This is a genomic window from Paenibacillus residui (assembly GCF_042677205.1).
Lineage (GTDB): Bacteria > Bacillota > Bacilli > Paenibacillales > NBRC-103111 > Paenibacillus_L > Paenibacillus_L residui.
On sequence record NZ_JBHTIU010000036.1, the window covers coordinates 1 to 57,492 of the forward strand.

Consider the following 57,492-nt stretch of genomic DNA (forward strand, 5'->3'; position numbering starts at 1 on the left):
CCACCCGCATAGCGGGTGGTTTTTTGTTTCGCGCGTTTCACGCACTCAACTGGCTAAAGCCTAAATAAAACAAGACTTCCCCCGAAGGGAAGTCTTGTCGTTATCATAATCATATAGAACCAAAATAGTCAGCTATTACCCGACCAGCCTCGATACCAGCTTCTCTACTATTTGGTACGAATGGTCCGCCGCCAACCGGGTAAATTCCGTAAAATTAACATGTGCCGAGCCATCTGCCTTATCCGACATGGAGCGGATAACGACGAACGGAATCTTGTTCATCTCGCATACTTGAGCGACAGAGGCTCCTTCCATTTCCGTACATGCTCCGTCCATGGTTTCGTGCAGTTCTCTAACCAAGCTCCGGTCAGCGATAAACTGATCGCCGGACAGAATCCGGCCGCTGACCGTCCGACCGGGAAACAGCTCGTTCGCACAATCCAAAGCAAGCTGACGCAGCTTCTCATCGGCTTGATAGATGGAATTGTCCTGATAAGGAATTATCCCGCGTTCAAACCCTAGAGCGGTCACATCGACATCATGTTGGATGCACTCGGTGGATACGACGATATCCCCAATATTGAGAGCCGGATTAACTGCCCCGGCGACTCCGGTGAAGACGACGGCGTCCACTTCATAACGGTCGATCAAGATCTGTGTGCAGACCGCGGCATTAACCTTGCCCACCCCGGACTTGCAGACAACGACCGGCATTCCCGCGAACTGTCCGGAGGCAAAGCGGATTCCAGCTCTTTCCTCCGTGACGACGTTCTCCATCCCGCCATGAAATCGTTCAATCTCTTCTTCCATCGCTCCGATAAGTCCTAGTTTCCGATATCCCATTGTATTCTTCCTTCCGATCTAGTGATATCATGATGCCTTGTGCCGGTCGTATCGATCACCCATCCCGGGATTATACCTGACCAACCGTCTGGCGCTCGATCACCGTGTGCGGAAGCACGTATTTGGTCTGATCGGTCGTCTCTTTATTCATTAATTTGGTCAGCAGTCTCATGGATACCGCCCCGATATCATACATCGGCTGAGCTACAGTGGTCAATTGAGGCCGTACCATGGAAGCCATACGGCTGTTGTCGACACTGATTACCGAAATATCTTCGGGCACCTTCAATCCCGCATCCTGGATGGCGTGGATAGCCCCGATCGCCATCTCGTCCGTAGCCGCAAACACGGCGGTAGGCCGGTCTTCCAAGGCGAGGAAATATTTCATCGCTTCGATTCCCGACTCGTATTTGTAATTGCCGACACGAACGTAATTTTCATTGAACGGAATAGCCGATTCCTCCAAAGCTTGCTTATATCCCTGGTAACGGGCAAATCCAAGCGAAGGATCCTGCAGCGTGCCGCTGATCATCCCGATCTTGCGATGGCCGCTATCGACAAGAAGCTTGACCGCATCGTAAGCGGCCTGCTGATGATCGATATCCACAGCCGGAATGGTATTATTATCGTCTGTTGTCGCACACAGCACGATCGGCACGGACGATGTCTTGAAAGCTTGAATATGCTCGTCCGTCACCGTTCCGCCCATGAAGAGGAGTCCGTCCACCTGCTTCTCCAGCAGCGTGTTAATGACGCGGATTTCCTTATCCTTCTTCTTGTCGGCATTACAGAGGATGATATTGTAGTGATACATGGTGGCAATATCTTCAATTCCCCGAGCGATTTCCGCCAAATTCATGTTGGAAATGTCGGGAATGACGACTCCGACAGTCGTCGTCTTCTTGCTCGCCAGCCCACGGGCAACGGCGTTGGGACGGTAGCCCAACCGCTCAATCGCTTCAAAAACCTTCTTGCGGGTCTGCGGCTTTACATTAGGGTTGTTATTAACAACCCTGGAAACAGTTGCCATGGAAACTCCGGCTTCTCGTGCTACATCATATATGGTTACGGTCACTTTGATTCGCTCCATCTATATAAAATTAATTTACTAGCATATCCGATTAGCTTAATAATACGATAATTTAATACATTTTACAAATTTTCCGTTCCATTGTTTTCCATAAGGGCGATCATCCGCTTCATTCGGATATCCAGGGAAACGGATTTCATTTGACTAGCGGGTCAGCTATTTCAAATTCTCCTTCAGGGACTCCTTCGTGATTCTCCAGTGAGAAGTATGCCAGGCTACCTTCCCGTCCTTAATCAATATAGCCTGCGGAGATTCGTGCTTCAGTGAAAGAGCTTCAGAGATGGCATTGGATACGGGTCTGGATTCGACTACGTGAACAAGACAGTATTCCACCTCCGGATTGGGCTCACGGTTCATATAGATCATATACTGATCATAAGCATCGGCGCTGACCGGGCAGCGGGTGCTGTGCTTAAACACAAACACGGGCTTGTCCGAGGACGACCGGAGCTTCGACTGCCAATCCTCCACCGTATTCAATTGGACTACGTTTCCCATTGGAATCCTCTCCTCATTCGAAAAGATTACTATTGGATTTATACTAACAAAAATGAAAGAAAAAAGCCAATTTTCATTGACTTTTTTCAAAAGGTTGTCCGCGCAGAAGGCAGGACGTTATGTAAAGTTAACCGTTTGGGAATAACTGGCGATCTGCCCGAGCTTCTTCCTTACCTGCTCCGCCCAGTGGTTATCCTCCAGTGATTGGGCCAATAACAGCATATCGAGCAGTTCGTTGATCCGCCCGTCGATGATCTGTTGAACCGGTTCGTTCCAATATTCGCGGTCAGCCGCTTTCTTGATAAGATAAGCCAGTTCACTGGTTTCTTCAAAATTAAGGCGGAGCCGGCCGGGATAAGCATCATAGGCCGAGATCAAGTCGGTCAGGTCGTTCTTGACATCCGGATAAACCTCGCTCGCTGAGCAGCCGGGGCAAGTATAGACCGGCACATGGTCAATTTCAATTTTTTTCTGATAAATTACGGTTCGCAGATGAACGGCCATCGTCTCTCCGCAAATACACTGCTTTTGCAATTGGTTCACTCCTCTGGTGCGGCACCATCTGTTTCTACTTCCCTTGGGTATTCTATCTTCAAGGTTCAAATCCTTCTCCCGCGGGGCTAGCACTTTTTGGAATGAGGCAGTTTGGCGTATTGGCGGTAGACCGGCTTAATAGAGATCAGCAGCATTGCAATGGCAGCCCCGATCCCGTCATTGCGGATATCCTTCCAATCGGACTGGCGTCCGTCCACAAAAAGCTGATGAAACTCATCAGTGGCTCCATACAAAACGCATAAGCCGATGACGGCCGCTTTAATTTTCCAGGAGGGCCTGCCGTCATCCAGAGCCCACAAATACGTCAGCGCCAGTATGAAGTAAGCGATAAAATGCCCCCAATCGAAACTTTGCATGGAAGGAATAAATTTCTGAAAAAAAGGGAGCAGCTTGTTCATGCTGCTTCCCGTCCTGGAAGATGAATAGAAAATGACAGCCATCCAAATGATTGCCGGCGTCCACCGGATCCAAAATTGTCTGTTCACTTCTTTGTATATTCGTCCAGAACGCGAATGTATTCTTTGACAAAAGCAGGCAGATCCGGCGGACGGCGTCCGGACACAATATTGCGGTCGACGACGACTTCCTCATCCACCCAGGTGGCGCCGGCATTTTCCAAATCATCACGAATTCCAGGAGTGGAGGTCATCGTATAGCCGTCCACAATTTTCGCGGAGATAAGCACCCAGCCGGCATGGCAGATTTGGGCAATCGGCTTGCCCGCCTCATGAAATTCCCTCGTAAGCTGCAGCACGGAGGAATACCTTCTCAGTTTATCCGGTGCCCAGCCGCCCGGCACGTACAGCCCTATGTAGTCTGAGGATTTCACTTCCTCAAACGAGCAATTCGTCTCCAAGGGAACTCCGTACTTCCCCTTGTAAACCCGTCCCGCCTCGGGACCGGCCAGATCTACCTCTGCCCCGGTCTCCCTTAACCTTAAAACCGGATACCACATCTCCAAATCTTCGAATTCCTCATCGACGAAAGCAAGAATCTTATAGCCCGATAAATTCATAACGGTTTTCTCCTCCCGGTTTAATCTATTTGCTTCGGATGACTATTATTATAACATTGTTCGAGCAGCCGGCGAATTTCATCGCTGCCCGTGCAATGTCGGATGTCTTCCACCACTCTTCTGCTGTGCTCCACCGAGCTCTTCAGAAGCCGTTCCTTGAGCGGAAGAAGAGTCTTGACGGACATGCTCAGCTCCTCAATGCCAAAGCCGAGCCACATTGGCAGAACCTTGGGATCTCCTGCCAGCTCTCCACACACGCTGACGGGGATTCCGCATTGTTGGGCCGCTTCAATCGTCTGCCTCAGCAGTCTTATAACCGCCGGATGGAACGGATCGTACAGGTGGGCGATATGCTCGTTCATCCGGTCGACAGCCAACAAATATTGAACGAGATCATTGGTACCGATGCTGAAGAAATCCGCTTCCCTCGCCAACAGATCGGCAGTCATCGCTGCGGCCGGCACCTCGATCATGATACCGACTTTAATCTCTTCGTCAAACGGTACATTCCGTTCTCTCAATTCCTGCTTGGCCTGTTCGAGAAGACGGTTGGCCTCCCGGAATTCCTGAACCGAGCTGATGAACGGATACATAATTTTTACATGGCCGTAATGGCTGGCGCGCAGAATGGCTCTCAACTGGGTCTTGAACAGCTCCTCGCGGTCCAGAGAAATTCGTATGGCCCGATAGCCGAGGAACGGATTTTCCTCCTCCGGAAGATCGATATAGTGAATATCCTTGTCTCCGCCGGCGTCTAAAGTCCGAATCACCAGGGATTGGCCATCCAGCATTTCGGCCACCTGCTTGTAAACCTCAAACTGCTCTTCCTCCGGCGGAAGGGAATTGCGGTCCATATATAAAAATTCCGTCCGAAAGAGCCCCACTCCCCGGGCGCCTGTCTTCAGAGCTTGCTCCAGCTCCTTCACCGAGCTGATGTTGGCCTTGAGCTCGATCTCTTTGCCATCCAGCGTAACTGAAGGCACATCGACCAATTGCTGCAGGCTTTCCAGATGGGCCAGAATCATCTCCTTGCGCTTACGGTAGTGATTCGTCGTTTCTTCATCGGGATTGACAAAGACCAGCCCTTCTTCCCCGTCCAGAATAATCATATCTCCGGTTTGAATCGGCTTCTTCAGCTTTCCGTCCAGTCCAAGGACGAACGGGATACCGATCGCCCTTGCCATAATGGCCGCATGGGAATTCATCCCCCCGACCATCGTAACGATCCCCAAAATTTTGGAAGGGTCCAGGTGAGTCCATTGGGAGGGGGTAAGCTCCCGAGTCACGAGCACATAAGGGCTGTCTTGCTCCGGAAGGGTATCTTCGAACCCGCCCAGCAAATGCTTCAGCAGACGGTTCCCGACATCGCGGATATCGGCCGCCCGTTCCTTCATATACTCGTCATCCAGCAAATCAAACATGCCGACGAATTTGTCTATCGTTTCCTTGACGGCCACTTCCGCCGCCTTGTACTGCCTCTGCATAATGGCCTGAACTTCGTTCATAAAGACGGGATCTTCCAGAATGGCCAAATGGGCATTAAAAATATTGGATTCTTCTTCGCCGATCAGCTCGGCGATATCCTGTTTGATCGTCTCCAATTCTACCTTCGATATCTGAATTCCTTCGTACAGCTTTTCAAATTCGTAAGCCAAGTCGCCCACATCCACCAGTTTATCGGGCAGATTCCATTCCCAACTGGGCAGGACAATCGCTTTTCCTATCGCGATACCGGCAGACGCTCCAATTCCTTTAATCATCAGAATGACCTCCAACTGCTGCGGCTTGTTCTTTTAACACGACGGACATGACGGCCCCTTGACCTTTCTTAACCGATTTAAAGGGAGCAAAGCTCCAGGACTTGATTCTCTCCGTATTCGTGATCAGCATAGGTGTAGCCAATGATTTGGCGTTCTGTTTCACTTTGGCCAGATTGAATTTAATCAATAATTGTCCCGGAAGAACTTCGTCTCCTTCCTGCACAGCGGCGGTAAACCAATTACCGTCAAGCTGTACGGTATCGATTCCGATATGAAGCAGGACATCCAGGCCATGCTCTGTCTCCAGACCAATCGCATGCATGGTCGGATGAATATGAACTACCTTGCCTGCAACCGGAGACACCAGTTCTCCCCGCTCAGGAATAAATGCGACGCCGTTGCCGACAATTTTTCTGGAGAAAACCTGGTCGGGAACCTCCTCCAGCGGAATCATCTTGCCTTGGACCGGAGAATTGAACAACACCTGTTTCAGATCCGTCCGCGTCACCTTGATGATTTCCTCACGGATCAATTCCGAGAACGTACCGAACACCACCTGGACGTTTCCGCCACCCAGACGGATGACTCCGGCGGCCCCCAAATGCTTTAATGCAGTGGTGTCGATCAATTTATCGTCCTGCAAAGTAAGGCGCAGACGCGTAATGCAGGCTTCTATAGTCTTTATATTATTTTTGCCGCCCAGAGCCTGCAAAATAAGCGGAGAGCGATAACGGATATCCCCTGCCCATTCTTCCAATGGAGAGCCTTCCTCCCTGCCCGGCGTCGGCAGTTGAAAGCGGCGGATGGCCCAGCGGAAGAGCACATAATAGGCTATTCCGAACAACAGCCCGATAGGAATTAACCACAGCCCTTTGGTGGACAGGTGCCCGTTAATAATATATTCCAGCAATCCGGCCGAGAACGAGAAGCCGTGTCGGATCTCCAGCTCGTAGGCAATCCACATCGACAGCCCGGACAGGATAGCATGGATGAAAAACAAGAACGGCGCCACAAATAAAAAGGCAAATTCAATCGGTTCCGTTACTCCAGTCAGAAAGCAGGCAAGCGCCGCTGTCAAGAAGGTTTTGCGGATGTTCGGCTTCAGATCCTCGCGGGCCTCTTGAATGATAGCCAAGGCAATGGCCGGAAGAGCGAACATCATAATCGGGTACAGTCCCGCCATGAAGACTCCCGCTTCCGGATCTCCGGCGAAGAAGCGGGGGAGATCCCCGAATACCGTCGTTCCGTCCGCGCGCTCGAACGTTCCGATCTGGAACCAGTATACGTTATTAAGAATGTGATGAAGCCCCGATGGAACCAACAGGCGGTAAGCGGCACCGTATATAAAGGCTCCGAACCCTCCCAAGCTTAACAGCATATCTCCGAGAGATTGTATCGTCTGCTCGACGACCGGACCGACCGCGATGATGACCATCGACAGAAAAATAGTCGCCGTTCCGACAAAGATCGGTACGAATCTGGGCCCTCCGAAATATTGAATGTATTCGGGCAATTCGATATTTTTGAACCGATGGTAGGACAAAGCGGTCAATATGCCGATAACAATGCCGCCGGTGACCCCCATTTGCAGTTCAGGTTCCATATACTTTTGAGTAATTTGCGTTAATAGAAAATAGCTCAGAAGAGCGGACATTCCCGCAATGCCTGCGCTGCCGGTAAGACCCAGAGCAACCCCTACTGCAAACAAAAACGGCAAATAGGTGAAGATCATATCGCCGGAGAAAATAAATAAATCCCCCAGCTTGCCAAGCCCCGCCGAATCCCATGGCAGCGCTCCCAGGCACAGAAAGACCGCCGCAACGGGCAAAGCAATGGTCGGAATCATTAAGGACCGGCCCAATTGCTGCAAAGTTCCCATCCAGTTCATTTCCGCTTCCTGCCCTCCTTTCCCGGGCTGGTTGTATTCATTCATTAAATTGCTTGTTCCTTGTACTCCATTATTAGATGGTAAAGCTTGCGGCTTCATTTGTAAAGTTTATATCTTCCCATTATTGTTATGAAAATGCTTACAACTTAGATGTTAGAGGCAAAGCCCGCTCAATGGGCAGGCTTTGCTTTATCGGTTATTGAAAGTTGGGGAATTGGGTACTGTAGCCGCTGAACTGGGTATGAGCCTGGCTGATTTCCTGTTGATCCGCAGCTTTCATTTTGTACCAGCCGCGCTGGAACATCTGGTCGAACACCTGATACTGCATTTGATGATACTCGTGCAAAATTTGGCCTACCGTTTGGTGGAGCTTCGGATTCTGCATTTCGTTCAAACCGATATTGTACCCGACGGTCATATATTTTATCGAGGATAATACTTCATTAATCCGGTCCCGGTCATTCATCTCCGGCCCCTTGACCTGAGGCTCCTGCGGAGATTTAGGCATGGCAATTTGTACGCTCATTGTAAGCCGCCTCCTTCTTCTTAACGGATTATTGCAGATGAGCTAATATCGACTGATAGTGCTGCTTATGCTTCTCTCCCACCTGCTTGATAAGCTGCTTTAGCTGAGGATCCGTACAGGCATTCGCCGTTTCGTTGCATTTCTTCATAGCCAGCAGTTCCCAGGACATAAAATCCTTCAAGTAGAGAAGTTCCTTCTCCGAAATCAGATTGCGGTCCGATGTCATCTGTTCGTTACCGGTCGGCATCGTTCGTAACACCTCCATGTCTGGATGTAGAAAGAAGCGGACCTAAGTTAGGCCCGCATAATGGCAGTTAGGTTAGAAACGAATCCCGCTCTGGGAAGGATTTTGCGAATCGGAACGAAGGTAGTTGTCATGACCCGCTTGGTTTCCACGATAGTTTGCCGTGTGGAAAGATTGAGGGCTGGTCTGGCTTCCGTAACTTTGGAAGCTTTGGCTAACTCCTTGACCGATGCTGCTTTGGCTGATTCCTTGGCTTACGCCACCGAACGAAGCACTTTGCGACGGATTCTGGGAATCGGAGCGCAAGTAGTTGTCGTGACCGGCTTGGTTTCCGCGGTAGTTGGCCGTGTGGAAGGATTGAGGGCTGGTCTGGCTTCCGTAACTTTGGAAGCTTTGGCTAACTCCTTGACCGAAGCTGTTTTGGCTGATTCCTTGGCTCACGCCGCCGAACGAAGCACTTTGCGACGGATTCTGGGAATCGGAGCGCAAATAGTTGTCGTGACCGGCTTGGTTTCCGCGGTAGTTGGCCGTGTGGAAGGATTGCGTTCCGACGGAAGAAGAGAAACCGGCTTGGTTTTGCTTGTTTTGGTATTGCGATTGAACTAAACCGGTTGGCTGAAACTTCTGGGAAAATCCAGCCGTGGCCTGCCCTCTAGAGAAAGAGCTTTGAGAAGGCTGCTGCGAGTCGGAGCGCAGATAATTGTCATGACCCGGTTGGTTTCCGCGGTAGTTTGCCGAATGGAAAGTGTTTTGGTTATACACGCCATTGTCCTCCTTGAATAATGTGAGGTCTTCCCTGCCGTTTCCGGAGGAAGCCTTTAATAGTGTCCGCCAAGTCCCGGCCTTTTATTTATGGATACTACTGGTGAAAATGAAGAAACCGCCCTGAATTCGGGCGGTTCACTGCTTAGCGGTTGGGGCGCAGAATGGAGTCCTCCACTTTGATGCATCGGTCCATAATAACCTCCAGACCACCTTCGCGGGCGATCTGTGCCGCTTCTTCATTAATAATTCCAAGCTGGAGCCAGAATACTTTAGCCCCGATGCTTACTGCCTCCCGGGCCACGGGCACCGTATGCTCACTTCTTCTGAAGACATTGACGATATCTACCGGCTCCGGAATGTCGGATAGTGAAGCATAGCACTTCTCGCCCAAGATTTGGTCGGCGTTCGGGTTGACAGGAATGATGCGGTAGCCTCTCTTCTGCATCGCCTGAGAAACCATATGCGAAGTCCGATCCGGATTGTCGGACAGACCGACGACAGCAATATTTGCCGCTTTCTCCAGAATGGATTTGATTTCTTCCCGAGACGGGTTATTGAACGACATGGCAAACACCTCCGAGGATGGTTGTGAAGCAAGACAATATCTTATAATAGGCTGCCCTAATTTGTGTAAGTGATAGCTTGTTTGCCCATCAGCTCCCAGGTTTCGATAAATCTGGCTTTATCCACCTTAACCTGGGCCTTCCCTGAATAAGGATCGTTGACGTAAACATAGTTTTCATCATAGCCGACAACCAGCACCGCATGCTCAATAAATGTTGTCTTAATGGGGCCGATGGGGGTATCCCATACCACCCATTTATCCGGTATTCTGAACGTAATCGTCGTCCAGGCGATAACCGGAATTCCGCCGGCGATATGTCTTTCGATGTCTTCAAATTCCCCGCCGGTCAAATCGACCGCCGACGGGATGTAGCTCTCCAATTGCTTGATCAGAGCCGTATGAAAAATACCGAACCCTTTGGCCTTGCCGGTCACTTCCCCGACGAAGCCCAAATTCGGATTCCCCCAATAAGCGATGGAGCCATCCTCGTTATATCGGATCGGAGTAGGGTCCTTGGGCATCTCTTCGGCAAGCTCCATCTTGTCCTTGTCAAATCCGGCGAACTGCAGCAGCATGGCCAGGCTCGTCACTTCGCATCCGGAGTAGAGCTCCGGATATTGGCGAATAGCCGGGGCCGTCAGCATGGCGGATGAAGGATAAGGTTCGGGAGCGGCCTCACCGTCCTCCGTACTCTCTTCATCTCCTGCGTTCTGGTCATCCTGCCTGTGATTGTCGTCCGCCGCTATGAACGCAGCAGAGAATGCCCATGGTTTGCCCGTGATTTTGGCATAGAGAGCCAGAGTTAATCCTCCGCTGGATATAGCCAATGAGATGATCAGCAAAAGACTCAATGTTACTTTAAGCACATTGCCAACACCGCTCATTCGCAATCACTCTTTTTCTAATATTCTCGAAACAACCCTTTAATCCTGCAGCTCAATATTTGCTCCAAGGGAAAGCAAATGTTCAAAATAATGTGGATAAGATTTCGCCACATGGTGCGCATCCCGAATGACAAGCCCCTGCTTGGAACGTAATCCGACGACCGTCAGCGCCATAATCACCCTGTGATCATAATGCGCGTCGATCTCTACGCCGCCTTCCACGCCCTCCGGCTTCCCGTGAACGATAATTTCACTTTGCCTCTCTTCCACCGAAGCCCCTGCCTTATTCAATTCGGTAACAAAATCGGTAATCCGGTCGCACTCTTTATAACGCAGGTTCTCCACATTGTAGAATCGCGAAGTACCTTCGGCAAAGACGGAAGCGGCTACCATTGCCAATACGGCGTCGGTAAAATGATCCCCGTCAAACTCTCCGGCCTTAAGCAAGCCCGTCCCCCGAACATGGACAATTCCATCACGATGGGTAAGCGGAACGCCCATCGCCCGCAGGACATCGACAACAGCCCTCTCACCTTGTCTGCTGTTCTCTTCCAATCGATGAACGGCAACATCGGAAGAAGTGACCGCTGCAGCAGCCAGAATGGCGGCGGACCCGGGATAATCTCCCTGAATTTTATATTCCTGGGCCTGGTATCGCTGCCTGCCGGGGATCCGGTAACGCATCAGATCGTCATCCGCTTCTATACGGATTCCCGCCTGTTCCAATACTTCCAGCGTCTGCCCAACGATAATTTTCGATTTCAGGTCGTGCAGCACTTCGATTTCACTGTCCTCCTCAAGAAGAGGGGTCATGAAAAGCAAGGAGCTTAAAAATTGGGAGCTTACGTTACCGGAGACCTTAATTTTCCCGCCCTTGGGCTGCCCGCCGTATATCGTTATCGGCAGCTTGCCGCCGTTGTGATCGATGCGGACATTCATCTGCTTCAGAGCGTCAATCAAATCGTTGTGCGGTCTCTTGCCAAGCGACTCGGGATACGTATTGACGAAGGTCAGCTCCGGGCAGAAGGCGGCGACCGACATCAGGAATCTCAACACCGCACCGGCGTTGCCGACATTCAATTCCGGCACGGGCTTAGGATGACGGCCGAAGCCGGTGATGGTCATTTTCTCATCGTCTTCTTCGACAATGGCACCAAGGTCGCGAATACAGCGGCGCATGGCATCACTGTCCTCGCTGTGGGCAGGATAATACAAGGTGCTCGTCCCTTCCGCAAGAGCACCGACGAGCATATACCGGGTCGTATAATTTTTGGACGATAGCGCATTGATCGTACCTTTAAGTTCCGGCGCAGGTTTTACGATAGCCTTCATCTGGTCTGACTCTCCCTTTGCAAATCGTTATTGGTCTTTCGTTGCTATAAGTATAAGGCATTGCAGTTCAATCGACCTAAGTGTACCATATGGCCGCCGCCTTGGGAATGTATCCTGCTTTTTCCTCCCACATTGTAATCCCCGGCTCTCAAGAGCTTCTCTTTGACATGGCTCCCCGCATGCATCATAATTAATCCAACCAGGTAATCGAACAGAGAAAGGAGAAGAAACGCATGGATACGATCACTCCATCCGAGGTTAAGGAACGCCTCTCCAAAGGAGAGAAGCTGAATCTGCTTGACGTCCGGGAGGATGAAGAAATCGCCCAAGGAGCGATCCCCGGAGTTCAGCATATTCCTCTTGGCGAACTGCCGGAGCGATACCGGGAAATCCCGCAGGCCGACGAAATCATCGTCATCTGCCGAAGCGGAAACCGCAGCGGCAAAGCATGCGAATATTTGGCCTCCGTCGGCGTGACAGGCCTTAAGAACATGGTCGGCGGTATGTTGGAATGGGAGAAGCTATAGCAGCTTCTTCCCCGCCTCACCCGCAGCTTCCACAATTTGGTCCACGATTTCCTGCACCGGAAGCTCATCCGTATTAATATGTATATCGGCAAAATCATACGCATTTTTACGCTGTTCCATTAAAGCGGCTACCCGCTCCTCTACATTGCCTTGCAGCAGAGGCCGATTCTGATCCGTACGCACTCTTTGTACAATGGTTTGCAGGGAAGCAGTCAATGCGATGACCAGGCCGTTCCTGCTCATCTCCTCCCGGTTAACCGGAGCGAGGACAGCCCCTCCCCCCATAGAAATAATTTGCCGCCTGCCCTGCATAATTTCTGCTATAACCGCGCTTTCCACAGATCTGAAATATTCTTCTCCGTCCTCAGAGAAAATTTGCGGTATCGGTCTTCCCTCTTTCTGCTCAATCTCTCTATCCGCGTCCACGAACCGCCAGCCGAGCTTGTCCGCCAGCGCTAGTCCTACTGTGCTTTTACCGGTGCCCATGAAGCCGATTAGCACCACGTTATTATAATCCATGCTCCCACTCCTTTATGCTTTAGCAAACCTTTATTTGCACCCATTATGAATAAATTATCATGTTTACAGCAAGGATGTGAATAGATTAGTTGTACAAGACTAAAAGTGCGGTCAGATTTATGGAACCTTGCGCGCCCAAGTTTGGACAACCAAAGAATACTCTTTTTATCACCGATAAATAAAGGAGTTGGCCTTGATGCTGCCGTCCCAACCGAACCAGCCGATCCGCAGCCGGCTTGAACAAATTCTGCATCCGAACCATCCGCTGTGCAGAGATGATGTTGTCTGGGTGCTGGAGCTGATAAAAAAAAAGGGTGGCTGAAGAAGATCCTGCCTTGCTGGACCTTCCCCAACCACGCCTGTTGAAGAATTTTCAATATTTTGCCGAGACGGCCATGATGTTGATCCATCGCCGTCCCGTATACGATCAAGAACTTGACCGGATCAGGATCTGGATGCGGGAAGCCTGCTACGGCTTGACCGATCCGTCTTAGTTATTCATCCACTGGAAGTGGAAAGTCCCTTCCTTATCCACACGCTGGAACGTATGCGCTCCGAAGTAATCTCTCTGTGCTTGCAGCAGGTTGGCCGGCAGTCTTTCCGTACGATAGCTGTCATAATAAGACAGAGCGGATGCGAAGGAAGGAACCGGAATACCGCGCGAAACTGCAGCCGCAACGACTTTTCTCCAGGAATCCTGATAGCTCTCCACGATTTCCTTGAAGTAAGAATCCAGCAGCAGATTGTTAAGCTCCGGATTGCGGTCATACGCATCCTTGATGTTCTGCAGGAAGGCTGCGCGGATGATGCAGCCGCCGCGGAAAATCATCGCGATGTTGCCGTATTTCAAGTTCCACCCGTACTCATCGGAGGCTGCTCTCATCTGGGCGAAGCCTTGGGCGTAGGAACAAATTTTGCTGGCATAAAGCGCCTTGCGGACATCTTCGATGAACGCTTTCTTATCTCCGTCAAATGGCTGGCTGCCGGGTCCCTTCAGCACTTTGCTGGCGGCCACCCGCTCTTCCTTCATGGCGGAGATGAAGCGGGCGAATACCGATTCGGTAATAATGGACAACGGCACTCCAAGATCGAGAGCGCTTTGGCTTGTCCATTTGCCCGTTCCCTTCTGTCCCGCAGAATCAAGAATAACATCCACCATCGGCAGCCCGGTGTCCGGATCGCGCTTGCCGAAAATATCGGCGGTTATCTCGATCAGGTAGCTGTCCAGCTCCCCTTTATTCCATTCGCTGAAAATTTCATGAAGCTCGTCCGTATTCAGACCGAGCACATCTTTAAGCAGGTGATACGCTTCGCAGATAAGCTGCATATCCCCATACTCAATTCCGTTATGAACCATCTTTACATAATGGCCGGCGCCGTCGGGCCCGATATACGTACAGCACGGATCCCCGTTCACCTTGGCGGAAATGGCGGTCAGAATCGGTTCAACAAGACGGTAAGCGTCCTCTTGGCCTCCAGGCATAATGGCAGGTCCTTTCAACGCCCCTTCTTCTCCGCCGGAAACCCCCGCTCCTATGAAGCGGATACCATGCTCTTCAAGCTCCTTGTTTCTTCTTTGGGTATCGGGGAAATAAGCATTGCCCCCATCGATCAGAATATCCCCTTTATCCAGAAGAGGAACGAGTTGATTGATCATGGCGTCCGTCGGCTCGCCGGCTTTGACCATTATTAAAATTTTGCGGGGAACCTCAAGAGACTGGACAAACTCCTCCATGCTGTATGTACCTACCAGCTTCTTGTCGGGATGTTCTGCCAGCAGCTCTTTCGTCTTCTCCGGAGACCGGTTATAAACAGAGACGGTAAACCCTCTGCTCTCGATGTTCAATGCCAGATTCTTGCCCATTACGGCTAACCCGATAACGCCTATTTGTTGTTTAGACATATACGTTCTCCCTTCCTGAAATCTCAAGCTGGCCGGAGTGGATGTTGGGACGTCCTCCGTTCCGGCCGGCCGTTTTAATGTAGTCTTTCATGGATCGCTTCTACCGTGCACACCCATGTTAAATAGTCATCGAACCGAAGCCGCCATCCACACGGATCAACGCCCCGGTTACAAAACTGGAGGCTTTATCCGAGGCCAGGAAAACAGCAGCTCCCTGCAGCTCTTCCGCTTCGCCGAAACGCTGCATCGGAGTGTGGCTCATGATGGACGCGATGCGTTCTTCGGACAAAATTTTACGATTTTGCTCCGCAGGGAAAAAGCCCGGAATAATGGCGTTGACTCGTACCCGGCTCGGAGCGAATTCCCTTGCCAAATATTTCGTCACGCTGTTCACGCCGGCTTTCGAAGCGGAGTAAGTGAATACCCGGGACAAAGGCGGATCCGACGACACCGAGGAGATATTGATAATGCTGCCTCCTTCTCCCTTGTCAACCATATGTTTGCCAAAGATTTGACAGGCTAGTACAACACCCTTCAAATTAACGTCCATAATGCGATCCCATTCCTCCATCGTCAGCTCGAAGAATGGAGTGGCGCTGTTTACGCCCGGACAGTTCATAAGCACGTCCACCCGTCCGGTCCAGGCAATCACTTCCTCCAACACCCGCCGCAAATCATCCGCGCTCGTTGCGTCGGCCGTAAAGCTCTTGGCTTGTCCGCCCGCTTCCTGGATTTGCCGAACGACCTGTTCGGACTTCTCCTGATTGCGCCCAACAATCGCTACTTGCGCTCCGTGACCGCCCAATGCGACGGACATGGCGCCGCCCAAAGTGCTGTTTCCGCCGATGATGACTGCCGTTTTACCGGTTAAATCGAATAAGTTCATTTTGTACCTCCTGGGATTGGAATGTCAAGACTAAAAAGATTTATTCAACATACTTATGCTGAAATGCCGAGATCGCGTCAAACTCGCCGGCCAGTTGCTTGTATACCCGTAAATAGATTTCCGTCAATTCCCGGTACAGCTCATGATTGGCAGGGTTGACCTCATGCCGATGGTTCGCTTTCACCCAATCGTGTACTCCGCTGAAATCACCGACCTCTCCGAGGGCAAGAAGCCCCAGTTGTGCCGCCCCGAGCCCCGAGCTCTCGATGGAATCCGGAACGGTGACCGGAGTGCCGAGCACATCGGCCATCACCTGCCGCCAGAAGGGGGAGCGGGCAAATCCGCCGGAAGCGCGAATTTCCTTCGTATTGCCTCCTATCTCCTCCAACGCCTGAACGACCGAATGGATGCGGTAAACAACCCCCTCCAGAACCGAACGGATCATATGCTTCTTCTCATGGAACATGGACAAACCGAAGAAGACTCCGCGAGCGTTAGCGTTCCAATAGGGGGCCCTCTCACCCAGCATGAGCGGCAAGAACAACAGCCCTCCGGAGCCGGCAGGGACTTCTTCGGCCAACTGGGTCAAATAATCATAAGGGTCCATTCCCTTGCGCCGCCCTTCCTCCGCTTCCAGCGTTGCGAGCTGATCCCTGACCCAGCGGAACATAATCCCTCCATTGTTGATCGGTCCTCCGATCACCCAGAAATCCTCTTTCAAAGCATAACAGAACAAACGGCCGCGGGGATCCGTTAGCGGCTCGCGGACGACTCCGCGAACAGCTCCGCTCGTACCTATCGTTACGGAATATATGCCCTCCTCGAAGGCGCCCGCCCCCAGGTTGGCCAGAACCCCGTCCGATGCTCCGACAACGAAGGGGGTGTCCGGGGCCAGACCCATACGGGCGGCTGTATCCGGTTGCAGCCCTTCCAGACAATAGGTGGTCGGTACGGGTTCGGATAGTCTGTCCGCAGTAATTCCGGCGATCTCCAGCGCCTCCCGGTCCCAATCCAGATTGCGCAGATGGAACATCCCTGTAGCGCTTGCCAGCGAATAATCGATAACATATCGCGCGAAGAGGCGGGCGAAGACGAATTCCTTGATCCCAATAAACTTATAGGCCTGTTGGAACACATCGGGCTGATGATCCTTCATCCACATCAGCTTGGTAAGCGGAGACATCGGATGAATCGGCGTTCCGGTGCGCAAATAGATTTCATGCCCTTTCCCGTCCGTCTTCAGCCGTCCGGTATAGGAGATGCTCCGGTTATCCGCCCAGGTTATGCAAGGGGTCAGAGGCTGCCCTTCCCGGTCTACCGCTATCAGGCTGTGCATAGCCGAGCTGAATGATACGCAGAGCACCTCATGGGAGGAGATCCCCGCTTTACGTATGACTTCCCCTATACCGCGGATGACTGCCTCGCAAATTTCCAGCGGGTCCTGCTCGGCGATGTCAGGCCGCGGAGTATGAAGGGGGTATTCGATGGAATGGGAAGCCACCACCCGTCCCCCGCGGTCTATAACCAAAGTTTTTGTGCTTGTTGTTCCTAAATCGGCGGCGATGACATAATGTTTAGCTACACTCATTCAGAACAAATTCCCTTCGCTGTCAAATTTCAGATCATACGGCTCCGACAAGATCTCGATATCCGGATGCTTTCTTGCCTCTTCCAGCAGATTGACGGAGATTTCAATCTCGCCGAGGTGAAGCGTATCGCGGATTCTGACCATCCGACACTTGGTGTAGTCAAGGATGTTGCAGGTTTTGACGGCAGCTTTAATCGCTTCCCGTTGGTTGGCCAACGTCGTTGCAATCTTCGTCGGCGCACAAACCGTTGAAGTCAACCCGTTGGCGTAAGTCGCCTTCAAATCGGTCTTGTCAACCAGCCTCTGGGTCGTAAAATCGGCAGTTCCCACCCCGTTGGCATTTCCCTTCGTCTCCGGAGTCAGATCGAATACAACCATCTTCGACACCTCGGGTCCCCCTTGGGCATAAGGTGTCGGGTAACGGCCGGTTACGTTCGGATCCATCCCGTCGCCGCTAATATTTTTGCCGATGTAATCGATGAGAAGGACATCAATTTGATCGAACAAAATTTTGGGCAGCCTTTGCTTCGCTTCCACCAGAAGCTCTTCTTCCCTCTCCCGGATCGATTCGGCGGGCAGCACTTCAATGCGGCAGGTTTCATCATACGCATTCTCAACCAGCGCCACTCCGAACAGAATCGGAAGCTTGTCGATCATAATCTGGGCCATGGCGGGGACATTCTCGGCCATATACTTGAACCCGAGCTGATGACATGCCTCCGCCCCCTTCTGCTTGCCCAGGCCGATGGCGATCATCTTCATAATTCCGCTCTCGATCGGCCCGCGGAAAGCCGTATGCGGCTTAACCCGGTTAATGACAACGATAGCGTCCGCTTCATAGGCGTATTTGTCGACATAGACCGGAAGCCCGTTAGGAAGCTGGTCAATTTGCACCACTTCCATGGAAGAGCGAATCGGTGCTCCCATCGCTTCCTCCGTGACGCCAAGATGATGCAGAACCTCTTTTTGCCCTTCTGCCGTAGCGCCGCCATGGCTTCCCATACAGGGGACGATAAAGGGCCGGCCTCCGGCAGCCTTGATGGCATCGATCGTCGTCTTCGTAAAGAGATCAATGTTAGCTACCCCGCGGCTTCCTACGGCAACCGCAACCTGCTGCCCGGGTTGAATGCGATCGATCCCCCCCGGCTTGGCCAGCTCTTCCTCCAGCTTTTCCTTGGGATTCTCGACGACGGTTCGGTCGAATTTCTGCCGGATCCGGACCATCTGCGGAATCGGGATGTCCTTTAACAAGTCATGTAAAATGTCCATTTTTATGGATGCCTCCTTCATATTTCCAAGCGGCTGTGTCATCCGGTTCAGTCTGCTGACGACGGCCCAGCCGTTTTCGCTTTATCTAGAGCCTCCCGCGGCCGGGACACGGAATCACGGATCATTAATTCCGTACGGAGGTAGACCGTATCTTTAGCCTGTTCCTTGGTCTCAATAAGATCAACCAGAACGGCCGCGCCTTTACGGCTCATCTGCTCCACCGGACGCTTGACCGTAGTCAAAGCCGGAGACAGATACCCGGAGAACAGGTTGTCGTCAAAGCCGGCCAAAGACAGGTCGTCAGGAATGGTTAACCCGTATTCCAAGGCAGCCTTCATCGCCCCTACAGCCATGTCGTCGTTCGAGCAGAAAACGGCGGTCGGCAGCTCATCCGCTCCCAGCTTCAGCAGCTCCTTCATACGATGGTAACCGCTCTCCAGGTCATAGCTTCCTTGAACCTGATAATCCTTCCGAACGGGCAGTTTGTACTTGGTCATAGCGTCCAGATAGCCTTTCTTCCGTTCCTGAGTGGATTTGAAGCCGGCTTTTCCCTCGATGATGGCTATCCTGCGGTGCCCTTCCCTGATCAGATACTCTACGATTTGAAAGGCCCCCTGACGGTCGTCGGATAAAATATTGACCGCATCGAAGCTGTCTACATGGCGGTTCAGCACAACGCATGGTATTTGCATATCCCGGACATGACGGATGAAGTCATCGTCCTTGGCGCTTTGGCTCATCACCAGAAGACCGTCGAAGCTTTTCCGCGATATCCCCTTAAAATCCGTATAATCATCGATGCCGCGAACGACCAGATTATAGGTCCCTTTGATCACGCTGTTGACTCCCCGAACCGATTCGAAGAAGAAGCCCGCAGAGGTCCCTTCATTTAACGTCGAGAAAAACAACCCGAGGTTGTAGGAACGATCCAGAACAAGGCTCTTCGCACTGAAATTGGGCGTATAATGGAGTTTCCTGGCAATTTCCTGTATTTTCTCCTTCGTCTCCCGGTTGATCAAGGGACTTCCATTAAGCGCTCTCGAAACCGTAGTGTGCGAAACGTTGGCCAACTTCGCTATGTCTTTGATCGTTACGCTCATCATGTTCACCTCTGCTTCTACAATACCATATTTATGCACACGTTAACAACGGAATTGATACAAATTATTCGGTTGGCTGGAATACGACGCTAAAACTCTCTCTGGTAACCACTTTCATTCCCCCGCTGCACGGACTTCCGCCTCCAGCCGATTGACTAAATATCTCCGGCACATATTTCCCATGGGTTATCAACACCCGATTCAAAAGCAGAAGCCATAGGTCACAGCGTGAAAGTAACGCTGCTCCCATGGCTTTTATTAGAGTTACTATGCATTATGGCATAGATGCCGGGTCCTTGATCCTGAAGAAAATGGGCTCTAACTACCCCGATCGATTTGTTGCGGCCCAAATCAAATGTGATGGTGCGGCTTCGTTCCTCAGGGTAGGCGCTTCCCGCATGACCCTGCCACTGCTCGTTGCGGAAATCCGTCCCGCCGAATAGGCCGTTCGTAAGCTCATTCCCGGAATCGGGATAGCTGCTGTTAGGCGGTCGCGAAATTGTATAGCTTAGACCTTGAGCCAGATTGCTGAGGCCCCAGCCTTCAGACCAAGTTTGAATGAGAACTTGGGCGTAAGTATCAAGCAGCGTTGCCGCCGAGGCCGAAATCAACCCCTGCGCTTGCACGGCCGGGTCGTGAATGTGCGCGAGAAAATCCTGCATATACGTTACGGCGTCCTTCGGCTTGTTTTCGTCCAGAAGAAGCTTGATGATCTGCAATCGATACGACAACTCATCGCCAAAAGCCGCATTGATTTCATTCGACGCGACATAACCCCTTACAAGCTCCGCCATCGTCTCCAGCGTCGGGCTGCTGTCAATCGTGTACGTTCCGTTCAAATACTGGTACAGCCAGTCATACATTAAACGCAAACTTGGGTCCTTGCTCACCCCTAAGTTGTAAACGGCATTATTGCCTTGATAATAAGCTCTGAAGCCATTTTGCATCAGGCCAGTTCTAACGCCGCTATCCAAGTATTCGATATAGCGCTCGCGGAATACGTCGTCCGTCAGCATCCGGTCATCGAACTCGATTTCGTTCGACATTCCATACTGCTTGGCCAAGTTCGCGGCGTCTTCCAAGCGGTCGGAATCCATTCCGCCGAAGAAATAGTTAGGCTGAAGCGCCACGGCATCAAAGCCTAAATCTTTCCACATAAAGCTTTTATAAGCCAAGGAGTGAGGAATCCAGAAAAACTTCAGGTTCATGTTATGGACTTGGTCGCTTACGGCTTTAACCAAATCCGGGCCCGTCTCGCTTGTGCTGATTTGCTCTTCCAGCCAGTACATGCCGACGAGCTCCAGATTGGAATAGTTCGCCTCCTGCCATCTTTGGCGGACCTGATCCAGCCACCACTGCACCACTTTTATCCGGTTTTCGAGCGCTTTCTCTTGGCCGACAACAGAGTCGTTGAAGCTTTCGGATACTCCGTCACCGTCAACGTCGCCAAAGTCGTTTACGTATTCCCCCGGGTTCGGAATCATTAGCACAACCTTCACTTTATGATCAGGCTGGTTCAGCTTGGTTCCGACTTCCACTGCAGCCTCATTCAACTGCTGCATATCCCCTGCGGCTGCGAAGGTTTTATCCAAATACCACTTCCAGTCCTCCAGGATCGTTTGCCCGACACCGAAGTCACGGCCGGCCGGCGAAGCCAGTCCGAGATATAGGACGCCGTCAAAAAGCCAGTCGACAGGCTCGCCGTCTTTATTTACATAACTGATGTTAGGGATGATCCGTTCCTTGCTCCAGTCACCCAAACCATCTGCATATTGTCCGTTATACAGCAGATTCAGATTCCGGATACCGGCCGTAGCTTCTCCCGGCTCCAAAAAACGAGGCTGCTCGGCAGAAACCTTCACGGCCCCCTCAACCATGTCATCCGTACCTATAATTTCGATTTCGTCAATGTATGACCATTGCGAAGGATGCATCGTAAAGGTTACTTTAACATAACGGGCATAAGCCAGCTTGCCGTCCGCATAACCGCCTTTGATTCCATCCCGGCTGCCGTCCCATTCGAAGGTCTCCTGTCTTGGCGGTCCTTCCCCCCAGAGCAGCTGGGTGGCGTTATGGGAAAGCAGTCCCCAATTTTCTTTATCGTCGGAGACATACATCGATACCGTCAGCGGCACGAGGATCGAGTTGGTGGGATAATCTTGGAAAAAGTGAGCTGTAATCTTTCCGATTGACTTTTCCTCACCGAGATCGAAGACGACCTCCCGCGTTTTTCCACGCAGATGCCCTACCCATGCCGGGTCATTCATGTCCAATGTGCCGTATTTTCCGTCCGTAAGCTTGTACCCGACGTCAGGACGCGACGCTTCCGGCTCCTCGGACCATTCATAAGGGAGATCGGCCGCAAGATTGCGGAATTGCGTCTCCTCCACTGCCGAAGATGCTGCCGGAACAGGCGATTTCGCCTGCACTGCCGAAACCGGGGACATCAGCAATACTGCTGCCATCAGGACGGATCCCCATTTCTTATTCTAAATCATCTGGGTCAACTCCTTTTCTTAATCTCGAGTGTAGGTATGCCTGAAATCTTTGCTTTGTGATGAATACCCGAATGGATCCCCCCTTTCACAAAATCCGGCACAAGCCTTCTTTGGAATCGCTTTCAATAACAAAAAAATTTCATTCCCCCTTCCTTTCTTAGCCCGCGAACTTGTGCGGCCTCCGGGGTACGCTCTTCCCAAGCCCGGACGCCGCGGATGTCCGCCATTATTACTGCGCTTTCCGCAGATTTCTCAATTAAACGCCCGCTTCTTCCTTCTCATACATCTCAGTCAGCTTTATGCTTCTGCCTTGCTGTAAACGAGATCGTTCGGAAGCGAAGGCAATCAAATGGCTTTGCAACGAAGCTGTAGCCGAGGTAAGACCTTGGGATGGGTTGCGGTCGAACTGATGTACATTTTTGAGGAAGGAGCTCACCATACGCTCATCGCCTCCGCCGTGGCCGTCTTCCTGCACGCTGCATTTAATTTCAATCTCTTCGCCCGTCGCATAGCGGTACAGCGTAAATGAGCCTTTATCCATGTCGCCGATGATCTCTCCCTGCGTACCCATAATTTGCACACGGCGAGTACCGCTCTTGGTTAATCCCGACATAATAAAGTTAGCGTTGGCGCCGCTGGCAAATTCCATATTGACGACTTGATGATCGACAACATTGTTATCGCAGCGATAGACGCAGCGGCCGAACGGTCCTTCCTTAAGCGCCCGTATAATGCCTTCCCGTGATAAATCGTGCGTCATATAGCGCGCCCATTGGTCGGCTGGCTGCTGCAAATACATTTTAATCGCTGAAAAAGCACATTCCCTCTCCACTTCGCAACCATCGATGCAGCGGTCCGTCGAACCCTCCGGCGCGTTCTCGGGTTTAAAATGAAGCAATGAGCCAAAGGAGCTGACCGCTGTGCACGGCTCATCCATCAGCCAGGAGATGAGGTCCAGGTCATGGCAGGATTTGGCCAAAATCATCGGGCTTGTTTCCTCGGAATTGCGCCAATTGCCGCGTACGTAGCTATGAACCATATGGTGATAGCCTACGTTCTCCGTTAACTGAATGGTACCGATTGCACCCAGCTCCCCGTCCTCGACGCATTTCTTGATGCCCGACCAGAACGGGGAATAGCGAAGCACATGCGTGACCACCAGCAACCGCTTATGCTTAAGGGAAGCTTGCTCCAGTTCTATGCATTCCCGTACATTCGGCGACATCGGCTTCTCCAGCATGACATGGTAGCCAAGCTCCAGCGCTTTCATTGCCGGTATATAATGCATCCGATCAAGCGTGCAGATGATCATCACGTCGGCTATTTTTCCCTGCTCGAATGCTTTTTCCCAAGAATTATAAACATGCTCTTCAGCGATTTGATGAATCTCCGCAAAACGTTGCCTGCGTTCATCATCCGGCTCGGCTACCGCAACAAACTTCAGCTCATTCGGAAATTTTTCCGCATACGGTCCATAGATGTATCTTCCTCTGCTGCCTGCGCCTAACAGTACAGCCGTTAATGTTTTCAATGCTCTTCCCCCTTGCATATACAATTGCATCCTAATTTCATTGTAAGGGGTGACACCGTGCATCATAAAGAGATCATTGCTTACATTCCATATACATTTATTGACCTTGCTGCACCGTTTCGGCGCGGGCCGTCCGAAAATCCTGCGGCGTCATATCATTTTGCTTCTTAAAGAAGCGGAAAAAGGCAAGCGCTGAATTATAGCCGAGCTTGGCGGCAATTTCATTGACCTTCATGGATGTATTGAGCAGCATGTCCTTTGCAATGACATTGCGGTAATCATTTACGTATTTAGAGAGTCCGATTCCCGTTATCTGCTTGTATAGCCTTGATAGATACGAGGGATTCAAGCTGACATAATCCCCAAGAGCGGTTAGGGATATATCGTCCGCAATATGCTCCTCTATATAGCGGTGCACCTTACCCACGATCTCCGTCGGCAGCTCTGTTCCTCTAATCGCATTCCATTCAAAAAAGCAGTCCGCAATTTGCCAATAATACGGAATTAGCTCCGTCCACGAAGCGGTCTCCTCCTGGCGGAACAGCATATCCAAATTGATCTGGGTATTCATATAGTCTCGCATCTCTTTATTTTTGTGCAAATGCGCCAGAAATACCGCAGATATGGAATGGTACAGCTCAACCTTGCGCCCATCAGAAGTATCCGGATCTTTCCAGATGTCTGTCAATTCAACAAAAAGTTTATTGAACTGCTCGCGGTGATTATTTTCAAGACAGCTCATCAGCAGCTGTACGCGAGCGTGAATAAAGCCGTCATGATAGCTTTTCACCTTCTCTTTTTCCGCGGACTTCTGAATATCTTTATCTGTCATAATGATTTCATGGAACAAACCATGGCCTTGCACAAGACCGTATTTCATCGCATGAAAACGATCCGACAGCCGATTCCATGGGACTGCCTCACTGCCGATAAGAAAAGATACGGAGAGGCTCAGCAGCTTTTTGCCGGTAGCCTGTATCGTCTCCAAATTGCCGCTCACATAGCGGTATGCCTTGGCCCATTCCGCAGTACCGGTATCCGCCGTTAACTCCGGACTGGCTTTAGGCTGAAAGATCCACACCATTTTGTTCATGTCAAATACGACTGAGAAGCAGCGCACATGGGCGGATAAATACTCATCACCGATATTTTGCAGAGCGTAAGCGAGCAAAGCCTTGTCCGGCGCCGTAAATATTTCCTTCCAGGCATCGATCCGGCCAATCAGCAAATAGACAGGCAGCGATGCGTCAAGAGGAATGTCAATTTCCGCAAAAGCGTCCCGAAGCTGCTGCCCCGTCATAGTCTTGCCTTGCAATAAGCCCCAAATATATTCCTTCTGCAAGGAAGGCAGCGCTATTCTCATTTTGGCCTGGGCCCGCAAGATCATTTGCGCCTGATCCTGTTCCTCTTCAATTTTCTCTATCGCCCGTTCAACGGCATGGATGATCTTCTCGTCGCTTTCCACTTTCAGCAAATAATCAAAGGCACCAAACGTAAGGGCGCTCTTCGCATAGTGAAAATCATTGTACCCCGTCAATAAAATAACTTTGCACTCCGGCCACTGCGATTTTATTTCCTGCAGAAGCTCAATGCCCTCAATGCCGGACATCTTAATATCCGAAATCACAATATCCATCCGGTGATGAGACAGCACTTCCAACGCTTCTTCGCCGGAATAAGCTTTCATGATTTCAAGCTCCAAATGCTCCGTCTTCTCGAACAACTCCAGAAGACCATCTACAATAATCGGCAGATCATCTACGATCAAAAGCCTGTACATGGCGATTCCTCCTTAGCTCATGCTCAGTTTAATAATAGCTTGAAGCCCGCCAAGCTCAGAGCGTGACACGGTAATCCCAAACTCTTCTCCATAACGAAGCTGAATTCTGCGATGAACATTAAGCAGCCCGGTTGTCTCCTCCATCTGGTTCGTTGAATAACGCAGCCTCTTGCCAAGCGCTTCTATCTCGTCGTCCGTAATGAACTCGCCGTTATCTTCTACATAAATATAAAAAGCATCATTTCGCAGCTTGCTGTGTACCCATAGCTCGCCCGTGCCCGGCATATTGCCGAGGGCGTACTTATAGGCATTTTCAATAATAGGCTGCAAAATCAACCGAGGGACTTCAATCGGCGGGGCTTCGACTTCAAACAGCACTTGTATTCGATCCCCGTAACAGATCGACTGCATCTCCACATAAGTGCGGGAATGCTCAAGCTCCATCTCCAGCGGGATGTCGTCATCATTATGGCGAGTAATGAACTGAAAATATTGTCCGATGTATAAACAGAACCGGTAGGCCTTTTCCTTCTGCTATCGGATTTAATCAAACGGCAAAGCACAAAAAAGCAATTATATAAAAAATGAGGATTAATTTGTGATTGCAATCTTTTCAGCTCCGAGCGCTGAGTGCGAATTTGCTGCTCATAATTTTCCTCAATCAGTGTTTTCAAAGATTTCACCGTATCGTTAAAAGCCTGGTATAAATAGCCGAACTCGTCCTTCCCGCGATCGATCACGATCGGCTCCAGCTCGTTTTGCTGCATGCGGCGGAAGGAACGCACCAGCTTTATCAACGGACGGTATATTAACCGGATTAAAAAATAGGTAAAGAACAGCACAATAAAAACGGCAAGCACACAAGCCCACCAAAACAAAGTTTTATATACTTGCAATGAACCGAGAACCTTCTCTTCCGGTATGCTTGTTATCATGTATGAATTCCAGAGGCTGGAATACTTGAATACGGTTAGAAATCGCTTACTTTTATAATGGATCGTATCATAGCCTTCATCCATTTTCGCAGCCTGCTTTTCGAAAGCCAACTGCTTCATCAGATCATGCAATTCCAAGTCGGAGCCGCTATTGATTTCCCAGCCGCGCTCCAGATTAACCAATACGGTCTGGCCTCCCCTGCTGTTGCCGATTTGCGCCAATGTTTCTTTAATTTTTCCGGTTGAGAGCTCTACGCCCACCACATAGAGCGGTTCCTTCTTGGCTGCAGGGTACTGCATCGTAATAAACAGCCGGTCCTGCCAATAAATAAAGGGCTCGGTATAAAGCTTCCTGCCTGGCTGCATCGCTTCATATTCTTCCTCATTCAGCATGGTTTCAAAGCTGTTGCTCAGCACAGTGCGCTCGATATGCGGAATGTACGCCTTTGCCTCGCGAATAAACGGACTGGAATTTTTCATCAAATCCAGGCGGTGCTGAATATCCAATATTTTATAGGACCGCTCATAGGAGTTCATCTGCTCGCCTGTCGCCGCCACTTCCATTAAATCCCTGTCCATGACGTAGTTAGGCAAATATCGGCTGATCCGCTCTGCCTCCTTATCCAGAGAGTCTAAATAAAACCGCGTCGTATTTAAAATCGAATCGGATATTTCACTGCGGATATTATTGGCCCCCTGCTCATTAATCATCCAGGTAATGGCCATAAGCGGCAGCAAGGCCGCCAAAAAGGCAGCCATTATTTTTTTGAATATGGAGGAATCCTGTAAAAAGAATATTCTTTTCATCGTTTGTTCTCCTGTGCCCGAGATCTACGACCTTCCTGTCTATTCTTTTACACTTCCCATTACAATGCCTTTAATGAAAAACCGCTGCAAGAATGGATAGACAATAAGAATCGGGAAAGCCGCAACGAAGATTTGTGCCGCCCTGCTTGTACGGTCGGACAGCTGGAGCATGAGTTCCACATTTTCTGATTTAATAAATCGGAAATCCATCTTAATAATAACGGTTTGCAGGAAGGTTTGCAGCGGGTAATTTTCCGTATGATTCATATAAAGCATGCCGTCGAACCAGCTATTCCAATGCCCTACCATCGTAAAAAGCCCCGTTGTCGCCAGTGCGGGCAACGATAGCGGAACATATATTTTCCATAGTGTTGCAAAATGCCCGGCTCCGTCAATCCGTGAAGCATCCTCGAGCTCCTTGGGCAAATTGCGGTAAAAGTTTAATAGCAGGATGACATTGAACACGTTAACCGCCGTAGGAAGCACCAGCGCTCCGAGGGAATCAATAAGTCCCAAGCTTTTGATGGTCAAATAGGTAGGAATTAATCCGCCGTTGAACAAAATCGTAAAAACGAATATCCAGGCATAAACGGTTCTTAGACGAAACGTATTGCGGTCCTTGGATAAAGGATAGGCTGTAACGATCGTTAAAAGCATGCTTAATGCCGTCCCTGCTACAACCCGTTGAATAGAAACGCCAAAGGCTCTTAAATATTCAGGCTTGCCGAACACGTTATCATAAGCCGCCGTTGTAAATTCTACAGGCCACAGCCCAACCTTGCCGGCTGCCGCCGCCGAACCCGAGCTAAAGGAAAGCGCCAAAATATGAATAATCGGCATTAAGCATAAAAAAGATATAAACGCAAGAAAGATTAGATTGCAAACTAGAAAAGCCCTTCTTCCGAATGACGGTTTAATGACCACGGTCTGTCTCCTTTCTGAATGACCGGCTTTTCCGCAATTAGAAAATACGGTAATTCGCTAACCGGTATGCGAGTACGTAGGATACGGAAATGAAAATAAAGGATACGACTGATTTCAATAAGCCGACAGCTGTGGCAAATCCGAACTGCGCTTGCTGTATCCCCATGCGGTAGACGAAAGTATCAATGATATCGGCGCTTTCATAAACCGGTGCGCTGTACAGGTTAAATATTTGATCAAATCCGGCATTCAGCACATTGCCGATATTAAGCGTAAGCATAAGAACTATGATCGGCATCATGCCCGGCAGCGTCACGTGAAGCGTTTGTTTCCAGCGGCCCGCGCCGTCAATTTCAGCGGCTTCATAAAGCGTAGGGTTAATTCCCGTCAGCGCCGCCAAATAAACAATGGTGCCAAATCCAAATTCTTTCCATACATCGGAGATGACCATGACATAAGGGAACCAGTTATTGTCGCCGAGAAAGAAGATCGGCTCAATGCCGAACCATCCGAGCATTTGGTTAAATACGCCGGAGGAAGGAGACAAAATATCGACCAAAATACCGCTCAGCAACACCCAGGATAAAAATGGGGCAAATAGACCAATGTTTGGAACGTTCTTTTGATCCACTCTCTGCGCAATTCATTTAGCAAAATAGCAATGGTAATCGGCACGAACAAACCGGCAATTATTTTCATTACAGCAATATAGACCGTGTTAAAGAAAATGCGGCCGATATCCGGATAATCCATTAACAATTGGAAGTTCCTCCATCCGATAAACGGGGAGCCGAACAACCCTTTGTTCGGTACATATTTTTGAAAAGCCATCATGATTCCTGTCATAGGAATGTAACTAAAAATAATAATAAAAGCCAAACCCGGCAGCAGCATCAAATGAAGCGGCCATTCCTTCTTCCACCTGCGCGTCAGTCTATTCATATCTTCACCTCGCTGATTCACTTTTCATGCTGTGCTTTCCTTGCTCAAGAACCTGGTTGTTCAAAAAAGGAGGGATTGCATAGAATCAATCCCTCCCTGCGTACAGATTCTATTTAAGCGACTTATACCACTCGTTAACTTCTTTCGTGATTTCATCGCCGCCAAGCTTCTTCCACTCTTCAACGAATTTATCGAACTCGTCTACGGATACTTGGTTCATAATGATTTTGATGAATATTTCATCACGTTTCTTGATTAAAATTTCTTGACGGTCTGCCATCGCCGGAGTAGGTGCGCCGTAGAATTTGTTTTGCAGGTATTGTTTGTTTTTTTGAATTTCCGGAATATGAGAGTAGGCTCCCTTAGGACCGGAAATTAAGTATTCCCACCACATGCTTGTATCGCCTTCAACGTATTCCATAGCGCGTGCATAACGTGTTCTCTGATCTTTGGTCTCAAGTATGCTTTCGTCTTTGTTTTCAATGGCTTTGGGCAAGATTTCGCCGTTATTGTCAAACTGTTTGCCTACTCGAAGCGGATTAAGCAGCCAGTAGTTGTTGCCTTTTTCAACGCGGTCTTTACCATACTCATACACTTTTTGCTCTTCCGTCGGATTGTTGCTTACTGTAATCCATTGGTTTAGCAAACGGATCACGCCTTCCGGATGCTTGGCTTGTTTAGAGATGGCATAATACTCATCAACGCCAAGACCGATTTGATTCAATGTAGGCTTGTTATCTACGGAAGGGATAGGGAACACTCCCCATTCTTGAACAACCTTGCCGTCTTTCACAGCGCCTTGCGCAAGCTGCGCCGGAGTCCAGGAAGCGCCAAATACCATGCCGATGCTGCCGTTGTAGATTAGCTCAGCAGCTTTTTCCGTATCTTTAACCGCAAACTCCGGATCGATCAACCCTTTTTTGAACATGTCCTGCAGCGCTGCAAGAGCCTGCTTCATCTCGGGCTGAATATCACTGTTCATCAAACCGCCGTTCCCGTCTTCCATCCAAATGTTTTCATAAGCATGATAGCCGTTCAAGAACGTTCTCAGACCGGTCACGCCTGTCTCTATACTAAATGGGCTTTTGCTGACCGCAATACCGAAAGCTTCTTTTGTGCCGCCAGGATTTTTCGTTTTGAACGCTTCGGCAATTTTCATGAAATCATCCATTGTTTTAGGCTCAGGCAGGCCCAGCTCCTTCAGCCAGTCCGTACGGACGAACAAGTATTGATAGTTGAACGGGTTATATGAGCTAGGAATACCCATCATTTTCCCGTCGATCATCGCTGTTTTCATTTGCATGCCGCCGTCCATGGTCAGAAACTTTTTCGTCTCTTCCGTAGCATGCTGTTCATAAATCTCTGTCAAATCCATAATCATATCCGCTTCAGTAAGCTCTTTAAGCTGTGTAGCGTTTACAAGCAAGAAATCCGGAAGATCGTCGGATGCAATGGTGATTTTTACCTTCTCTTTAAATTGGCTTATATCTGCAACCCATTTGTTTGTAATTTTTACACCGATATCTTTTTCATAAGCATCATAAACTGAGTTTTTGTCGAAGCTTTCCCCTTCGTCAAATTTCAAGTAGGGATCGCTTGGCGAAACCGTTGAAACCTCAATAATATCACTGCCGTTTCCTGTGCCTGTTGTTTCGGCCGGTTCCTTGGAATTTCCAGGTGAATGGCTTGGCTCAGGGGACGTTTTGCCGCCGCAGCCTGTAATCGCCACTGCAAGCGTCAAGGAGATCATTGCAAGTGCCTTTTTGCTCTTCAAATTTTACCCCTCCGGTATATTTCGTTATAGTTTTCGCTGCAAATTGCACTGCAGTCTTTCATAATTCTAGTATAGAAAGAAGCTCCCCGCTGTTCTATATACTAGTCTTTACTTTCGTATACACCTCTTGACACCAGGCATAAAACAATTATTTGTTTTGATTGACGTATACAGCGGCCGCTTCCAAAAACGAATGCATAAGGACCTTCCGTTGTTTAAAGTTCCTACATTGGCCGTACTTTACTTTTTATTTAGACCCCCATGCCGCTAACCGCGACACCATCAGATGATGAAATGGATGGGTTTTCAAGGTAGAATAGAGTTGAATTGCTTCAATAGTGTGAAATTTGAAAACTAAATGGATTTCATACAGTTAGATTTCTATATTCGGAAGAAATATGGAAACTAACTGGAAAACCTACAGTTAGTTTGCGCCAAAACAGCCGTTTCGCCCACAGTTGCCCATTTTAACTGTAGTTTATCCAGTTAGTTTGATCATTTTCGCCCATTCGCTTGAATCTACCTGTACAAAATACAGTTAGACGCGCCATTCCGTTTGCACGGCACCAGCAGACGGTGAAAATAGACGGATTTTCAAGGTAGACGTGCCGCTCCGCTTGCAACGATGCCTGCAGACGGTAAAATAGACGGATTTTCAAGGTAGAAATACCCCAAAATGTATGTATGAAAGTAAACAGCAGTGCCTGCTGAACTCATCCCTTGTCCTATATACCTAGCCCCATAAATTAATTATTGTCTGGAGGCATTGGATCATAATGAAACTTCATATTACTTATGATCATCCCATTGCTATCAATGCTTTCGAATGGACTCCCGCCACTTATCGGCAGCCGCCTCATGTGCATGCGAGTCTGGAGATCGGCCTTTGTTTAACAGGCAAAGGCTGTTTTTTCTTCGGGAATAAACAATATGCGGCTAATCCCGGCGACTTATTCCTGGTCAATAATGAGGAACGGCATATTGCCCAGTCTGCCCCCGACGACCCGAGCCGCTATCTTTTTATAAACTTTGATCCCGCGCTGCTGCTGGCGGAGGATCCTGGTCTGCTGCTGCCATTCTCCTATCGCTCCACACATTTTTGCAATCATATTATTGGCGGCTCGCCCCTCGCCAAACAGCTTACTCCTTGGGTGCTGGCTATAGCGGAAGAACTGCGGGAGAAGTCCCCGGGTTATTTGGTAATGGCCAAAAGCGCTCTCATTCAGCTATGCGGCCGTCTTCTGCGACATTACAACGGTTTGCTAACAGATGATGAGAGGCATAATATGGTACAGTCCGTTCGCCAGGTGCAGTCGCTGGCCGCTTTGGTCGAGCAGCGTTACACCGGGCCGGTCAGCTTAGCGGAATTGGCTGATGAACTTGGTTTAAGCGTCTCGCGCGTGAGCCGCGCGTTTCTGGAAACGACCGGTTACCGTTTCTCGGAGTATGTTTCCTTGCTGCGTATCCAGGCGGCCAAGCGGGAATTGGCGGGAACGGACAAAGCTGTTGCTGATATTGCATTCGAATGCGGCTTTCAAAGCTTGCCGACCTTTTACCGCGTTTTTAAAGAGACTGTCGGCATGTCTCCGATCCGTTATCGGCAATCTATGGGGGTTACGGAATGAGCAAAAAATGAGAATTATGCTTTCCTAATTTGAGAAGCCATTGCCGGCATGGCTGGTTATAATCAAGGCATATGTTGATTTCACGTATTTCAGGAGGGCAGCCGTTATGACGAAATGGTTTGGACTGAGGGAATTGGTTCGGGAAGAAATAAGACAGCGCGGAGAAGAAGGCTGTAATGTAGAAGGGATGGCCGAACGTCTGGAAGCGGCCGGCACAGACGAAGTAAAGCTAATGGAAGTATACCGGGCTTTAATGGCTCTTGAGCCACGTGCGGATTTCAAGTATATCGAGCCGTCGGAATTGGAAGCCATTCGCGCCGAACGTCCGGACGGACCGAGAATATTGTCCGGAAACTGGGATGAACTTAAATGGCAGGATAAATTTCATGGTGCTTGGCTCGGCCGTTCTGCCGGTTGTGCGCTCGGAAAACCTCTGGAGTCTCTTCCCTTCATGCAAGGCTCCGGCGGCAGACCCGGTTGGCACAATATTAAATTGTGGTTTGAAGGCGCAGGGCAATGGCCGATTCGCCATTATACACCGGGCGAATCAACTGCAGAGGCCGAGTACGGTATCGAGATAGCCCGATGGTGCAGCTTGGCCAGCTGCCGGGAAAACATTCGCTTTATGGAAACGGACGATGATATTCGTTATACCGTTCTTGGCCTGCTCATGCTTGAGGAGCGCGGGCTTGATTTCAACTCCTGGGACGTGGGTAAGCTGTGGCATCGCCAGTTATCATTCGGGCAGGTATTCACGGCTGAAGCGCAGTCCTATCTTAATTTCGCTCGTGTCACTTCACATATTAGCGGCGCCCAGCCGGATGACTGGGAGAAACATATCCATTGGGTACGTTCTTATTTGAATCCCTACCGCGAATGGATCGGCGCCCAGATTCGTGTGGACGGCTATGCATACGGTGCTGCCGGCCAGCCCCAGCTTGCAGCCGAGCTTGCTTGGCGGGACGCTTCCTTCTCCCATGTGAAGAATGGTATTTACGGCGCCATGTTCTGCTCGGCTATGATTGCCGCCGCATTCGTTGAAAGTGATATGAAGCGAATTGTCGAGATCGGATTGAGTGAAATACCGAAACGCAGCCGTCTTGCAGAAGATATCGCCATAGCGGTCAAAATTGCTGAGGAAACGGAAGACACATTAGAATTGGTGAGTAAAATATGGGAGACATTTAAGCACTATCACCATGTTCATACCAATAATAATGCTGCATTATGCGCGGCTGCTCTCATTCATTCCGGAGGCGATTTCGAGAAAGGCATTACGACAGCCGTACTTGGCGGCTGGGACACCGATTGCAACGGCGCCACCGTCGGTTCCATTCTTGGCGCATCGCTTGGAGCGGCGGCGCTTCCCGAGAAGTGGATCTCGCCGCTAAACGATACCTTGTATGCCGATGTCAGCGGCTTCCACCCCATTGCCATCTCCGAATGCGCTCAAAGAAGCTATCATGTCTTCCGAAAATTGCAGCATTAAAATTATTTAGGATGATCGGTAAAAAAAGCTCCTAACGGAGCCTCTTCGAAGAAGAATAACCCGGTATTAGAGGAAGCTTTTTATGCCAATAGGAATCTATATTTTCATCGTATTAACACTGTAAAGAACTTAAAGATTCCTATGTGGTAACAAAAAGAACGCCTTACGGCGTCCTTTAAATGAGGGGATAGGTTTCTGTTATGACCTGGGCCGGCATCGATGCCGGCCTTCCACTTTTACCGTACATCCGTAAATCAAAAAAATCTCCGCAATGAATCATGCGAAAGATTTTTTTGCCTAGCTCTTGACTGTTCCCTTCACTTCTCACATCTCCAGCGTGAGCATTTCTCTGCGCAGCTCCTCCAGCTTTTTCTTAATCTCCATAATCTCACTGTAGTTGCCGCGCTCCAACGCTTCCTGCAGGTTGGCCAGCTCATAATCCAATTCCATTCGCAAAACCGGTATCCGCTCTTCTATACGTGTCGACTTGAGTGCTTCCGTCATTTCTTCTAAAGTAACCATAGGATCCCTCTGAAAAATTATTTTATGGTCCACCCCGGAAATCTCAACCATCCGAATTATTTCACCGAACATGATGCTTTCTATCAATATCTGTCTTTCCTTAAACCTCTTGACCACCGCATGCCCTCTTGTGTCGCCTATCATTTTTTCCATCAATTCCGAAAGCTTCTCATCTTTAAAAGAGTAGCTTCCCACCATCTTGAAACGTTCCCCGATCCGCTCAAATTTCAATTTGACGAGTTTCCTGCCTGTGCGGACGGAGATGATGAACTGGGTATCGTTTTCATTCCAGTATAATGAGAACCCTTCCTGAATCAACGCCTTGATGAAGTTCCGGATTTGACGGCGATCAAACCGCAATTCTAAGTTGCAATACTCCACTTCGTGCCCATTGCTCACGGCCGATCCCTCCCCCATCGCACTTACTTGACAGAATGTTCAGACAACTTATCCTTTTACAATATCTTATTACCATTATTATGTTTTAGCAACTTGGTTTAATGATTAAATCTTGCTGCGGGGAGAAATTTGGTTGAATGTCCAAGATTGCATGTCGGGGCTGAGACTTCGGGATTGATCTCGTCCTTCTGTTTATAGCTTAGACAAAAAATCTTCAATAGAAACCTATTTATGAGGAGAAAACTCTCAAAAGAATAATTTAACGGATCCACGGCGGCATTTCGAGCTTGGTGTTCCCCTTCGCGATAGCTCGAATGCTTTAAGGACGGGGGCTCCCGGAATGGATTCGGAACCTGCTGCACTCTCAAGGAGAATTTAGTTTAGACGGGACAGCATCTTCGAAAGGGCTTCCATGAGAGGCTTTTCCTATCTCCGGTTAATCGAGGAATAGGTAGCTTGTAGGTAATAAGGATGGCCGGAAGAGGCTGATCCATCATCGCAGGTTTAGATATGCTATAGTTAATGTAAACTAACGAATAAATCAGTTCAAGCACACTGGAGGAATCACCAATGACTTTTCAAGGATTTAGCCAACAAGATTTCAAAGCACTAACTATAGACGGGCTGGAGCCCAGAATGGAAGCCATTATCGGAATAATTCGCCCGAAATTAACGGAGCTTGGCGAGCTGCTGGCTCCATCGCTGTCCGCTCTATGCGGAGAACCGATGTTTCCCCATGTAGCCAAGCATGCCCGGCGGACCGTTAACCCCCCGAATGACACCTGGGTTGCTTGGGCGAATAACAGAAGAGGCTATAAAGCTCATCCCCACTTCCAACTGGGCTTGTGGTCGACTCACCTGTTCCTGCAGTTCGCTATCATTTATGAAAGCACGAACAAGGCGGTTTTTGCCGATAAGCTGCTGGATAACCTGGCGGAAGTGAAGCAGGCCATCCCCGATCACTTCTATTGGTCCGACGATCATACCCGGCCGGAGACCGTGCCCCATCGGGACATGAATGAAGAAGACTGGATTCAGTGGATGGATAAGCTCAAGAAGGTAAAGAAAGCGGAAGTGCTGTGCGGACTGCGAATTGAAAGGAATGACCCGCTGCTCAAGAACGGCAAGAAGCTGATCGGGTTAGCGGAGCAAACTTTTGAAACCTTGGTCCCGTTATACCGTATTGCTTTCTAGCAGGGAAAACCCGAAACCGGGCATTTGGATAGGCAGCACCTGACGCAGCTTAAGCTCCTGAAGGAGTATTGCGGAGATGGGAGGCCGCTTCTCGGGATTTCCGGCATGTATGCGAAGGTCTAATGAACCGTTTAGTAACAAAAAGTTACAAACTTTTAAAGTTATTTAATCTGTTTTTAAATTTAAATTAATGTTTTTGGGTTATTTTATACATATAGGGAGAGAAGGACCGGCTTACCATCAGGAAAGGAAGGTGAACGTTATGAGGTCAAAAACGATCGTAACGACGGCACTCGTGCTATCGCTCGTCTTCAGCGGAAATATAGCCTACGGATTGGCTAAAGATTCCGGCAAGTCCGGAGCGTTGGAAAGAAGCTGGACCAAGGAAAAGAATGACCGGATCAAACAGCTGCGCGACCGTCGTCACCGCTCTAACCAAGACGGGAAAGACGGAAAATCGGCGCTGCCCATTCTTAAGGAGACTGCCTCACTGCTCGGAATAACCAAGGAGGACCTCGTCAAAGAATTAAAGCAAGGCAAAAGCTTGTCAGACGTTGCCCAATCCCGCGGAATAAGCGAAAGCGACCTGATCGGTAAGCTGCTTGCCCTCCGAAACCAGAAAATCAATGATGCGGTAATCGCCGGCAAATTGACTGCGGAGAAGGCTGAGAAGATCAAAGCTTACATGAACGATCATATCACCTACATGGTCAAGCAGAAAGGAATCAAGGCTCTGCACAAAGACCGGTGGAAATCGATGAGACATGACACCCTGAACCATTTCAACCCCGGAAAAGTCGCTGCCATTATCGGCATTACCGAGGAAGCGCTATCTTCCCTGCTTAAGGAAGGGAAGACTCTGGTTGAAATTGCAGAGGCCAACGGGATAAGCAAAGAACTGCTGATCGCCAAGCTGAAGGAAGAGGCCAAGGACTTGCCGGCTCCTGCCCATTAGAAGCCGGGAGCACGCGGACAAGCCATTGGTAACGGCCGGTCGATTCATATCAACTTGGCCGGCTTAGATTAAAATTCAATCAGGTAGAAAAAAGGTGGTTGGCGAAGTTTCCTTCCCAACCACCTTTTTTTATTCTGTGGAGGATTCTTGAGCCCCTCTCCCTTATTGGAGGGTGGCTTCGTCCTGCGACCTGCTGTAACGCTTATCCAGACGGACAAACTGGGCTACCAGCGTCAAGGCAGCCACACAAAGTGCCGCTCCAACGATAAACGGCAGAGAAGCCTCCAAGCCATACAAGGCCATAGCGATCAGCGGACCGGCAATCCGGCCGAGGCTGTCCATCGATGAATTCAGACCGGTGGCCACTCCCTGCCCCACATTCGTTTTCTGGGTTATCAGGGAGATAACACACGGACGAATCAGTGCATTCCCTGCGCCAAATACGGAAAGATAGATGGCTGCTGTCACGACGTTAGTCGAATAAAGAATAAGCAAGAAGCCAATGGCGGACACCAGCAGTCCGATCCGGATCGCCGTCTTCTCCATTCCCGGCTTGATATACCTGCGCACTACGCCGCCTTGAATTAATGCACCGACCAATCCGCTGACAAAGAACATCCAGCCGGCCTCGTAAGAGCCGATGCCAATCTTCATCATTTGAAACAGCTGGAAGGTCGTCTCCAAACCGGCGAGTGTAAACGTGACAAAGAAAGACAGAATATACAAATATTTAAGCGGCCCATGGAAGGCCGTCCATCTCGAAGTTCGCGGCTGCTCCGACCTCTGCTTGCGGACGGCTTGCGGCAGCGATTCCGTTAGAAAACGGAAAGCGAACACAAAGGTTAACAAAGAAAGTAATGACGAGGCCAGGAAGGGAATATGCGTGCCCCATAAACTTAATATTCCTCCCAAGGCGGGGCCAAACAGAAATCCGAGCCCGATGGACATCCCGACGAGCCCCATACCCTTCGTCCGATTCTCCTCGCTGGTAATGTCCGCGACATAGGCTACCGCACATGAGGTAACGGCCCCGGAGAAAGCACCCCCTATAATTCGGGACGCATACATGAGCCACAGGTTATCACCGGCAATACCGAACAGAAAGAAGCTCAGGCTGAAGCCGATCAGCCCGGTTAGCAGGACAGGCCTGCGGCCGATTCGGTCGGAGACGCCGCCCCACCAAGGCGACATGACGAAGGAGACGGCAGAGTACAGCGAAAGAAGCAGAGCTAGATGGATGCCCTCTCCTTCGCCGCCCCCGATGATGACCGGCAGCACAGGTATAATAATGCCGAAGCCTATGAACACGGTCATCAACAGCAGCATGATGATGATCATTTGTTTCTTCATAATTGGGTTCCTCCTCTTGCACGAACGTGATCTGGCCTGATCATCCAATAGTTGTTGCGGGGAAAGGCCATAATAATTAGCGAGCATGCGGCAATGGCCTTCTTCATTATTCGTCCATCGTCCGATCAAGAAATTTCTCTTGCATCCTTTTGCTATTTTGATATACTCATTTTGTTTACCACTTTAGGGGAGCTTAGTGAACCCGTTACGGAATCAGGTCAAAACGGGCATTACGGACAGGCCCCTTGGTTGAAATTCATACGGAAGGGAAGAAGGTTACAATGGATCATCGTCGAACCCCGTTGTTCTCCGCTCTTGTTCAGCATGCGGAACGCAATCCGATCCAATTTCATATACCCGGACATAAAAAAGGCATCGGGATGGACCCCGATTTCAGACAGTTTATAGGAGACAACGCTCTCTCCATCGATCTGATTAACATCGCCCCACTGGACGACCTGCATCAGCCGATGGGCGTCATTGAGGAAGCGCAGAAACTGGCTGCCAATGCATTCCATGCTGATTATACCTTTTTTTCCGTACAGGGTACAAGCGGAGCGATCATGACCATGATTATGTCGGTCTGTTCCGAAGGGGATAAAATTATCGTTCCCCGCAATGTTCACAAATCGGTCATGTCTGCGATTATCTTCTGCGGCGCGAAACCGGTGTTCCTGTCACCGGCCCGCGATGAAAATCTGGGAATTGATCACGGAATTACGACCCGTTCGGTCAGAAGGGCTCTCGAGATCCATCCGGATGCGAAAGCCGTCTTGATCATAAACCCGACTTATTTCGGCGTATGCGCCAACCTGAAAGAGATCGTAGAGCTCGTACACAGCTACCGCATTCCCGTTCTGGTGGATGAAGCCCATGGGGCCTTGATTCATTTCCACGAGAAGCTGCCTGTATCGGCCATGGAAGCCGGAGCCGATATGGCCGCAACGAGCGTTCACAAGCTTGGCGGTTCGCTTACCCAAAGCTCCATACTGAATGTCAATGTAAAAGAAGGGCTCGTTAGTCCTAAACGCGTCCAGACCATCTTCAGTATGCTGACAACGACCTCCACCTCCTATATCCTGCTCGCCTCCCTGGATGTCTCCAGGCGGAATTTGGCCCTGAACGGCAGAGAAATTGCCGAGACGACGATCCGCCTCGCCAACGAAGCGCGGAAGCGGATCAACCAAATTCCGGACCTGTATTGCTTCGGAGAGGAAATTCTGGGGACAGAAGCTACCTATGACTTCGACCCCACGAAGCTGACGGTTCATGTCCGCCATCTGGGCATCACCGGCTATGATGCCGAGAACTGGCTGCGCGAGCACTACAACCTCGAGGTCGAGCTGAGCGACATGTACAACATTCTATGCCTGGTCACTCCCGGGGATACGGAGGAATCGATCCAGGTTCTGGTGCAGGCGCTCACTGCTCTCGCGGATCAGCATCGCAATGTGAATGAAGTCCGGGAGCTGGTTGTGCAGATTCCGGAAATCCCGCAGCTGTCCCTTTCGCCGCGCGATGCTTTCTACGGGGATACGGAAATCATCCCGTTTAAGGAATCCGCCGGACGAATTATTGCGGAGTTTATTTATGTTTATCCTCCCGGCATTCCGATTCTGCTGCCCGGCGAGGTAATCTCCCAGGAGAATATCGATTACATTATGGATCACGTTCAGGTCGGCCTGCCGGTCAAAGGTCCGGAAGACCGCAATGTCGAGTTTGTCAAGGTTATTGTTGAGACGGAAGCCATTTTCTAGAGACCCTGTTCAGGGTAGTAACCATAGGCTTGTACAACATGGATTATTGGATTGCATAAAAAAAGCTCCTAACGGAGCCTCTTCGAAGACGAATAACCCGGTATTAGAGGAAGCTTTTTATGCCAATTAGAAAGTTTGTTCCATTTTAATGCTTTAACGAACTTAAACTTTCTAATGTGGTTAACGAAGGCCGGGATATATCCCGGTCTTTCTTCTATTTTGTAAAGCCGCTTGCCTTCCGTCGAAGACCGGGAAGGCTGCCGAGCACGGAGTTATTCCGTCTGCAAGAACCTGATCCGCCAGGGAGTTATTGTCAATCGGTAAGCGGAATGCTATCATGGGGGAGAGATTACATTAGGCAGGTGTTTATATATGGCTCAAAGCGCTTTCATTAAGCTGGTTGAAGGGTCGAGCATCTCCTCTTTAACCTTGGAAGAGTTGAAGGATGCCCTGCTGAGCTACAAAGAACAACTGGCACAGACCGGCAGGCAGCTAGGTTGGGACTATGCCCGGGCAGCGTTTCCATACACGATTGAAACCCGAGCCGAGGGTGAGAACCGATGGTTCTACCTGAAAGGAATCGACAGCTTATACCGTTATATTGTCCTTGGTCTGGGCAGCGAATCCCGCGAGGATCAGAGCATTCCGTATGTGCAGGCGGTTCTTCCCGATGATTCCACCCACGGGGACAAGTGCAAAGCCAATGAGCTCTGCAAGCACCTGGGTCGCAAGTGGAAGGCGGAGCTGCACCTGTTTAATGGGAGAGTCATGTATTACAACCCCCGCAAGTGATTTCGTCCGCTCATTCGGATAACGAAATAAGGGCTGCAGCGGCATGATTGCCGGGCAGCCCTCTTTCACTGTCGAGACTATCCATTAAGCCTGTCCATCTGCTTCTTCCATGGCCAGTTCATTATATATCGTGACGACACGATTCCACTCTTCATCGTCCTCTATACTTACCAGATAGGCGTCGTCATTCTCTTCCTCAATCCGAAAGATGACCCCGTCGGAATCCGGCGCATTCCGGTCCAACAAAACTGCGTAAGCCTGATTGTCAGCCTCGAAGGTGTATACCATCACCATCTCATGCTCTACGCCATCTGTATCGGTTACTAAAAATATATCTTCATCATGTTCGTGGTTATGGTCATGTCCGCAACCACAATCCTGGTTGTTATGATCGGTCAATGACATCGCCTCATTTCGTTATAAAGTAAATTGCTTCTTTGTATCGTATCACTATTGACTGATTAAGGTCAAACATTCTTCCCTATTCGGAAACGATCGTTTTTTTGGAAACGACCGTGTACTCCCCATTGACCAGCAGAGAGAAGTTTACGGTATAATTTCCGGCTTGCGTGAAGCTAACTTTAAACGGCCAGGTGTACCAGAAGCTCTCACTGGATTCCTCAAGCGGAACCTCCACGGCATCCGTCGCCAATTCTCCGTTCGGAGCTTCAATTGTGATTTTGAAACCGCTGGGCTTCATCTTCAGCGTATCGACCTGGGTAGATACGACGAAGTTTCGGGTTTCGCCATGGGCCACCTTGCCGAAAGGCTTCTTGATCGTGTAATCCTTATCCACATCCAGCGAAACGAACATATGGATGTTCGGTTTATAGATTTTGGCCGTCTGCGTCTTGTTGTCCCATGATACGGTAGCTTGCAGGGATTCAGCCAGCAGTCTCAGCGGAAGGACTGTTCTTCCATTGATAATAAATGCGGGCACATCATCTTGAGGAACGTTAATCTGGTTGTCATTTATAAATACCCTTGCTTTACTGTAGCCTTCATAGCTTCCCCACAAGGATTCACCAAAGGCGGTTACCGTCCCGAGTGTAAAGATAAGTGTGGTCAGAATGACGATCCGTTTGGATTTGGTTTTCATGCAGCGGGAACCCTCCATCTTGCTAGTATTGCTTGTTTATACTCACATCGGGGCGCAAAAGTTGCGATGGCCGCGCGAAATATTTCCAGTCCGGCGGAACAGGAACGCCCACTTGCCTTACTAATCCGATCATTGGCTTTCTAATAATTATGTATCCTCTTCAGGCCGATCCTTGCTCACGGGTCCTTATTTGCGCTTCATGCCGATCCGGGTGAGCATAAATCGCCACTGATTTCAGCACAAGCCGTCAAAAAATCGGATAACCCTGGCGGTATACTCTTCCGGGCTTTCCCGGTATCCGCCTACGTGTTTGCCTCTAGCCGGCTTCCACATTGCAAACCTGTCCGGATATTTCTCCAGCATCGCTTCGCTTTCCGTATACGGGATTTTATCGTCATCCTCGCAATGAATGAACAAGATCGGCCGGGGATAGATCCGCTCGGTAGCCGCAAGCACATCGACCGAATCCGGGTTTAATCCGGTCAACCTCGGCAGCAGGGCGAGAATGAGTCTGGTGAAAGGAAAATCCGGCAGATCCGACCAGGTGGGAAGGTTCTTTTTTAAATACCTCGTTAAATGATTGAACGGGCTGTCCGCCACCACCCCTGCAATGGAATCGTCTTCGGCGGCGGCCATCAGCGCGGTGCTCGCCCCCATGGAGAAGCCGATCAGCCCGATCGGACCCGGATGATGCTCCTTGACCCATTCGACGGCGCCCAGCAAATCTTCCTTCTCCAATTGTCCGACCGAAGTCAGGTTTCCTTCGGATTCGCCGGAATTACGAAAATCAAACAAAAGCACCTGAAAACCGGCTTCGACAAGAGACCTGACCAGCGGTAGGGCCGGTACATCATCCTGCAGACGGTTCATAGAGTAGCCGTGAGCGAAGACGATAGTCATTTTAGGTACCGAAGTACTGGCGGGCAGAAACCATCCCTTTAATTGAACATCCTTTAGTTTGCTGAGAAAGCGGACGTCCTCATACTTCAATTGATAATTGGCAGGGGAATCGTTCAGCGGTCTTCTCTCGGGGTGTGTAAGATTCCAGCCTACATACCCGGCGATTCCCGCGCAAATAAGCACAGCCAGAACTGGCAGCGCAAGCCATATAATGAGCATCATCTTTGTCCTCCGATATAAGCTTCATATTACGCAACTGGTCCGGTCCATGGTTGCGGGATGCCGGTCAAGCCGTCGGTACAGGCAGCCAAGCCCGCCTTTCGGACCCTATTGCCCCGAGCGAGCAGCAACGATCCTTTGAATTATATCATGTTCCCGGTTCATTTTAGAGGCCTTTTTCCGAAGCTTGCTTTGGAAAAAGGCCTGTGCTTTCATTCTGACGATCGCAAGAGATTAAGTGGCTTAGAGCAGCCCTTTACGGTCAAGAATGACCAGCAGCCTGTAAAAATCGTAGGAGCCGTTCAATGGCGTATCGATCAATCCCGATTGGACTGCTTTGTCCACGCTGGCCCGAGCCCATTCCGGAATCGCGTCCATCTGGAAATAGTCTTCAAGCTGCTTGAGTCTCTGTTCAAGCTGTTTCGTTTCCATTTCCAACGCCGCAATCCGGTCCGTTAGATTTGCCATAGGGTCTGTCCCTCCTTCGCTTGGAGTTAACGCGGAATATAGCCGTTTCCAGGGAAACTGGGGTCCCGGGCAATTAGGCTTGTTAACCGGATTAATTTGAAAATGTCCGATAACATGCTCCGAATCCAAAGGAAAATCCTTACCCCATTTGTCCAAAATATACTGTTGTATATAACGGTGCAGCCAAACGGATGCTTGAAATTGCGCCTCGGTTAAAGCCCCGTCCATCCCTTCATGTTCTATGGAAACGGTATATAAATTCGGATTCACTTTCATCTGGCGCACAATCGGCGCAGTCGCCCAAGACATCTGATCGGATGATAGGCCGTTGGCCCAGGCCATCCGTTCTATGGCGACATATTGATGAATCGTCCCGGTCTTGGAGACGCCGAAATGAGCGGAAGAAACCCGGTTGCCCGGATCCGTAAACCAATAATCCATGCTGGCCATCGTGCCGGCCGAGATATGATTGACAATGACAAACGGAACATACCCTTGCCTGCTGCTGGAATTGGTATGTTCATTGCCGACCCACCGTATATCCATGGAAAGCCATCACCTCCCGTAAGCCAGCAGTACTGGTTGGCCTCCTTGCTATCAGAATATTCGAGAGAAGACTTTCCTGTCTGTGCTATTAAGTAGTTTTACCCGGGAAGGATCAGGGATTACGGGTACGCAGGAACGTTTTTTTGCCCAATCTTCCCTTATTAAACTCTGTATCCCGAATCCATTGTGAGATACAATAGAGTTCGAATCCAAAATTTACTACTGTACTGGTCTTCAACAAACGGCCGAAGGAGGAAAAGCAATATATGGAATTACAATTAAGGATGCTTGGCACAGGCGGTGCCTTCTCCACCCGTTATGCCAACAACAACGCATTAATGACGATCGGAGACTTCACTTTACTGGTGGACTGCGGGGTAACCGCCATCCGTTCGCTTCACGAGATGAAAGTCCCGCTTACGTCCATTGACGGGGTTTTCATCACTCATCAGCATGCGGACCATATAGGAGGACTGGAAGAGTTTGCTTTCCAAATGCTTTACGTCTATCGACAGAAGCCAAAGCTGTTCGTTCCCTCCACCCTTCGCAACGTGCTGTGGGAGAATTCATTGAAGGGCGGAATGATTAATCCGGAGGCCGGATTGAATTCGCTGGACGATTATTTCGAGGTTATCGAAATAGCCGAAGGATCGGCCGCAAAGCTGTCGGAAGACTTCCGGCTGGAAATATTGCCTTCCGAGCACGTTCGCTACAAGTCAAGTTATTCGCTGCTGGTCAACGACCGGTTGTACTACAGTGCGGATACCCGCTTTAACCGGGCACGGCTTGAGGAGCTGCATGATCGGGGAGTGCGCTACTTTTTACATGAATGCAAGCTTTACGGCGCACCCGGTGTCCATACTACATTGGAAGAGCTGCTCACCTTGCCGGAAGAGCTGCAGGAGAAGATCCAATTAATGCATTATAGCGATGATATGGAAAACTACATAGGCCGCACGGGGCCCATGACCTTCCTTCACCAGCATGAGCTTTACCGCTATCCCCTGGACTAAGCGCGCCTTATTACACAGAGCCTGATTGCAAAAGCAAAAGGGTGTTCTTACGCTGCTGAAGCGTAGAACACCCTTGTGCCCGTTAGAAGCCGGGCAAATTATCCAGATTGTTGCTCGGGTCGCCATCGGCATCTCCGCGAATGTACAAATCTCCATCCCGTCCTTTGAAGACGTTGGCCCCTTGGATTCGTCCCATCTGAACCTCCTGCAGAGCCTGCTCGTACGACAATACCCGGCCGGAGGACGTCATAAATTCTCTTAAATCCCCATCACCATTTTTACGAACGGCGATGAAGGCCTCTCTTTGCCCTGCTCCCCCGTTTACCTGCGATCCGGACGGGAATGAACCCCCTCCCTGAAGGGACGGCATGCCGGAGGACTGCGTCAAGCCGTTAGGAACCGCACCGGAAGGGTTAGCCCCTCCTCCATAAGTGGACATAGCCCCTTCCGGGTTTGACATGACATTGGCCGGCGATATTCCGCCCGTCTGCATGCCTGCGCCTTGTAGAAGCTGCTGTCTCAATACCTCCAGCTGCTGCTGCATCTGCGTAACCTGCCTAAGCATCGAGTCGGAATCCGGCTGCTGGCGGTTTTCCATTCCGTAAGCGGCTTGTCCTGTAGAAATCGTTGTGCCGTTCTGTTCACCCTGCTGCATGAAATCATCCCTTTCCTTATGATTCCATTAGTTTGTTCCTTCCGCCGTCCTATTATCCCGCTCAACGAACTTTGACCAAGCTACAGCCGCTTCCTCATCCGCACATGCCATATGCCCGCTTCCAGGAAAGGCTCCTTCGAAACCGTAACGTAGCCATGCTTGACATAGAAAGCTTCCGCGTGACACTGCCCGTCCAGCACGGCATATTGCGCTCCCGCTTCCCTGGCCGAATTCTCCAGAGCATTAAGCAGCCGGCTTCCCAAGCCTGTTCCCCGGTACCGGGATAATATCGCCAGCCTCTGAAGCTTTGCAGTATCTGCTTCTTCCCCATAGAAGATCCATCTCCCCGTACCGGCGGGATTGCTGCCGTCCAAGGCGAGCCAGTGCGAGCAAGCCCCGGGGGATCGGTCATATTCATCTATCTCCAAGTCCTCCGGAACCTTCTGCTCTATAACGAACACTTCTTTCCGCACGGAGAGACACTGATCCAGCTCCTCCTGCGTTTGTACCTCCACTATTTTCACGATGTTCCCTCCATTCCTAATTTTTTCTAATGGAAACCTTTGCGCGCCCTACCTTCTTGAACGGGATTTTGATAAAATGAACTCAGGGAGAGAGAGAAAAGGATAAAGGAGCTCGGCCTATGAACATAGCTTTCTTTTTACTGCCCAAGCATGAAGTCATTCATTTAACATTGCATACTACTCTGCGTCAAACCATTGAGAAGATGGAGTACCACCGCTACACCGCCGTCCCGATTCTGAAGGATGACGGAACATATGTCGGAAGTGTCACGGAAGGCGATCTGCTTTGGTTTTTCAAAAATAACAGGGAAGTCAACTTTGACAATGCACACAGGCATACCCTAGCCGAAGTCCCGTTAAAGATGCAGAACAAATCCGTCCGGATTGACTCCAATATGCAGGACCTGATCCGCTTGGTCAAAGTTCAGAACTTCGTTCCGGTTGTGGATGATACGGATAAATTTATTGGAATTGTACGCAGAAGCGATATTATTGAATTTTGCTCCGAACAGATTTTTAAGGAAGTCAACTCCCGATGAGCTTACTCCGGCCGGAGGAGGTTCGCCCCGAGTCCATTTGTAGCCGTTAGCGATACCGGCCCTGTATTGCGGCAAAATAAAACAACCCAAATTCCCCGTTGGATACGCCTCGTCCAGCGGGGAATTTATCATTTATAGCGATGACCGTCCGTACTACGCCGAAGCCTCTTTAGGCCGCCGGCTTCGCCAAATCTGCCGCAAACAACGCAGCCCCATAACTCCCGCCTGAGCGGTCCCAATCATTAAGAAGGGGAGCATTCCGTATAAATATCGGTCCACCGGAATAAACAACGCATGCACGCCGTAAAAAATAAGCAGACTTACCGCCAAGTAAGCGAACGAGCGGTGAAACCGGCTAAAGGCAAGCAGAGCCGGCCACCCAATATAAACGATACCATAATGGAGCTTTCTAAGCAGCCAAAAATAAGCCTCCGGAACAAATTTTTGATAAGGCCCCACCCACATCGTTTTGTAAAATACTTTGAATTTGCCGACGGTGAACCAACGGATCCAGAGCCAGGGATCTTCCTTCAAGCCTTGCCGGATGCGCTCCAGTCCTTCCTGGAACTGACGGCTCTCGTCGACCTTCGTCCAATCGATGGTACCTCTGAAATACGGATCCGTGCCACCCAGAAACGGATTTCCCGCTTCCCCCTTTGCAATGGGGATAAATTCGTGGAAGGTGATGGCGTTGCGTATCCACCAGGGAAGCATGACGAGTGCGAAAGCCCCGGCTCCCCTCAGGATTTGCGGCAAAAATAACTGACGGTGATTGATCCAGAGAAACACGTAGGGCACAACGGCAAGCGGCAAAACATTGGGCCGAATCAGCACACAGGCCCCCAGCAGCAGCCCCATAATCAGATGGTCGCGCGGGCGGTTCTCCTGAATGATCTTGACCTGCATGAACAGAAAAGCGGTGAATACGGTCAGAAAAGGAACCTCCGTCAGGATCAGCGACGTAGACCATATGTAGGACGGGTAGACCGCGGCGAACGCAGCGGCTATTAACCCGGTCAGCGGATGGAACAAGCGGGTTCCGAGCTTATAGATAAAAAATATGGCCACAACGGAAATAAAGCAGTTGAGAGTACGAATGATCATCAGTGTCGGCTCCAACGGGTCATAGCCGAACAGGCCGTACAGCACATAGAGCATAGCCGGCCATCCGGGGGTTACCAATGTATTCGGAGCCGTATCCCGATAGGCGTAAATCCCTCTTTCCAGCCATTGGACTGCCAATTTCGTATATTCCAGCTGGTCCCATTCCAGAGGCTCGTACGTTTCGTTCCAGACGTAGAACAGTCTAAGAGCGAGCGCGAGCAGCATGATGAGTGCCAGCGTCCAAGTGTAGATTCGCTGCAAGTTCAAGTTCACCCCATTCTACCGACCGCTATGATTTGGAGAGCAGGAACGCCCCCCCTATGATCAAAAATATCCCCAGCCATTGATAGAGGGACATCGATTCCTTCAGGAAAATAACCCCTCCCAAGGCGCCCAATACATAAGCCATCGATTGAAGCGGGTAAATTCGGCTCAGGTCATAGCGGCTTAAAGCATAGAACCAGATCAAAGTGGCCCCCGCAAATAAGAGACAACCGAGAATCATGGCCGGCTGAAGCATAATCGTGACCAGGCCGTCCCAAGATTTAACCGGATACCGGTTAAGGGTGATTTTCCACAGCAATTGCCCTGTAACCAGCATCAGAACATTAACCAATACGATGAGAAGAGCGGTCATACGAAGCCTCCTCCCCTTCCTTCTGTGCTTTCAACAGGGCCACCTCCTGAATCATTCTCGTCATTTGACGCTGAAGCTTGGAGATCACGATGGTCAAATGCATGATTAGCAGCAACGAGAAAATAAGCCCGATAAAAAATAGAAGGGAGGGCGCATAATAAATATGCAAAAGCCGCGAAGCCGCGTTAAGCCATTCGGGGAAGAAGCTGGATACCAGCATAATGAGAGCGAGGATAAGCCAGAGCAGAGAGTATCTCTCGGCTATTTTTTGCCGTCGAATCAACTCCAGCGTAATGAACAGAAATAACAGACTGAACAGGACCGATAACAGAAAAATGTTCATGGAATTCAGCTCACATTTCTTATACGTGTCATCAGCACAGCAAGAGATACCTTCAGCATGTAATACAGTGATTTGAGAGGGGTAATCGAAGATTTGCCCGAGGTGCGTTCATTCATTAATACGGACGCTTCCCGCACCCGGAAACCTTTCCTTTCGAGAAGCACAACGGCCTCCACTTCGGGATAATCGTCCGGATAATATTCGGCAAACAGCTCAATGACCCGTCTGTTGACGGCCCGGAAGCCGGATGTGGGGTCTGTGATCGTTTTGCCGGTTACTCCGCGAATGAGCCATGCGAAAAAACGAATCCCTGTCCGGCGGGACCAGGAGGAGCGATAAGCCGTTTTCTGGAGAAATCGGGAACCGACGCAGCAGTCCGCCTCCCCCGATTCGATGACTTTCACAATTTTATCGACATCCGCCGGATTATGCTGGCCGTCGGCATCAATCTGGACCGCCACCTCATATCCATGACGATAAGCGAACAGGTACCCGGTCTGAACCGCCCCGCCGATGCCTACGTTGACCGGAAGATCAATGACGTGAGCCAATCCGGTAGAACGGGCCAGTGCCCCGGTTTGGTCTTTGGACCCGTCGTTAACAACGACAATATCTGCGGCCGGATGATTTTGTTTAACGGAGGCAAGCACCTGGACAATGCTTTTTTCTTCGTTATAGGCAGGGATAATAATAAGTGTTTTCATGATAGCACCCCTAATAAAATCCCCCACAAAGTGACGTGTGATCTTCGAAGCTTATTCCTGGTACTTTGCGGGGAGCCCTGTAAATACCCCACAAAGTGACGTGGGACCTTCGAAGCGTATTCCGTCCGCACTCCAACGGAGTCGGCGTCTAGACCTTCTTCTAAACGCGGTCGCTCTTCTTGCTTTGCTTCGATAAAGGTTTATACAGTACATTGCGGGGAGCCCTGTAAATACCCCACAAAGTGACGTGGGACCTTCGAAGCGTATTCCTGGTACTTTGCGGGGAGCCCCGGAAATTAAAATTCTGTTATGCTTATTTTTGCCAAAGGACCCACCTTGAAAACATTATGCCCCTATTTCCGATCCGCTAAACAAAGGAAACCGGTCCAGCCGGATGCCGATAGCTTCTTACGCTCTATATCCATAAAGCGAAATCGTTACAGCCAAGCTGCATTCTAGCGGACGCTTTCCTCGATGCAGCCTGAGGCCAGTCCGGTTTCTAGCAAATACCGGATAATCTGGTCCTTCTCTCCCGGCGTAAATTGAAACTCGCTATCGCAGCCCTCATCCAGTACTATGATCTGAACAATCATGCGGTCGGAATTACAGATGACCAGCCCGCTCGGATCGGACAGACCTTCGGGCAATACCGTGCCTTCTTCCCATTCCAGCTTTAAGTAAATATCTATCCATGGAGGCCGCTCCTCCACGGTAGGAGTAAAACCGGTGAAGCGAATTTCCTGCCAGACGGATGCTCCATATGGAATCATAGTTATTTTCTCTCCCTTTATAGTTTTCCTTATCTTAAGGTAACCTTGCTCTCGAAATCAATAATGAGCTAAGCCGATGGGGACAACACGGCAATAGAAAAGAGGCCTATCGCGAAGGATACGCCTCTCATCCGTTTAAACCGGGATATCATGAGTTCATAAGCTGTTTTGCATATTCGGACAGATCAATTGATTTACCGTTATTTAACCGGGATTCCTCTGCGGCGAACGCCATCAGGTGGCTGCGTACGGATGCGGAAGCCGAAGTAAGGCTTTCTCCCCCGCTGCCGTAGCTTCTCACCTCCTGCAGGAAGCTGCGGACGATGCCGGAATCTCCTCCGCCATGTCCGGTTATCTGCGGAGGGATCGTAATCTGTGTTTCCTCATGGGTAACAAAGTCGGAAACCGTAATCTTATCCTGAAAACCGCGCAGTTCTCCCTTCGTCCCCATTATTTGAATAATCCGTTCCTGATGACGGGTAAATCCGCACATGCTGAACATCGCGGTAGCCCCATTCGCAAATTCCATGTTAACTACCTGGTGATCGACCACGTTATTGTCGCTTTTATAGACGCAGCGGCCATAGGGAGTTTCCTTCAAGCCCCGAACGATATTCTCGCGGGTCAGCTCCTCGGTGAAATGGCGGGCCCAAGCCTTGCCTTCTCCTAAATAGAAACGCGGAGCCGAATACGGGCATGTCGATTCCACCGCACATCCGTTAATACAATAATCCGTTGATCCTTCGGGAGCGTTGCCGGAGTGAAAATGCATCAAGGAGCCGAATGAGCTCACCCGGACGCACGGCTGATCCATCAGCCAGGACAGAACGTCCATATCATGGCAGGATTTGGCCAGAATCATGGGGCTGGACTTCTCCGAATGATTCCAGTTGCCCCTGACGAAGCTGTGGGCAATATGCCAGTAACCTACATTCTCGTTAAGCTGTATTGAAACCACCTGGCCGATTCTTCCTTCCTGCAGAAGGCGTTTAATCGTCGACCAGAAAGGAGTGTATCGTAAAACGTGACAAATGGTCAGAAGCCGGTCGTTGTCGGCGGCCGCCCTCTCCATTTCAAGGCATTCGCGCGGATCGGGAGACATCGGCTTTTCGAGCAGCACATGGTATTTCGCCGCCAACGCCTTAAGCGTAGGATGATAGTGCATCCGGTCCTGGGTACATATGAATGCGGTGTCCGCAAGCTTCGGCTGCTTAAGCAAATCTTCCCAGGTTTCATAGCAGCGGTCCTCCGGAATTCCGTGTTCTTCCGCAAACTTGGCCCTTCTGACCGGATTCGCCTCCGCTACCGCTACGAATTTGAGCTCATGAGGAAAATCGAGAGCATAGGGAGCATATCCCTGAGCACCTCTCGCGCCGGCTCCAATCAATACTGCAGTGATCAGTTTCATAATCAGTTCTCTCCCTGTAATCAGTCTACTTGGGGAACGATTAAAGCGCTTTCGTTCCGGTTCACATTTGCTATAACCATTACAACATTAACTATAGCATAGTTTCATTCATTTGTTGTTTGTTGTCCGTCGGATAAATCAATTCTCAATTTCCGCGAACGGAGTAATTTCCGTCTCGGCCAAGGGATATGCATTATGCTTTGCCGCGGCAAAAGCGCTGTGTTAAAGTCAAATTAGAGTCCGTTATTTTAGATGGAGGTGCTTCTTGTGATGGAATCTAAACCGCTCACCGTGGGCAACGTATTTCTAAAGGAATCGATCCAGGCTTTCAAGAGTATGAAAACCAACGGAGATAAAGCAATCGCCCAGCTTACCGACGATGAATTGCATTGGCTGCCCGACCCTGAATCCAACAATGTATGCATCATCGTCAAGCATATGTATGGAAATATGCTTTCCCGGTTTACCGATTTTCTGACTGCAGACGGCGAGAAGCCGGACCGGAACCGGGACGAGGAATTCATCGCCCGCCAGGAAGACAAGGAACAGCTCACAAGCATGTGGGAGCAAGGCTGGGCAGCGGTCTTCCGTGCCCTGGAAGAGCTGACGGAAGATGATTTGCTCAAGACCGTTTATATCCGCAATGAACCGCATACGGTCATCCAGGCAATCCAGCGTCAAGTTTCCCATTACGGCTATCATATCGGACAAATCGTTTTTCTCGCTAAAATGATCAAATCCTCCGAATGGCAAACGTTGTCGATTCCAAAAGGAGGCTCGCGGCAATTCAACGAGCAGATGATGAAGCGGGAGTAGTTTCCTTGCTACCGCTTCTGGGCCCTTCCAGCACCTCTTCTGCCGGTAAGCGGGGCTTCTGGTATCTCGGAACAACTTAAAGCCCGCCTCTTACCTTAAAACGACTATACCAACCAGATCAAGGAGAATGAATGATGAATGCTAAACCAGTTAAACAGTCCCGTACAGTCCTGTCCAGTTATGTGCTTCCGCCGGATACCAACAACCATCATACCTTGTTCGGCGGCAAGCTGATGGCTTACATTGACGACGTAGCAGCCCGGGCCGCCATGCGCCACTCCAGACGTCCGGTCGTCACCGCTTCAACAGATTCGATTGATTTTCTTCAGCCAATCCGGGTAGACAACGAAGTATCGCTGGAAGCCTTCGTAACCTGGGCCGGACGGACATCGATGGAGGTCTTTGTCAAAGTGCTTACGGAGGACCTACACACCGGGGAAAGAATGGTCTGTGCCACTTCATTTTTAACGTATGTCGCTCTGGGAGACGATGGCCGGCCGACGGAGGTTCCCAAGGCCATCCCGGAGACCCCGCAGGAGAAGCTGCTGCATGACTCCGCTCCCGCCCGCGCGGAAGCGCGCAGCAAGCGCCGGATCGAAAGCAAGCAGCTGGCCGAAACATTCGGCATTTCATTTCCTTGGGAGTAGCTTTTTCTTCCTTTCCAGTGGACTATTTTCATTAGGACAACATATTCTTGTAGTAAATGTCTGCTGGGAAAGGGGTTCTGACCATGAGACCGCTAGGGAATCTCCCGGCTATGCGGAATGCTTCTGATGGAGGCTTCCGGAGACCGTTATGCGCTGGGGGTGATCCGGATGCTTCTTAATCCGTTCGATTCATCCCTGGACACGATTTCCTTTTTCCTGGAAGCCAACCGGGGGAAACTGCTTGCACTCTCCGTCATTCTCACCTTTTTCTTCTATTTATGGTATTCATCCAACAAGAACCGTAACGTTCGCAAGATGAGAGCTACTTTTGAACGTACCGGTTTGTTTGTCAAAATCGATCGAGGCAAGCGAACCGTCAAGCTGTTTCCTGCCCTGATCCGCTTCAGCGAGAAAATCGATGATGAGTACTATGTCTTTGAATACGAATTGAGGCCGGGAATGGCCCTGCACCAGTTCGAAGACAAGAAGAAATTTTTCGAGGCAGCTTTCAATGCCAAGGCGATCGTTAACGGCAAAGGAGGCTGGCTGGAAATTAAAATCCACAAAACACCTTATACCGGCATTTCCTCGAGCCAGCGCACTATATAACTCCTCTTCTCTTCAGAATGGTCAATAATCGGTAAAAATCGTAGCTGCCATTCAAGGGCGTATCGATTAATCGGGACTGAACGGCTCTCTCCACGGCCTCCTTAGCCCATTCGGGAATTTCCGTCATGGCCAGCGCTTGCCGTAACGTTTGCAGCCGGGCTTGGAGCGCTTGCTTCCGTTGCTCCAATTGTTGAAGCCGCTCCTGCCATTCCTTCCGCAGCTGTACGGCCTCTTCGTCATAGCGGCCCAAACCGTAAGAGGCCATCAGCATCTTCAGCTTTACGGCATAATTCGGATCGGTCGCATATCCCGACATATACAGCATATCCGCCTGCTCCTCGGGATTTTCGGCTTCCCTGACGCGCCGATATCTGTCCTTCTCGAAGAGGAGATCCTGATCCCTATATCCGTCCTCTATGCTGTCATAAGCCCGAAAATCGGCAGGAACGCGATCCTGTCTGGTCCCGTCGTAGACCTCCCAGGTAAGCTTCCTTACCGATTTTCCCTGCCAATAAGGGGTTATGGCCCCTCCCCCCACCTTGTATCCGACCAAATTATTCCACGGATTTATCGTGCCTCCGGTTTCCAATATCGATTGGGCAATCCGGACGGACGGAAAAATCGGCGAGCCCTCGGCCCGCAATTGCACGGCTATAGGAGCGATTCGCTTAATAAATTGTTCTCTCGTCACCCTCTCATCCCCCCTTGATTCGCAAATAACTTTCCTATTACTTGCTTATTCAACTTCCCAGGGGGCCGTTCCGTATAGATCACGGAGGACGTTAGCCGCTTTTCCAGAGCATTTCTTGCAGTATAAGTATCATTCCCGGGCCGCCGCCGTTAAATCAGGCCGAAATCCCGACCGGCCTTCTGCAGCCGGTCAAGGGCAAACTGCAGATCCTCCATCGTATGCAAGGCGGTTACGATAAAACGCACCCGTCCTTTATCCATCGGGACCGTCGGATAAACGATCCCTTGAGCGAAAATTCCTTCCTGCAGCATTCGATCCGAAAACTGCATCGTTCGTTTCGGGTCGCCGATGATCACCGGAATGATCGGTGTCTCGCTGCTTCCGGTGTCGAAGCCCATTTGCTTCAGACTCATTCGGAAATAAGTCGCGTTCGCCCATAGTCGTTCGATCAAATCTTCGCTCCGCTGCAGGATACGGATCGCGGCGAGGCAGGCTGCCGCAACCGAAGGCGGCTGGGATGTGCTGAACAGGAACGGCCTGGCCTTGTGAATCAGGTAATCCTTAAGCACCTGCTCCCCGGCCATGTAGCCTCCGACGGCACCAACCGCTTTGGACAGCGTTCCGACTTGAATGTGCACTCGGCCGTGCAGCGAAAAATGATCCGTGGAGCCTTTGCCGTTCCTGCCTAATACCCCGCTGGCATGAGCATCGTCTACATATACGATCGCCCCATACTTCTCCGCCAGCCCAACAATGCCGGGAAGCGGAGCAATATCCCCATCCATGCTGAATACCCCGTCGGTCACGACGACCTTACGGCGGTAGGACCCTGACGTCTGCAAAATAGCTTCCAGTTGATTCAAATCCTTATGTGCATAAATACTCCGCTTTGCCTTGGTCAACCGGATGCCGTCGATGATGCTGGCATGATTTAATTCATCACTGATGACCAGATCCTGATCGCTCAGAATCGAGCCCAATATTCCCAGGTTGGCGGTGAAGCCCGATTGGAACACCAGGGTCGCGGGTGTCCCCTTGAACTTGGCCAATTCCTCCTCCAGTTGATCATGAATATCGAGAGTACCTGTAATCGTCCGGACCGAACCGCTGCCTGCTCCATAGCGTTCCAGCGCCTGTCTGGCCGCCTCCTTCATCTCGGGATGGCCGGTCAGCCCCAAATAATTGTTGGACGACATCTGCAGGATTTTCCGGCCGTTCAGCGTCATCCACGTTCCCGGCGCACTATCCCAAACCGTCAGCGGCCTGTATCTTCCTTCCTCCTTAATCTTCGTCAGCTCTTGCTCGAAGCTGGAATACATCCTCTTCCCCTCCCAGGATTTCGTATTCATATAATTCCATTAGCAAAAACAGCCGGCTCTTACCCCTCATGGAGAAATACAACCTTCCCGCATTGTCCGGAACGGACCAGCTCGAACGCTTCCTCGTATTGCTCCAGCTTGAACGTATGCGTCACCAACGGCTGAAGATCGATTCTTCCGCTGTCCAGCAGACCCTTCATCTGGTACCAGGTATCATACATTCGTCTTCCGGTGATACCTTCCACCCGCAGCCCTTTAAAAATGATGCTTTGGGCTAAATTGATAGGCACCTCCTTGGTCGGAATTCCGAGAAGCGAGACCCGGCCGGCATTGGCGACGGCGGACAGAGCCTCCCGAATCGCTCCCGGATGGCCTGACATCTCCAGAAGCACCTCCACTCCTTCCCCATCCGTCAAACTGCGTATCGGATCGGCAAAATCGGGGTTTTCCAGACTGTTAAGCACGATATCCGCTCCCATTTGCTTGGCCAGCTTTAATCTGTATCCGTTTACATCTACCGCAAAGATGGTTCCGGCTCCGCATGCCTTGGCTACGGCTATCGCCATTAATCCGATGGGGCCTGCTCCGACTATGGCCACACTTTTTCCAACGATGCTCCCGGCCAGTACGGTATGAACCGCATTGCCCAACGGATCCTGCAGACATGCTGTCTTAAGAGGCAGGTCCGGGTGATTATGAATGACATGGCTGGCGGGAACGACCGTATATTCGGCAAAGCACCCGGGAACGGTAATCCCGAAGCTTCTTGTTCGCGTACATACGTGCGCGTTTCCCGTCCGGCAAGCCCGGCATACTCCACAAACGAAATGGCCTTCCGAGGTCACATAGTCACCGGGCTTAACGTTCGTTACCTCGCTTCCGACTTGTTCAACCACCCCCGCATATTCATGACCGAACACGTTAGGAACCGCCACGGTATTCCTCGCCCATTCATCCCAGTTGTAAATATGGAGATCGGTCCCGCATATCGAACTGGCCTGCACCCTGATTAGCACTTCATCGCGTCCGCAGACGGGTACCGGAACTTTGGCAAGAGAAGCTCCCGGGCCTGGTCTATCCTTCACTAAAGCCTCCATCTGTTTCACAGAACATCCCTCCTCCCTCTTTGGAAAATGGAATAATAAGGACATTGACCTTGTTTGTTATATTATACAAATATATGTTATATTGAACAACTCTTTTTTTACTTTTATTTTTAGATTATGCACAGAGAGGTATTAATCCCTTGGCGATTTGCCTTCGAGAGTGGAAAACTTAACGGCTTGCTTGCTTTTTTTCTATTTTTTTGCGAATGGATTGTGTATAATGGGGGCGATTCGTATATTCGGGCTGAGGAGGATTTGCGAAGCGGAGCTTCCGCCGGAAGCCTGAAATTGAAGCAATAGCTATAGAAAGATGCGGCATAGGAGAGGCTGAACAGCTTATGGAA

57 protein-coding genes and 2 pseudogenes (1 of these 59 only partly in view) are annotated in these 57,492 nt (G+C 50.2%); 16 read left to right on the forward strand and 43 right to left on the reverse strand.

Annotation, left to right across the window (positions count from 1 at the left end; all coding sequences use genetic code 11):
* Positions 1-135: 135 nt before the first annotated feature.
* From ACFQ03_RS11490 to ACFQ03_RS11535, 10 genes are all read right to left on the reverse strand, one after another.
* Positions 136-843 carry a 5'-methylthioadenosine/adenosylhomocysteine nucleosidase gene (locus tag ACFQ03_RS11490; protein ID WP_379288245.1) on the reverse strand — a complete coding sequence of 236 codons (708 nt, stop codon included), beginning with the start codon at positions 841-843 and terminating at the stop codon, positions 136-138.
* Between the two features lie 70 nt (positions 844-913).
* Complete coding sequence (gene ccpA / locus ACFQ03_RS11495; protein WP_379288247.1) at positions 914-1,918, reverse strand: catabolite control protein A; 1,005 nt, start codon at positions 1,916-1,918, stop codon at positions 914-916.
* A 171-nt stretch (positions 1,919-2,089) separates the two neighbouring features.
* Positions 2,090-2,431, reverse strand: coding sequence for a bacillithiol system redox-active protein YtxJ (ytxJ, locus tag ACFQ03_RS11500; protein WP_144933603.1), 342 nt, complete (start codon positions 2,429-2,431; stop codon positions 2,090-2,092).
* A gap of 117 nt (positions 2,432-2,548) precedes the next feature.
* Positions 2,549-2,965, reverse strand: a complete 417-nt coding sequence (locus ACFQ03_RS11505) for a hypothetical protein (RefSeq protein WP_379288250.1) — start codon at positions 2,963-2,965, stop codon at positions 2,549-2,551.
* 86 nt (positions 2,966-3,051) lie between these two features.
* Positions 3,052-3,471 (reverse strand): VanZ family protein, encoded by a 420-nt coding sequence (locus ACFQ03_RS11510; protein ID WP_255453000.1) that lies wholly within the window; start codon positions 3,469-3,471, stop codon positions 3,052-3,054.
* Positions 3,468-4,001, reverse strand: a complete 534-nt coding sequence (locus tag ACFQ03_RS11515) for a type 1 glutamine amidotransferase domain-containing protein (RefSeq protein WP_144933605.1) — start codon at positions 3,999-4,001, stop codon at positions 3,468-3,470. The genes ACFQ03_RS11510 and ACFQ03_RS11515 overlap by 4 nt, the downstream gene beginning before the upstream one ends.
* Before the next feature lie 20 nt (positions 4,002-4,021).
* Positions 4,022-5,761, reverse strand: a complete 1,740-nt coding sequence (ptsP, locus tag ACFQ03_RS11520) for a phosphoenolpyruvate--protein phosphotransferase (RefSeq protein WP_144933606.1) — start codon at positions 5,759-5,761, stop codon at positions 4,022-4,024.
* On the reverse strand, positions 5,754-7,649 hold the full coding sequence (locus tag ACFQ03_RS11525; RefSeq protein WP_144933626.1) for a glucose PTS transporter subunit IIA: 1,896 nt from the start codon (positions 7,647-7,649) through the stop codon (positions 5,754-5,756). The genes ptsP and ACFQ03_RS11525 overlap by 8 nt, the downstream gene beginning before the upstream one ends.
* Positions 7,650-7,845: 196 nt before the next feature.
* Positions 7,846-8,175: a spore coat protein gene (locus ACFQ03_RS11530; protein WP_144933607.1), complete on the reverse strand. Its 330-nt coding sequence runs from the start codon at positions 8,173-8,175 to the stop codon at positions 7,846-7,848.
* 28 nt (positions 8,176-8,203) lie between these two features.
* Entirely contained in the window at positions 8,204-8,422 is a 219-nt protein-coding gene (locus tag ACFQ03_RS11535) for a hypothetical protein (RefSeq protein ID WP_144933608.1), read from the reverse strand.
* 60 nt (positions 8,423-8,482) lie between these two features.
* On the opposite strand from ACFQ03_RS11535, the gene ACFQ03_RS11540 reads away from it, so the two are divergent.
* Positions 8,483-9,025, forward strand: a complete 543-nt coding sequence (locus tag ACFQ03_RS11540) for a hypothetical protein (protein ID WP_186328219.1) — start codon at positions 8,483-8,485, stop codon at positions 9,023-9,025.
* Positions 9,026-9,326: 301 nt separating this feature from the next.
* Here the strand turns inward: ACFQ03_RS11540 and ACFQ03_RS11545 are convergent, their stop codons facing one another.
* From ACFQ03_RS11545 to aroA, 3 genes are read right to left on the reverse strand one after another with little or no spacing between them, the layout of a single operon-like run.
* Positions 9,327-9,749, reverse strand: a complete 423-nt coding sequence (locus tag ACFQ03_RS11545) for a CoA-binding protein (protein WP_144933609.1) — start codon at positions 9,747-9,749, stop codon at positions 9,327-9,329.
* A 56-nt stretch (positions 9,750-9,805) separates the two neighbouring features.
* Entirely contained in the window at positions 9,806-10,633 is an 828-nt protein-coding gene (locus tag ACFQ03_RS11550) for a C39 family peptidase (RefSeq protein WP_379288255.1), read from the reverse strand.
* Between the two features lie 39 nt (positions 10,634-10,672).
* The gene (gene aroA, locus ACFQ03_RS11555; protein ID WP_144933611.1) at positions 10,673-11,965 is read right to left on the reverse strand and encodes a 3-phosphoshikimate 1-carboxyvinyltransferase; all 1,293 of its coding nucleotides are present in this window, start codon (positions 11,963-11,965) and stop codon (positions 10,673-10,675) included.
* A gap of 233 nt (positions 11,966-12,198) precedes the next feature.
* On the opposite strand from aroA, the gene ACFQ03_RS11560 reads away from it, so the two are divergent.
* The gene (locus ACFQ03_RS11560; protein WP_144933612.1) at positions 12,199-12,492 is read left to right on the forward strand and encodes a rhodanese-like domain-containing protein; all 294 of its coding nucleotides are present in this window, start codon (positions 12,199-12,201) and stop codon (positions 12,490-12,492) included.
* On the opposite strand, the gene ACFQ03_RS11565 is transcribed toward ACFQ03_RS11560, so the two are convergent.
* Positions 12,487-13,011 (reverse strand): shikimate kinase, encoded by a 525-nt coding sequence (locus tag ACFQ03_RS11565; protein ID WP_144933613.1) that lies wholly within the window; start codon positions 13,009-13,011, stop codon positions 12,487-12,489. The genes ACFQ03_RS11560 and ACFQ03_RS11565 overlap by 6 nt on opposite strands.
* Before the next feature lie 196 nt (positions 13,012-13,207).
* On the opposite strand from ACFQ03_RS11565, the gene ACFQ03_RS11570 reads away from it, so the two are divergent.
* On the forward strand, positions 13,208-13,333 hold the full coding sequence (locus tag ACFQ03_RS11570; RefSeq protein ID WP_379288258.1) for a hypothetical protein: 126 nt from the start codon (positions 13,208-13,210) through the stop codon (positions 13,331-13,333).
* Complete coding sequence (locus tag ACFQ03_RS11575; RefSeq protein ID WP_379288260.1) at positions 13,326-13,505, forward strand: hypothetical protein; 180 nt, start codon at positions 13,326-13,328, stop codon at positions 13,503-13,505. The genes ACFQ03_RS11570 and ACFQ03_RS11575 overlap by 8 nt, the downstream gene beginning before the upstream one ends.
* On the opposite strand, the gene gndA is transcribed toward ACFQ03_RS11575, so the two are convergent.
* The 12 genes and pseudogenes from gndA to ACFQ03_RS11635 all read right to left on the reverse strand — a co-directional run bounded on the left by gndA (position 13,502) and on the right by ACFQ03_RS11635 (position 30,948).
* Complete coding sequence (gene gndA, locus ACFQ03_RS11580; protein ID WP_144933615.1) at positions 13,502-14,914, reverse strand: NADP-dependent phosphogluconate dehydrogenase; 1,413 nt, start codon at positions 14,912-14,914, stop codon at positions 13,502-13,504. The two genes, ACFQ03_RS11575 and gndA, sit on opposite strands and share 4 nt — an antisense overlap.
* A 118-nt stretch (positions 14,915-15,032) precedes the next feature.
* Positions 15,033-15,800 carry an SDR family oxidoreductase gene (locus ACFQ03_RS11585; RefSeq protein ID WP_144933616.1) on the reverse strand — a complete coding sequence of 256 codons (768 nt, stop codon included), beginning with the start codon at positions 15,798-15,800 and terminating at the stop codon, positions 15,033-15,035.
* 40 nt (positions 15,801-15,840) lie between these two features.
* The gene (gene gntK, locus ACFQ03_RS11590; protein WP_144933617.1) at positions 15,841-17,388 is read right to left on the reverse strand and encodes a gluconokinase; all 1,548 of its coding nucleotides are present in this window, start codon (positions 17,386-17,388) and stop codon (positions 15,841-15,843) included.
* Positions 17,389-18,657, reverse strand: a complete 1,269-nt coding sequence (locus tag ACFQ03_RS11595; protein ID WP_144933618.1) for a lactate racemase domain-containing protein — start codon at positions 18,655-18,657, stop codon at positions 17,389-17,391.
* A gap of 47 nt (positions 18,658-18,704) precedes the next feature.
* Positions 18,705-19,757 carry a LacI family DNA-binding transcriptional regulator gene (locus tag ACFQ03_RS11600; protein ID WP_379288289.1) on the reverse strand — a complete coding sequence of 351 codons (1,053 nt, stop codon included), beginning with the start codon at positions 19,755-19,757 and terminating at the stop codon, positions 18,705-18,707.
* 221 nt (positions 19,758-19,978) lie between these two features.
* Positions 19,979-22,222, reverse strand: a complete 2,244-nt coding sequence (locus tag ACFQ03_RS11605; RefSeq protein WP_379288264.1) for a DUF4855 domain-containing protein — start codon at positions 22,220-22,222, stop codon at positions 19,979-19,981.
* A gap of 289 nt (positions 22,223-22,511) precedes the next feature.
* Positions 22,512-23,786, reverse strand: coding sequence for a Gfo/Idh/MocA family protein (locus ACFQ03_RS11610; RefSeq protein WP_144933620.1), 1,275 nt, complete (start codon positions 23,784-23,786; stop codon positions 22,512-22,514).
* A 97-nt stretch (positions 23,787-23,883) separates the two neighbouring features.
* Positions 23,884-25,566, reverse strand: coding sequence for a response regulator (locus ACFQ03_RS11615; RefSeq protein ID WP_379288266.1), 1,683 nt, complete (start codon positions 25,564-25,566; stop codon positions 23,884-23,886).
* Positions 25,567-25,578: 12 nt separating this feature from the next.
* A pseudogene (locus ACFQ03_RS11620) lies at positions 25,579-27,308 on the reverse strand (sensor histidine kinase).
* A 39-nt stretch (positions 27,309-27,347) separates the two neighbouring features.
* Positions 27,348-28,232 (reverse strand): carbohydrate ABC transporter permease, encoded by an 885-nt coding sequence (locus tag ACFQ03_RS11625; protein ID WP_186328220.1) that lies wholly within the window; start codon positions 28,230-28,232, stop codon positions 27,348-27,350.
* Between the two features lie 37 nt (positions 28,233-28,269).
* Positions 28,270-29,174, reverse strand: a pseudogene (locus ACFQ03_RS11630) (ABC transporter permease).
* Between the two features lie 109 nt (positions 29,175-29,283).
* A complete protein-coding gene (locus tag ACFQ03_RS11635; protein WP_379288269.1) occupies positions 29,284-30,948 on the reverse strand; it encodes an extracellular solute-binding protein in 1,665 nt (554 codons plus the stop codon).
* A 776-nt stretch (positions 30,949-31,724) separates the two neighbouring features.
* On the opposite strand from ACFQ03_RS11635, the gene ACFQ03_RS11640 reads away from it, so the two are divergent.
* Positions 31,725-32,573: an AraC family transcriptional regulator gene (locus tag ACFQ03_RS11640; protein ID WP_379288271.1), complete on the forward strand. Its 849-nt coding sequence runs from the start codon at positions 31,725-31,727 to the stop codon at positions 32,571-32,573.
* A gap of 106 nt (positions 32,574-32,679) precedes the next feature.
* The gene (locus ACFQ03_RS11645; RefSeq protein WP_150959736.1) at positions 32,680-34,062 is read left to right on the forward strand and encodes an ADP-ribosylglycohydrolase family protein; all 1,383 of its coding nucleotides are present in this window, start codon (positions 32,680-32,682) and stop codon (positions 34,060-34,062) included.
* A gap of 324 nt (positions 34,063-34,386) precedes the next feature.
* Here ACFQ03_RS11645 and ACFQ03_RS11650 read toward each other — a convergent pair whose 3' ends face one another.
* The gene (locus tag ACFQ03_RS11650; protein WP_150959737.1) at positions 34,387-34,983 is read right to left on the reverse strand and encodes a hypothetical protein; all 597 of its coding nucleotides are present in this window, start codon (positions 34,981-34,983) and stop codon (positions 34,387-34,389) included.
* Positions 34,984-35,553: 570 nt separating this feature from the next.
* Here ACFQ03_RS11650 and ACFQ03_RS11655 point away from each other — a divergent pair.
* The gene (locus tag ACFQ03_RS11655) at positions 35,554-36,177 is read left to right on the forward strand and encodes a YktB family protein (RefSeq protein WP_150959738.1); all 624 of its coding nucleotides are present in this window, start codon (positions 35,554-35,556) and stop codon (positions 36,175-36,177) included.
* Positions 36,178-36,439: 262 nt separating this feature from the next.
* Positions 36,440-37,132, forward strand: coding sequence for a hypothetical protein (locus ACFQ03_RS11660; protein ID WP_150959996.1), 693 nt, complete (start codon positions 36,440-36,442; stop codon positions 37,130-37,132).
* A gap of 162 nt (positions 37,133-37,294) precedes the next feature.
* On the opposite strand, the gene ACFQ03_RS11665 is transcribed toward ACFQ03_RS11660, so the two are convergent.
* Positions 37,295-38,482 (reverse strand): MFS transporter, encoded by a 1,188-nt coding sequence (locus ACFQ03_RS11665; protein ID WP_150959997.1) that lies wholly within the window; start codon positions 38,480-38,482, stop codon positions 37,295-37,297.
* A 281-nt stretch (positions 38,483-38,763) separates the two neighbouring features.
* On the opposite strand from ACFQ03_RS11665, the gene ACFQ03_RS11670 reads away from it, so the two are divergent.
* Positions 38,764-40,239 (forward strand): aminotransferase class I/II-fold pyridoxal phosphate-dependent enzyme, encoded by a 1,476-nt coding sequence (locus ACFQ03_RS11670; protein WP_144939578.1) that lies wholly within the window; start codon positions 38,764-38,766, stop codon positions 40,237-40,239.
* Between the two features lie 372 nt (positions 40,240-40,611).
* Positions 40,612-41,031, forward strand: coding sequence for a DUF1885 family protein (locus tag ACFQ03_RS11675; protein ID WP_144939580.1), 420 nt, complete (start codon positions 40,612-40,614; stop codon positions 41,029-41,031).
* 84 nt (positions 41,032-41,115) lie between these two features.
* Here the strand turns inward: ACFQ03_RS11675 and ACFQ03_RS11680 are convergent, their stop codons facing one another.
* The 4 genes from ACFQ03_RS11680 to ACFQ03_RS11695 form a co-directional block, all read right to left on the reverse strand.
* Positions 41,116-41,430, reverse strand: a complete 315-nt coding sequence (locus ACFQ03_RS11680; protein WP_144939582.1) for a DUF1292 domain-containing protein — start codon at positions 41,428-41,430, stop codon at positions 41,116-41,118.
* An 82-nt stretch (positions 41,431-41,512) separates the two neighbouring features.
* Entirely contained in the window at positions 41,513-42,130 is a 618-nt protein-coding gene (locus ACFQ03_RS11685; protein ID WP_186328427.1) for a copper amine oxidase N-terminal domain-containing protein, read from the reverse strand.
* A 234-nt stretch (positions 42,131-42,364) separates the two neighbouring features.
* Positions 42,365-43,252 carry an alpha/beta hydrolase gene (locus ACFQ03_RS11690; RefSeq protein ID WP_186328428.1) on the reverse strand — a complete coding sequence of 296 codons (888 nt, stop codon included), beginning with the start codon at positions 43,250-43,252 and terminating at the stop codon, positions 42,365-42,367.
* Between the two features lie 240 nt (positions 43,253-43,492).
* A complete protein-coding gene (locus ACFQ03_RS11695) occupies positions 43,493-44,263 on the reverse strand; it encodes an N-acetylmuramoyl-L-alanine amidase (RefSeq protein WP_225312710.1) in 771 nt (256 codons plus the stop codon).
* A 266-nt stretch (positions 44,264-44,529) separates the two neighbouring features.
* On the opposite strand from ACFQ03_RS11695, the gene ACFQ03_RS11700 reads away from it, so the two are divergent.
* The gene (locus ACFQ03_RS11700) at positions 44,530-45,276 is read left to right on the forward strand and encodes an MBL fold metallo-hydrolase (RefSeq protein WP_150959999.1); all 747 of its coding nucleotides are present in this window, start codon (positions 44,530-44,532) and stop codon (positions 45,274-45,276) included.
* An 82-nt stretch (positions 45,277-45,358) separates the two neighbouring features.
* Here ACFQ03_RS11700 and ACFQ03_RS11705 read toward each other — a convergent pair whose 3' ends face one another.
* Together ACFQ03_RS11705 and ACFQ03_RS11710 are read right to left on the reverse strand one after the other, a co-directional pair.
* Entirely contained in the window at positions 45,359-45,646 is a 288-nt protein-coding gene (locus ACFQ03_RS11705; protein ID WP_144939636.1) for a DUF3892 domain-containing protein, read from the reverse strand.
* 365 nt (positions 45,647-46,011) lie between these two features.
* Entirely contained in the window at positions 46,012-46,455 is a 444-nt protein-coding gene (locus ACFQ03_RS11710) for a GNAT family N-acetyltransferase (RefSeq protein WP_150960000.1), read from the reverse strand.
* 119 nt (positions 46,456-46,574) lie between these two features.
* On the opposite strand from ACFQ03_RS11710, the gene ACFQ03_RS11715 reads away from it, so the two are divergent.
* Entirely contained in the window at positions 46,575-46,994 is a 420-nt protein-coding gene (locus ACFQ03_RS11715) for a CBS domain-containing protein (protein ID WP_144939594.1), read from the forward strand.
* A gap of 153 nt (positions 46,995-47,147) precedes the next feature.
* On the opposite strand, the gene ACFQ03_RS11720 is transcribed toward ACFQ03_RS11715, so the two are convergent.
* The 6 genes from ACFQ03_RS11720 to ACFQ03_RS11745 form a co-directional block, all read right to left on the reverse strand.
* Positions 47,148-48,359 carry an ArnT family glycosyltransferase gene (locus tag ACFQ03_RS11720; protein WP_225312711.1) on the reverse strand — a complete coding sequence of 404 codons (1,212 nt, stop codon included), beginning with the start codon at positions 48,357-48,359 and terminating at the stop codon, positions 47,148-47,150.
* 28 nt (positions 48,360-48,387) lie between these two features.
* Positions 48,388-48,735 carry an EamA family transporter gene (locus tag ACFQ03_RS11725; RefSeq protein ID WP_144939596.1) on the reverse strand — a complete coding sequence of 116 codons (348 nt, stop codon included), beginning with the start codon at positions 48,733-48,735 and terminating at the stop codon, positions 48,388-48,390.
* Positions 48,707-49,078, reverse strand: coding sequence for a DUF2304 domain-containing protein (locus ACFQ03_RS11730; RefSeq protein ID WP_144939598.1), 372 nt, complete (start codon positions 49,076-49,078; stop codon positions 48,707-48,709). Before ACFQ03_RS11730 ends, ACFQ03_RS11725 begins: the two co-directional genes overlap by 29 nt.
* 5 nt (positions 49,079-49,083) lie before the next feature.
* The gene (locus tag ACFQ03_RS11735) at positions 49,084-49,782 is read right to left on the reverse strand and encodes a glycosyltransferase family 2 protein (RefSeq protein ID WP_150960001.1); all 699 of its coding nucleotides are present in this window, start codon (positions 49,780-49,782) and stop codon (positions 49,084-49,086) included.
* Positions 49,783-50,237: 455 nt separating this feature from the next.
* Entirely contained in the window at positions 50,238-50,552 is a 315-nt protein-coding gene (locus tag ACFQ03_RS11740; RefSeq protein WP_144939602.1) for a hypothetical protein, read from the reverse strand.
* A gap of 148 nt (positions 50,553-50,700) precedes the next feature.
* On the reverse strand, positions 50,701-51,960 hold the full coding sequence (locus ACFQ03_RS11745) for a Gfo/Idh/MocA family protein (RefSeq protein ID WP_144939604.1): 1,260 nt from the start codon (positions 51,958-51,960) through the stop codon (positions 50,701-50,703).
* Between the two features lie 270 nt (positions 51,961-52,230).
* Here ACFQ03_RS11745 and ACFQ03_RS11750 point away from each other — a divergent pair, with 270 nt between their 5' ends.
* From ACFQ03_RS11750 to ACFQ03_RS11760, 3 genes are all read left to right on the forward strand, one after another.
* Positions 52,231-52,776: a DUF1572 family protein gene (locus ACFQ03_RS11750; protein ID WP_144939638.1), complete on the forward strand. Its 546-nt coding sequence runs from the start codon at positions 52,231-52,233 to the stop codon at positions 52,774-52,776.
* A gap of 131 nt (positions 52,777-52,907) precedes the next feature.
* A complete protein-coding gene (locus ACFQ03_RS11755; protein ID WP_144939606.1) occupies positions 52,908-53,423 on the forward strand; it encodes an acyl-CoA thioesterase in 516 nt (171 codons plus the stop codon).
* Between the two features lie 126 nt (positions 53,424-53,549).
* Positions 53,550-54,032, forward strand: coding sequence for a hypothetical protein (locus ACFQ03_RS11760; RefSeq protein WP_144939608.1), 483 nt, complete (start codon positions 53,550-53,552; stop codon positions 54,030-54,032).
* On the opposite strand, the gene ACFQ03_RS11765 is transcribed toward ACFQ03_RS11760, so the two are convergent.
* From ACFQ03_RS11765 to tdh, 3 genes are all read right to left on the reverse strand, one after another.
* Positions 54,025-54,723: a glycoside hydrolase family 73 protein gene (locus tag ACFQ03_RS11765; RefSeq protein WP_144939610.1), complete on the reverse strand. Its 699-nt coding sequence runs from the start codon at positions 54,721-54,723 to the stop codon at positions 54,025-54,027. The genes ACFQ03_RS11760 and ACFQ03_RS11765 overlap by 8 nt on opposite strands.
* Positions 54,724-54,872: 149 nt before the next feature.
* Positions 54,873-56,042 (reverse strand): glycine C-acetyltransferase, encoded by a 1,170-nt coding sequence (locus tag ACFQ03_RS11770; protein WP_144939612.1) that lies wholly within the window; start codon positions 56,040-56,042, stop codon positions 54,873-54,875.
* Between the two features lie 59 nt (positions 56,043-56,101).
* Entirely contained in the window at positions 56,102-57,139 is a 1,038-nt protein-coding gene (gene tdh / locus ACFQ03_RS11775; protein ID WP_144939640.1) for an L-threonine 3-dehydrogenase, read from the reverse strand.
* Between the two features lie 347 nt (positions 57,140-57,486).
* On the opposite strand from tdh, the gene ACFQ03_RS11780 reads away from it, so the two are divergent.
* Positions 57,487-57,492 carry the 5' portion of a helix-turn-helix domain-containing protein gene (locus ACFQ03_RS11780; RefSeq protein WP_144939613.1) on the forward strand. The gene runs 549 nt beyond the window's last position, so the window shows 6 of its 555 coding nt (coding positions 1-6); the start codon lies at positions 57,487-57,489; its stop codon lies off the right edge, out of view.

Bases quoted from the DNA above. Each gene is read 5' to 3' on its own strand.
- ACFQ03_RS11640 (WP_379288271.1), top strand. From the start codon at position 31,725: ATGAAACTTCATATTACTTATGATCATCCCATTGCTATCAATGCTTTC.
- ACFQ03_RS11695 (WP_225312710.1), bottom strand. From the start codon at position 44,263: ATGGATATACGGTGGGTCGGCAATGAACATACCAATTCCAGCAGCAGG.
- aroA (WP_144933611.1), bottom strand. From the start codon at position 11,965: ATGAAGGCTATCGTAAAACCTGCGCCGGAACTTAAAGGTACGATCAAT.
- ACFQ03_RS11690 (WP_186328428.1), bottom strand. From the start codon at position 43,252: ATGATGCTCATTATATGGCTTGCGCTGCCAGTTCTGGCTGTGCTTATT.
- ACFQ03_RS11550 (WP_379288255.1), bottom strand. From the start codon at position 10,633: ATGAGCGGTGTTGGCAATGTGCTTAAAGTAACATTGAGTCTTTTGCTG.
- ACFQ03_RS11595 (WP_144933618.1), bottom strand. From the start codon at position 18,657: ATGGACATTTTACATGACTTGTTAAAGGACATCCCGATTCCGCAGATG.
- ptsP (WP_144933606.1), bottom strand. From the start codon at position 5,761: ATGATTAAAGGAATTGGAGCGTCTGCCGGTATCGCGATAGGAAAAGCG.
- ACFQ03_RS11560 (WP_144933612.1), top strand. From the start codon at position 12,199: ATGGATACGATCACTCCATCCGAGGTTAAGGAACGCCTCTCCAAAGGA.
- ACFQ03_RS11750 (WP_144939638.1), top strand. From the start codon at position 52,231: ATGGAATCTAAACCGCTCACCGTGGGCAACGTATTTCTAAAGGAATCG.
- ACFQ03_RS11545 (WP_144933609.1), bottom strand. From the start codon at position 9,749: ATGTCGTTCAATAACCCGTCTCGGGAAGAAATCAAATCCATTCTGGAG.
- ACFQ03_RS11540 (WP_186328219.1), top strand. From the start codon at position 8,483: ATGGCAGTTAGGTTAGAAACGAATCCCGCTCTGGGAAGGATTTTGCGA.
- ACFQ03_RS11685 (WP_186328427.1), bottom strand. From the start codon at position 42,130: ATGAAAACCAAATCCAAACGGATCGTCATTCTGACCACACTTATCTTT.
- ACFQ03_RS11760 (WP_144939608.1), top strand. From the start codon at position 53,550: ATGGAGGCTTCCGGAGACCGTTATGCGCTGGGGGTGATCCGGATGCTT.
- ACFQ03_RS11645 (WP_150959736.1), top strand. From the start codon at position 32,680: ATGACGAAATGGTTTGGACTGAGGGAATTGGTTCGGGAAGAAATAAGA.
- ACFQ03_RS11605 (WP_379288264.1), bottom strand. From the start codon at position 22,222: ATGGCAGCAGTATTGCTGATGTCCCCGGTTTCGGCAGTGCAGGCGAAA.
- ACFQ03_RS11740 (WP_144939602.1), bottom strand. From the start codon at position 50,552: ATGATTCCATATGGAGCATCCGTCTGGCAGGAAATTCGCTTCACCGGT.
- ACFQ03_RS11745 (WP_144939604.1), bottom strand. From the start codon at position 51,960: ATGAAACTGATCACTGCAGTATTGATTGGAGCCGGCGCGAGAGGTGCT.
- ACFQ03_RS11705 (WP_144939636.1), bottom strand. From the start codon at position 45,646: ATGCCGTCCCTTCAGGGAGGGGGTTCATTCCCGTCCGGATCGCAGGTA.
- ACFQ03_RS11730 (WP_144939598.1), bottom strand. From the start codon at position 49,078: ATGAACATTTTTCTGTTATCGGTCCTGTTCAGTCTGTTATTTCTGTTC.
- ACFQ03_RS11515 (WP_144933605.1), bottom strand. From the start codon at position 4,001: ATGAATTTATCGGGCTATAAGATTCTTGCTTTCGTCGATGAGGAATTC.
- ACFQ03_RS11655 (WP_150959738.1), top strand. From the start codon at position 35,554: ATGACTTTTCAAGGATTTAGCCAACAAGATTTCAAAGCACTAACTATA.
- gndA (WP_144933615.1), bottom strand. From the start codon at position 14,914: ATGTCTAAACAACAAATAGGCGTTATCGGGTTAGCCGTAATGGGCAAG.
- ACFQ03_RS11670 (WP_144939578.1), top strand. From the start codon at position 38,764: ATGGATCATCGTCGAACCCCGTTGTTCTCCGCTCTTGTTCAGCATGCG.
- ACFQ03_RS11600 (WP_379288289.1), bottom strand. From the start codon at position 19,757: ATGAGCGTAACGATCAAAGACATAGCGAAGTTGGCCAACGTTTCGCAC.
- tdh (WP_144939640.1), bottom strand. From the start codon at position 57,139: ATGGAGGCTTTAGTGAAGGATAGACCAGGCCCGGGAGCTTCTCTTGCC.
- ACFQ03_RS11700 (WP_150959999.1), top strand. From the start codon at position 44,530: ATGGAATTACAATTAAGGATGCTTGGCACAGGCGGTGCCTTCTCCACC.
- ACFQ03_RS11660 (WP_150959996.1), top strand. From the start codon at position 36,440: ATGAGGTCAAAAACGATCGTAACGACGGCACTCGTGCTATCGCTCGTC.
- ACFQ03_RS11715 (WP_144939594.1), top strand. From the start codon at position 46,575: ATGAACATAGCTTTCTTTTTACTGCCCAAGCATGAAGTCATTCATTTA.
- ACFQ03_RS11615 (WP_379288266.1), bottom strand. From the start codon at position 25,566: ATGTACAGGCTTTTGATCGTAGATGATCTGCCGATTATTGTAGATGGT.
- ACFQ03_RS11755 (WP_144939606.1), top strand. From the start codon at position 52,908: ATGATGAATGCTAAACCAGTTAAACAGTCCCGTACAGTCCTGTCCAGT.
- ACFQ03_RS11585 (WP_144933616.1), bottom strand. From the start codon at position 15,800: ATGAACTTATTCGATTTAACCGGTAAAACGGCAGTCATCATCGGCGGA.
- ACFQ03_RS11535 (WP_144933608.1), bottom strand. From the start codon at position 8,422: ATGCCGACCGGTAACGAACAGATGACATCGGACCGCAATCTGATTTCG.
- ytxJ (WP_144933603.1), bottom strand. From the start codon at position 2,431: ATGGGAAACGTAGTCCAATTGAATACGGTGGAGGATTGGCAGTCGAAG.
- ACFQ03_RS11530 (WP_144933607.1), bottom strand. From the start codon at position 8,175: ATGAGCGTACAAATTGCCATGCCTAAATCTCCGCAGGAGCCTCAGGTC.
- ACFQ03_RS11570 (WP_379288258.1), top strand. From the start codon at position 13,208: ATGCTGCCGTCCCAACCGAACCAGCCGATCCGCAGCCGGCTTGAACAA.
- ACFQ03_RS11675 (WP_144939580.1), top strand. From the start codon at position 40,612: ATGGCTCAAAGCGCTTTCATTAAGCTGGTTGAAGGGTCGAGCATCTCC.
- gntK (WP_144933617.1), bottom strand. From the start codon at position 17,388: ATGAGTGTAGCTAAACATTATGTCATCGCCGCCGATTTAGGAACAACA.
- ACFQ03_RS11490 (WP_379288245.1), bottom strand. From the start codon at position 843: ATGGGATATCGGAAACTAGGACTTATCGGAGCGATGGAAGAAGAGATT.
- ACFQ03_RS11525 (WP_144933626.1), bottom strand. From the start codon at position 7,649: ATGAACTGGATGGGAACTTTGCAGCAATTGGGCCGGTCCTTAATGATT.
- ACFQ03_RS11735 (WP_150960001.1), bottom strand. From the start codon at position 49,782: ATGAAAACACTTATTATTATCCCTGCCTATAACGAAGAAAAAAGCATT.
- ACFQ03_RS11725 (WP_144939596.1), bottom strand. From the start codon at position 48,735: ATGACCGCTCTTCTCATCGTATTGGTTAATGTTCTGATGCTGGTTACA.
- ACFQ03_RS11770 (WP_144939612.1), bottom strand. From the start codon at position 56,042: ATGTATTCCAGCTTCGAGCAAGAGCTGACGAAGATTAAGGAGGAAGGA.
- ACFQ03_RS11665 (WP_150959997.1), bottom strand. From the start codon at position 38,482: ATGAAGAAACAAATGATCATCATCATGCTGCTGTTGATGACCGTGTTC.
- ACFQ03_RS11565 (WP_144933613.1), bottom strand. From the start codon at position 13,011: ATGGATTATAATAACGTGGTGCTAATCGGCTTCATGGGCACCGGTAAA.